Origin of the sequence: Croceibacter sp. (assembly GCF_002716225.1) — a bacterium.
Classification (GTDB): Bacteria; Bacteroidota; Bacteroidia; order Flavobacteriales; family Flavobacteriaceae; genus Croceibacter; species Croceibacter atlanticus.
Genome location: NZ_PAZX01000008.1, coordinates 57,672 through 115,342, shown reverse-complemented (window position 1 = coordinate 115,342; position 57,671 = coordinate 57,672). Strand labels below are relative to the sequence as shown.

Below are 57,671 nucleotides of genomic sequence, written 5' to 3'. Positions count from 1 at the left end.
ACAGAAATTTATACAGAACAAGTTGCAAATAAAAATTCAGTATCAAGAAACACAGCAAGCGAAGGCAATCATACTCATGAAGTTGTTGTCAATTCTGGAGGATCTAACGAACCTCTAAACAATGTGCCTTCTAGTTTAATCACTAACGTTTTTGTATATCTGGGTGAGTAGATACATGCTTTTTAATGTATAGATTCATATTCACAACACAATTTAATATTACATCACTAGTAATTGTATTTTATCTTTAAATGTTGCATCTCAGCGAGTTAACTAATATTTAACAAGCGCTTAATGTCTTGCGTATTACTTTTATACCCTTAATAAAAGTTATATATGGTTAATAATTACCGTCTTATTGTAATGCTATTTATTGCATTACTTTCTTATTCAAGTTGGTCTCAAGTAGGTATTAATACAACTACGCCAAATAACGGATCTCTTTTAGATGTAGATGCAAGAGATAAGGGCATTTTAATACCCAGAATAAATATTACAGACCTTTCAAACATAGCTCCAATTGCAGGTTTGGCAAATGCTTTAGAAATATCTTCTGCTGAAAGTTTATTAGTATATAATACTAACACAAGTACAGGAAAAGGTTTTCATTATTGGGATGGTACAACTTGGATTCCATTGGGTGATAAAAATTTAGGAAAGGATGATTTAACACAGTCAGAAGAGCCGAGAACCTATGATATGAACGGTGAAGACCTTAATTTTACTAATGGTGCTTTTGGTATAAATACACCAAATCCTAACGGCGCTTTTGAAGCCACAAGTACAGAAAATTATAATGCATATACGTTTACACAAGACAACAGCCTAACTGGAGAAAAAGATGTCTTAACTATAGAAGATCAAGATGTAGGTGGCGGAGGTCAAGACCATAGCTCTGTTTTGAAAGTTCTAAAGAGTGGAAATATTAATACTGGCGATAATGGTTTTAGCTTAATTGAATTAGCAAATACGGGAACAAANCCTGGAAATAATAAATATTGGATCTCTGGTCGTACTACAGATGAAGGNGCTCCACTTTGGGGCGTAGATGTTACAGATAATGATTATTGGTCTGATGGCGGAATTACACTAGGAGTTACAACCAACTCTAATGGTACTTATTCAAATGGGAACTTTAGGGTGAATAATAATGGAGATGTAGGAATTAAAAATACAAATCCTCAAGAAGCATTGCATATTTCNGGAGCAAACGAAACAATNAGAATAGAAAGTCTGAATGAAGCTAATAATAACATAAATATTAATTCAATTCCCGAACCAGTTTATGTTGATAACGAAGGAAATTTGATTTTACAACCAACACTAACTCAAGTGTACATGGATCAAAATAATTTAAATTTTCTTGGGAATGGTGTATTTATGGAAACTACTGGTGCGAGGATCACTCAGCTTGTATTTTCAACGACAATTACACTTTTAGAAAGCTCTTTAGTAAATATTACATATTCACTACCAACTATTATTACTCCATTTGGCGAATCTTCAGGTATTATTCAAGACGGTCATCCACGTAATTTTAGAAGTTATATTAGAGTAGGTACAGATGCAAATGATGCATTGGCAAACGATTCAGATAGGTATGGTTATGCATCTGCTATATTTGTAAACGATGAAAATGAAAGCGGAGGAAATATATCAATAAGTAATGGATGGTATTATATTGTAGGTAATGGATTTGTAGAACTGCCAGCAGGTACACATACTATACAATTAATGGGTGAAATTATAGGAGGAGATTTTGGCTTTAGGGCTACTTTTGGTACTTCAGATTATGAAAGATTTCAAGTTATTGTTCATCGCTAAAATTTATTAATACTTCCAAAACCTCCAAAGTCCTCTATTCTTTAAATATGATAAATTTGTTTCATTAGTGTAGGCTTCTCTCTCAAAGCTAATATTTTTATAGGCAATGANCCTGTTTCCATATTTATACCACTTCAGTAAAAANTCAACAGCATACCATATATAAAAAAAGACAATCAATAANTCCAGTTGTTGTCTTAAATGTATGCGCTCATGATTTAAAAGTATTGGATCATTTTTAAGAGAATTACTCCTTAGTATTATAAATGGCCAAAGGGTAATCCCATTAAATCCTTCGCGCAAAAGAAATCGATTTACAATCACAAACATAAGTTCAAGATAAGAATCTTATTTTTGTGTTGAAAGAACACAACAGATGNAATTTAAAAAGCGAATACCTATTGAAGANGGAGATTATTATCTAACTCCAGAAGGCTACAAGTGCTTTACAGAACAATACCATTTAAAAAGAGGTTACTGTTGTGAAAGTGGCTGCCGCCATTGCCCATATGGATTCAATAAAGCTAAAAAATAGATCATAAATAAAGACACCCTAAATCTTATATCTAAAGACCAACACACAATATGACTTTTAAAGACGAAATTTTACAAGGGATACCAGAACACTTACCTGCACCTAAACATTATGATGCAACAGTTAACCATGCACCAAAACGAAAAAAAATTCTTACTGCAGAAGAGGAAAAGTTAGCTCTTAAAAATGCCCTTCGTTATTTTGAAGCNAAACATCANAAAACACTGCTTCCTGAGTTTAAACAAGAGTTAGAGAANTATGGTCGTATATACATGTATAGGTTTCGTCCAGATTATAAGATTTANGCAAGACCNATAGAAGAGTATCCAGGTGANAGNGANCAAGCAAAGGGTTTAATGTTAATGATACAAAACAACCTAGACCACGCAGTAGCACAACACCCACACGAATTAATTACTTATGGTGGTAATGGTGCGGTNTTTCAAAACTGGGCACAATATAGNTTNGTCATGCAGTATCTGGCAACTATGAATAATGAGCAAACTTTGGTAATGTANTCTGGGCATCCGTTAGGATTGTTTCCNTCTCATAAAGAAGCACCACGTGTTGTAGTTACCAATGGTATGATGATCCCTAATTACTCGCAACCAGATGACTGGGAAAAGTTTAATGCATTAGGNGTTACNCAATATGGTCAAATGACGGCAGGAAGTTATATGTATATTGGTCCTCANGGTATTGTTCACGGTACAACGATTACAGTNCTTAATGGCTTCAGAAAAATAAATAAAGAAACCAAAGGTGGTTTATTTGTTACATCTGGTTTAGGAGGAATGAGTGGCGCGCAACCAAAAGCAGGTAATATTGCAGGATGTATAACAGTTTGTGCAGAAGTTAATCCAAAAGCAACACATACAAGACATTCGCAAGGTTGGGTAGATGAAGTAATAGATGATTTAAATACATTATCTCAACGTGTTGTAAAAGCAAAGCAAAACAAGGAAACGGTATCTATAGCATATCAAGGAAATATNGTTGAAGTTTGGGAGCATTTTGANAAAGAAAATATTACTATAGATTTAGGNAGCGATCAAACTTCCCTACACAATCCTTGGGCTGGTGGTTACTATCCAGTTGGTTTAACTTACGAAGAAGCTAACAATTTAATGGCTAATAAACCAGAGGCTTTTAAGGAGAAAGTTCAAGAAAGCCTTAAAAGACAAGCTAAAGCAATTAATAAACACACAGAGAANGGAACATATTTNTTTGATTATGGCAATGCATTTTTACTTGAAGCTTCTAGAGCAGGAGCAGATGTCATGTCAACTGAAGCTAATAAAGAATTTAAATACCCGAGTTACGTTCAAGATATAATGGGGCCAATGTGCTTCGATTATGGTTTTGGACCATTTCGTTGGGTTTGTGCTTCAGGAAAGTCAGAAGATCTTCAACAAACAGATGCTATTGCAACTAAAGTTTTAGAGCAATTAATGAAAGAGGCTCCAAAAGAAATACAGCANCAAATGCAAGATAATATTACTTGGATAAAAGGTGCTCAGGAGAATAAATTAGTTGTGGGATCTCAAGCCAGAATTTTATATGCAGATGCNAATGGCCGTATGAAAATAGCAGAAGCTTTTAATACTGCAATTAACAATGGCGAAATTGGNCCAGTTATTTTAGGAAGAGATCATCATGATGTTTCTGGGACAGATTCACCGTATCGTGAAACCTCGAATATATATGATGGTAGTCGTTTCACAGCAGATATGGCTATACATAATGTAATTGGAGATAGTTTTAGAGGAGCCACTTGGGTTAGTATCCATAATGGTGGTGGTGTAGGTTGGGGAGAAGTTGTTAATGGTGGCTTTGGTATGCTTCTTGATGGTAGNAAGGAGGCTGCAAATAGGTTACGTTCTATGTTATTTTGGGATGTTAATAATGGGATTGCAAGACGATCTTGGGCTCGTAATGATGAAGCGATTTTTGCTATAAAACGAGCTATGGAAAGTGANCCAAACCTTAAAGTTACATTGCCAAATTTAGTAGACGATCATTTGCTTAATTCGTTATAAATATCACTATTAAAAACATTACCATTATGAACTCATTTAAACTATTAGTTTTAGGAGTCTTTGTATTAGTATTATCATCTTGTAGCAGTGTTCGTGTTGCTGCAGATTATGATAAAGATGCAAACTTNGACTCTTACAACACTTTTGCCTTCTTTAAGCCTGGCATTGATAAGGCTGAAATTAATGATATAGACAAGAAACGTATTTTACGTGCTATTGAAGCTGAGCTTACTGCTAAAGGCTTTACTAAATCTGAAAATCCTAATATGCTTGTAAGCATATTTACAAAGACTAAGGAAAATGTAAACATTTATAATAATAACTTAGGCTATGGTGGCTGGTATGGTTGGGGATGGCAACCATTTTATTGGGGTACAGGTTACAACACTGTTAGCTCTACCACAGAAGGTACTTTGTATATAGATTTTATAGATGCAGATCGTAAAGAGTTAGTATGGCAAGGTATGGGCTCTGCAGCTTTAGTTACCTCAAATAATATTGAACGTAAAGAAGAGCGTATTAAAGAAATAGTAAAGGAAATTATTGAAAGATATCCTCCAGGTAGTTATAAAAACTAATCTTTGATTGTAATACCTATACTAAAAGAGTAAAATACTCGGCTTTAANAAGTCGGGTATTTTTTTTGGATTTTATTTATAATATTAGATGTAGAGANANTAGTTAAGACCAAAATGTAAGTCGTTCTGAATCTAATTTAATAAATATAAAAAGTAAAATTGTGAAACCCCAAAGACCACTACCACCATAGCTNAAAAAAGGAAGAGGTATACCAACTGTAGGAAATATGCCAGTAACCATACCAATATTAACCAAAAAGTGAACAAATAAAATACCGGCTACGCTATAGCCATAAATTCGATTAAATTGTCTTTTNTGCCGTTCTGCTAAGTAAATTATCCGCAGTAAAAGCGCAACAAATAATACAACAACTAAGGTGCTTCCTAAAAATCCCCATTCTTCACCAACAGTACTAAAAATATAATCTGTATGTTGCTCTGGAACAAAGTTTCCTTTTGTTTGTGTGCCTTCTGTCCAACCACGACCAAACCAACTTCCGCTACCTATAGCAATTTCACTTTGGTTGGTATTGTAACCAATACCCTTACTATCTACTTCTTTTCCTAATACAATATTAAAACGGTCTCTATGACGTTGTTCAAANACNTTATTAAAAATGTAGCTTACAGAATANGCTANCCCNACAGCAATAATGAGCAAACCTAAGTAATGAGAAAGTTTTGGCTTTCGTTTTCTATTAAATAAAAAGATTAAAATTAAAAGGGTTGCTGTGCAGATAGAAACCATTAATGGTCCTATTAGCAATGTGGTTACAAATAAAGTTATTGCAGAAATACCAACGGCTAAATAAACACCACTTAAACCTTCTCTATATAAAGGGAAGAAAAATGCTGCGTANACCAAAGCACTGCCAGGATCTGGTTGTGGTATAATAATTAAAGCCGGCAAAGCAATAATTACAAAAGCCTTTAATTGGTGTTTTATGTTCTTTACATTAGTTTCAATATCACTAATATATTTAGNGAGTGCTAATGCTGTTGCAGCTTTGGCAAACTCACTTGGTTGTAAGCTGAAACTACCGAAACTATACCAAGAGGTAGCTCCAGATATGGTTTTNCCAAAAACAAATANTCCNATTAAAGAGAGTAGTGCTATTATATAAATAACNCCAGAAAACTTCTCATAAAACTTAGCCTCTATACTTAACATGATTATGATAAGAAATACACTAAGAATTATAAATAAGAGTTGTTTGCCGTATGGTTGCCCTAAGTCCAAATAACCAGTGGCAGCGTCGCTTAGGGATGCGGAGTAAATATTTCCCCAACCAAAACCAACAAGTACAAAGAATATGAGTATTGTAATCCAATCAAAATTAGCGATACTTCTAAGCATTACTGATTTATTTTAAATGGTTCNCCACTAACTGGTTTTGCATACTCNTCNTGCAAACTATTTTCTAAAACCCACTTTTCTAAATCGGTTCTTGTAATTTCACCTTTCAAATACTTTTCGATAAGTAAACTTGCTATTCTNCCNGCATAGCGTGCGCCCCAATATCCATTTTCAACGAGAATGGCTAAGGCTATTTTAGGGTTTTCTTTAGGTGCAAATGCGATAAATACACTATGATCTGTTAGTTGAGTTTTCTTACCATCAATTTTTGTAAAATTCTCNGCAGTTCCTGTTTTTCCNCAGATTTCAATTCCTGGAACTTTAAGAAAATTAGCAGTTCCGTAGTTATATACATCATGTAAACCTTCAATAACCGGTTCAAAATTCTCTGGTGAAACTGTGGTGTATTTTTTTTCTGTGTAGTTGCTATCTTCAATAGGTTTTCCATTTACCTCTTTAAGTATATGTGGCGTGTAAAACCATCCTCTATTAGCAATAGCAGCCATCATATTGGCTAANTGTATAGGACTCATTANTACTTCACCTTGCCCAATTGCATTAGATAGTGTTGCTGTAGCATACCATTTGTAGGTAGGATACCTATAGGCACGATTATAAAAATNTGAATCTGGTACTAATCCTTTTTTGCCTATTGGAAGATCTGTTCCTAAGTAATTTCCTAAACCAAAACTTGACAAATGTTTCTTCCATCGGTCTATACCTTCTTGTGGTGTATCATACTTTTCAATAGTTCTTCGATAAACATTCGCAAAATATGCATTACAAGAATTTGCAATTCCAGGTACCATAGATAAAGGAGATGCATGACTGTGACAACCCATATGGCCACGTTTACCATAAGAATATCCCATATGACAGCTAAAACGTTCTTTAGTGTCAACCACATTTTCTTCTAAGCCAATAAGCGCTGTTAAAGCTTTAAAAGGTGAGCCTGGCGGATACTCTCCTTGCAANCCTCTNTCAAACAATGGTTTAGATATGCTGTCGTAATATAGTTTGGTGTAATTTCTAGATCGTTTTCTTCCCACTAGCATAGAAGGATCGTAATTTGGAGCAGTAACTAGAGCTAATATCTCACCAGTAGAAGGCTCGATAGCCACAATACCACCTCTTTTATTTACCATGAGTTGTTCTGCATAGTCTTGTAACTTAGAGTCTATAGTAATAGTTAGGTCTTTACCTTTTACAGGTAACGTGTCATATACGCCTTCTTTGTAAGGCCCAATATCTCTATTAAACCTNTCCTTCTGAATATATTTTACNCCCTTTTTTCCGCGTAAAATTTCTTCGTATTGCTCCTCTACACCTTGTTTNCCTATTAAATCTCCAGATTGGTAATATGGGTTTTTCTTTATGTCACCATTATTAACCTCTGCNATATATCCTAAAACATTAGCTGCATCATCTATTTTGTAATCTCTAAGTGAACGTTTTTGAATATAGAACCCCGTAAATTTCCTCATTTTTTCCTGAAGAAAAGCATATTCTTTTTTGGTGAGTTGAGGTACGACTACCGAAGATAATCTNGGAGACCAAATTTTAGCTTTTGTAAGGCGTTCTTCAAGTTGNTCTTTTGTAATACTTAAAATATTACAAAGCTCTAGTGTGTCGAAAGGCTTTACATTTCTAGGAATAACCATAACATCATAAGATGGCTGGTTGGCTACTAATAGCTTTCCGTCCCGATCAAAGATATAACCGCGTTGTGGGTAATCATAAACAACCTTTAACGCATTGTTTGCCGAAAGTGCCTGAAATGAATCATCGAAAATTTGCAGGTAAAATAATCGTCCTAAAAAAACGAAACCTGTTATGATTATGATGCTAAATAGTAAGAGTTTTCTCAAGTTCTTTTTTTGCTAAAAAGTGTTGTTGTTATAATTATGACGAGTATGCTAAATACTCCTGAAAACAACGTGTTTTTCAATATGCTTAGTATATGGGAAGCATTGAAAATTTCCAAAGAAAATAGTGTTAAATGATGTACAAGTACCATTAGGGTAATGTACGTAAGTCTTGACCCAAATGGTGTTTTGCTGAATTTTAAGGTTTGGTAATCATAACTTAAACCAAATGAGAACCTTAGGATAAGTGGCCTTACGTATGCCATTAGCAGACATGCGCAAGCATGCATTCCTCCAGAATCTTCAAACATGTCCACAGTTATACCTAATAGGAAACTAAAGAATAACAAGCGAGTTTGATTAATACCTGCAGGTAATAATATGATGAATAAAATATATAGGTAAGGATTTATATACCCTAAAAAATTAATGTCATTTAACAATAATACCTGTAGTAAGATTAAAACCACAAAACGGACAATATGTATAAATGGATTATTCATTTAATATTGTTGAGTTTTTAAGTGAATCTAATTCTGGTTTCATTAAATTTTCAATAACATATACAGGACCTATGCCAGTCATGTCGTTAAAGAGTTCAACATTAATTTTATAGTAACTTTTACTTTGGTCTAAACTAAAGTCGCTGATTTTTCCTACAGGAATACCTTTCGGAAAAATTGATGAGTTACCTGAAGTTATAATAGTATCACCAACTTTTACAGGTGCTAATCTACCAACATCTATAAGTTGAGCTTTGTAAGGAGACTCGCCATTCCAACTTAATGTTCCAAAATGGTCAGATTTTTTTAAACCTACATTAATTTCAAGGTTGCTGTTTAATATTGAAATAATTCTAGAATAGTTAGAAGATGTGTTTTCAATAATCCCTAATAAACCATTTGGTGTAATTACACCCATATCTGGTTTAATGCTATCTTTTTGTCCTTTGTTTATAAGAATATAATTGTCCTTTTTTGAAAAGCTATTGGCAATTACAGTAGCATTATAAAATTTATAAGGTGAGTTATAGGTTGCAGTATCAGTAAAACTTGTGTCTATAGGTATAGATTTAAATCGTTCTAACTGCAATCGTAATTGCTGGTTTTCTTTTACTAATGTTGTATTTACGTCTCTAAGATTAAAGTAAGAATCTATAGATGATCCAAAACCAAAAACATTGCCACTTAAAAAGTTGGTAGAGCTTATCCATTTACTTTTATGATAGGAGTGAGACTCAACAGTAAACGCTAATGATATAGCAAACAAGAAAAGAAACAGCAAGGTATTTTTGTTCCGAATAAGGAAGCTGAGTATTTGCTGCATAAGGTTTGTTTTTTATTTAAGAAGTACGCCTTTGTATCTGCTTAAATTTTTTAGTGTTATACCTGTTCCTCTAACTACAGCACGTAATGGGTCTTCTGCAATATACACAGGTAAGTCTGTTTTTTGTGATAAACGTTTATCTAAACCACGTAACATAGAACCACCACCTGCAAGATAAATACCAGTATTGTAAATATCTGCAGCAAGTTCTGGAGGCGTTTGCCCTAAGGTTTCCATCACAGCATCTTCAATTCTAAGAATAGATTTGTCTAATGCTTTAGCTATTTCTCTATGAGAAATTTGTACTTGCTTAGGTTTACCAGTTAATAAATCACGGCCTTGCACGCTCATATCTTCTGGTGGCACCTCTAAATCTTCTGTAGCAGCACCTATTTGTATCTTAATTTTTTCTGCAGTACGTTCTCCAACATATAAGTTATGCTGTGTACGCATATAGTATACAATATCATTTGTAAATACATCTCCTGCAATTTTTACAGATTTGTCACAAACAATACCACCAAGAGCTATAACTGCAATCTCTGTGGTACCACCACCTATATCTACAATCATATTTCCTTTTGGTTGCATAATGTCTACACCAATACCTATAGCGGCTGCCATAGGTTCGTGAATAAGATATACTTCTTTACCCTTAACACGTTCTGCACTTTCCTTAACCGCTCGCATTTCTACCTCTGTTATTCCAGAAGGAATACAAATAACCATTCTTAAATCTGGGCGAAAGAACTTTTTCTTTAATGCAGGTATTTCTTGAATAAACATTTTTATCATCTGTTCACTCGCATCAAAATCTGCAATAACACCATCTTTTAATGGGCGTATTGTTTTAATGTTTTCGTGGGTCTTTCCTTGCATCATTGCAGCTTCACGTCCTACGGCAATTATTTTGCCACTAGTGCGGTCTCTTGCTACTATTGACGGGCTATCTACAACAACTTTGTCATTGTGAATAATGAGTGTGTTTGCAGTTCCAAGGTCAATTGCAACTTCTTCAGTTAGAAAATCAAAAAGTCCCATTTATGTGTTGTGGTTAAGAAATTTCGTAAATGTATAAAATTTAGTGTTTAAAATGGCGTGTTCCTGTCATTACCATAGCTATTTTATGGTCATTACAGTAATCTATGCTTAATTGATCTTTTATTGAACCGCCAGGTTGTATAACGGCAGAAATTCCTGCTTGGTCTGCAATCTCTACACAATCTGGAAAAGGGAAAAATGCATCACTTGCCATAACCGCACCATCTAGTTCAAAATCAAAGCTTTTTGCCTTTTCAATACTTTGTCTTAAAGCATCTACTCTTGAGGTTTGTCCTGTACCGCTTGCACATAATTGCTTGTTCTTAGCTAGTACTATGGTGTTACTCTTTGTGTGTTTGCATATTTTTGAGGCAAACAATAAATCTTCTATTTGTTCTTCGGTTGGCTTTATGTCTGTAGCATAGCTAAAGTTTTCTTTAGCATCTGTTATATGATCTCTGTCCTGCACTAAAGCACCATTTAAACATGTTCTTACAATGGTTTCAGGTAGTTTAGCTTCTTTTTGAATTAATAAAATTCTGTTTTTCTTACCCTTTAAAACTTTTTCTGCATCTTTTGAAAAGCTTGGTGCTATAACAACTTCACAAAATAATTTATGAATTTCGTTTGCAGTAGCCACATCAATCTCACTATTACTAATTAAGATACCACCAAATGCAGAAACAGGATCTCCAGCTAGCGCATCTTTGTAAGCATTAAGCACTGTATCTCTTTGTGCAATACCACAAGCATTATTATGTTTTAAAATAGCAAATGTTGGCGCATCTCCATTAAACTCATTCATAAGGTTAACAGCAGCATCAACATCTAATAAGTTATTATAAGATAATTCCTTACCGTGAAGTTTATCAAACATTGCATCAAAATCTCCGAAGAAAAATCCTTTTTGGTGTGGGTTTTCCCCATAACGCAATGCTTTACCTTTTGTTTCGCTAATCTTTAATGCTGGCACATCGTGTTCGCTATTGAAATAATTAAAGATAGCCGAATCATAATGAGACGACACATTAAATGCTTTACCAGCAAAACGCTTACGGTCTGCTAAAGTAGTTTCGCCATTTCCATTAGAGATGACATCTAAAAACTCTGAATAATCTTCCATAGAAGATACACAAATAACATCTTTAAAGTTTTTAGCAGCAGCACGAATAAGTGAAATACCTCCAATGTCAATTTTTTCGATAATATCCTGCTCGCTTGCACCAGATGCAACCGTTTTTTCAAAAGGATATAAATCAACTATAACAATATCTAATTGAGGAATGTCAAACTCTGTCATTTGTGCCACATCACTCTCGTTGTCTTGTCTATTTAAAATACCACCAAATACTTTTGGGTGCAATGTTTTAACTCGACCTCCTAAGATAGATGGGTATGAAGTCACATCTTCTACAGCAACACAGTTTATACCTAAACCTTTTATAAATTTCTCTGTACCACCTGTAGAGTATATGGTAACGCCTAGGTCGTTTAATTTTCTAACAATTGGTTCTAAACCTTCTTTATGAAAGACAGATATTAATGCTGATGTTGCTTTTTTTGTGTGGCTCATTGTGGTTTGTTTATTAAAGGTGCAAAAATACCATTTTGATGCAGTAATTTATAACCTAAAAGGGTAATTAATTTCACAAATTTGTAACAAGTTATTAAGACAGGCGTCAAATGTATGTGCTGCGTGTTTTTGTCTACAAGTTGTAGGACTTAATTAAGCCAATTTTTTAATAAAACTTGAGTAACTTACACTTATGTTAATCTATTTTAGAGTCTTAAAAGAAAGCTTCAACTTTGCTATAAATGCATTGCGTAATAATATGTTACGTACATTCTTGTCGTTACTTGGTGTAACAATAGGAATCTTTTCTATCATTGGAGTTCTTGCAGCGGTTGATTCTTTAAAACAAGAAATTACAGGAAGCTTAAGCTCTTTAGACAATAGCACAATGTATGTAATGCGTTTTTCTTTTGGTCCTACAGAAATACCACAATGGAAACGAGAGCAATTTCCAGATGTTACATATGAAGAATACCAATACCTTAAGAGAAATGTATCGGATATTGAAGCTATTACCTATACATTAAACGTAGCTCCAGAAACTTTAAAATATCAAGATAACTCGGTTTCTAGTGTAAATCTAGCACCAGTAACAGATGAGTATTATGATATTGAAGCATTGCAAATTGCAAAAGGGCGCTTTTTTAATGAACAAGAATCTAATTCTGGCTCACCAGTTATAGTTATTGGAGATGAGATTGCAAACAACCTCTTTGGTAATTTTGATCCTATAGGAAAGCAAATTAGAGTTTATGGCCAAAAGCTTACCGTAGTTGGTGTTCTTAAAAAAGAAGGTTCAGGACTTTTTGGAGATAGTAAGGATACAGCAGCTATGCTACCTGTTAACTTAGTAAGGCGTGTTTTTGGAGACAATAACAAATCTGTTTTTCCTGCAATAATTCTGAAACCTGAATCTGGTGTAGATATTCCAGAATTTACAGCGCTCTTAGGACAGCAAATGAGACGTAAACGTGGCTTAAAACCAGATGAGATAGATAACTTCTTTGTAAACCAACTTCAGGGTTTTGCAGATTTTATAGATAATATAACTGGACAGATGAATATTATTGGTCTCATTATCTCTGGCTTTTCACTTTTAGTAGGAGGTTTCGGGATTGCCAATATTATGTTTGTAAGTGTAAAGGAGCGTACCAACCTTATTGGTATTCAAAAATCTCTTGGAGCTAAAAACAGATTTATATTGTATCAATTTTTATTTGAAGCTGTTATCTTGGCTGTAATAGGAGGCCTAGTAGGACTCTTTTTTGTGTGGATAATATCTTTAATCGCCTCTAGCTTTACAGGAGATTTTGAGTTTGTACTTTCTCCATTTAACATGTTTATAGGTACAGCAATATCTGCCGTAATTGGCTTAGTTTCTGGTATTGTGCCAGCAGTTTCAGCATCTAAATTAGATCCTGTTGAAGCTATAAGAACTGGAATGTAAAATGTGATTGAGGTTTTAAGCCTCTAAGAGTTCAGCAACTTTTTTGTTTACCCATACCAAGAAATCTGTATCTGCATCTGTAAAGGGATCTGCAGTATGGCTATCTATATCTATCTGGCCAATATTTTCGCCATTTACAAATAAAGGAATCACTATTTCTGCCTTCACAAATATGCTGCAAGCAATATAGTTGTCTTGAGCCTTAACATCTGGCACTACAAAGTTTTCGTTAGAGACTGCAACTTGACCGCAAATACCTTTGCCAAACGGAATTATTGTATGATCTGTTTCCTCACCAGCATAAGCGCGTAATTTTAATTCTGGTTTATCGCCATTTTTAAAATAAAAGCCTACCCAATCATAGTAGTCTACTTTAGACTCTAACGCTTCACAAATTTGTGTAAGACGATGGTCTACAGATAAATTTTTATTATCAATAATGGTTTCAACTTCTAATTTTAAGTTGTCTAATATATTTGTAGAAACAGATGTACTCATTTGTAATAATTATGTTTTAATTTGCGACACTATGCGCGAACTATTTGGCAAATATAAGTCGGTAATCCGTTTTATCCTTACGTTTTTAGGGAGTTATTTTTTACTTGCTTTAGTATATCAAGGGTATTTAAAATTTGGAGCATCAGACGTGTATTATCCAGATTACATAACCCATTTGGTAGCACAGCAAAGTGAAGCTGTAATTAATGCTTTTGGATATGAGTCTGTTGTGGAGCCACATCCAGATGAAGCTTCAATGAAATTGTATATAAATGGAAACTATTTAGCACGTGTTGTAGAAGGTTGTAATGCCATTAGTGTTATGATTCTTTTTGTTGCTTTTATCATTGCATTTTTTGATACTTGGAAAAGTACACTGCTTTACATTTTAGCAGGTACAGCATTAATTTATGGGCTTAATATTTTTAGAATTGCATTCCTATGTATAGGTATTTTTGAGTATCCTGAACAGTACCATTTACTGCACGGGATATTGTTTCCATTAGTTATTTATGGTATTGTTTTTTTACTATGGCTAGTTTGGGTAAATAGGTTCTCTAGAAAGAAAGTTAACACATGAAAACACTTATAAAGCTAGTTTGTATAGGTTTCTTGTTAGTTTGCTTGGCAGCAATTCGCTTTTTTGAAACTAGTTTGTTTTATGATCCGTTGCTTAACTTCTTTCACAGTGATTATTTAAAAGGTGTAACACCGGAGTTTCATTTTGGTAAACTAGTAGGTTATACAATACTTAGATTTTTATTAAATACTGCAATTTCATTACTTATTCTTTATGTAGCATTTAAAGACAGCAGTGTATTAAAATTTTCTGCACTTTTATATACAATAGTATTTGTTGCTTTAATTTCTGTGTTTTGTATTATGTTATTGCAAATAGAGCAGATAGATAATTTTATGCCATTGTTCTATGTTCGTAGGTTTTTAATACAGCCTGTTATGGTAATATTATTATTACCTGCATTTTACTATTACAAGCGGCAGCACGATTAGAAAATCTATATCTTTGTAAGAAAAACACGTATCTATGAAACGCAATTCTTACTTAGTATTAGCTTTAGGTTTATTTTTGGTTATGTCTTGTAAAAACAACTCTAAAGACACAGATACTCCAGAAACTGTAACAGTAAATACTACAGCAAAAGAAATACATAAGGCAGCACCAACTACGGTTGAGTTTTCATCAGATGAGGTTGCTATAGCTTATAGCGGCTATAATGCCATTAAGACAGCCTTGGTAAATACTAATTTTTCTGAAGCAAAAAGCAAAGCAGAAACATCTTTAGATACCCTAAGAAAGACAGAGTTAAAATCTGGTTATATTGATGCATTAGCATTATTAGCTGTTGAAGATAATATAGATGGTCAAAGAGAAGCGTTTGAAGCGGTTACTCAAGAAATGACCAATTTAGTTGAAGGGAACATAGCAACTGGTAAATTATATTACCAATACTGTCCTATGGCATTTAATAACAAAGGTGCTTATTGGTTAAGTAATGAGGAAGCAATACGTAATCCTTACTTTGGAGATAAAATGCTTAAATGTGGATTGGTAGAGCGTGATATTGAATAACTATTCGCGAAGACTGGAAAACATCTCTTAGCAAATTAAACATGTTTCTAGTACATAATGTACGGATATAGTGCGTTCTTTTATTAGACAATATTAAAGTTAATTGGAGCACCGTTATTTCATCGATATTATAGTTAAATTATAGCTAAAGCATATACAAGCAGTCTTGGTTCCCTCGTACATTTATACTGTTTTTAAAACCGTACTATTATGGGAACACAAAAGCAATCTATGAAGCCACAACCTAAAAAGGCACAGCCTAAAAAAGTTGAAACAAAGGCTCCTCAGGTTACTTCTAAGAAGAAGTAATTTTTGAGTATACCTAACCACATGTTAGGTGCAATTTAAAAGACAGAATATACTGTACAGGTCGCCTTAAAAAAGCGGCCTGTTTTTTTATGTGTTAAAAGTTCATAAACAAGTATTGTAACTAGCGTTTTTTAGAGTTTAATGCCACCATTATGGTTTATATTTTATTGCATTTTTAATACAAAATACATTTATAATTAACTGAAATACAATTAGTTGTGGAGTTTTTGTTAAATTTTATGTCAAGATATACAAAGCATTGGTTTTTGATATAAATTCGTACCCTCAAAACAGATAACTAATTCCTGTTTTACTACATTTGAAAACTAATTTTAGATTCGGGCTTAAAGGATTCTTGAAGTCAACCTCAAAAGCTGTTCATCGTCTTGAACACCGAAATCTCCAGGCGACTTCCTTGGTTTTCATACCGTCATTTATAATGGCGCTATCATTCTTTTTTACCCCATACAATATTTGAATACCGACTCTAAATTCTCCTTAAGTTTTTAGAATAGTTTCACAGTATCTTATTACACTATAACATTTAAAACCAATAGCTTTGAGATACTTGTGTTTAGAAAACACATTTATATTATTATTTAATCCTTTGGCAATCAGTTAGTATTGCTATAATATTCTGTAAAAGGAAATTTCACATGAAAACAAAATATATAGATCTTATAGATCAAAGCTTTTACTTTCCACAAGAAGAGTTNAAGCTAAATAAAAATAATTTAGAGTTTCACGGTATAGACCTAATGAAACTAATTTCAGAATACGGTGCGCCTTTAAAGTTTACCTATTTGCCTAAAATTTCAGACAACATAAATCGAGCTAAGGAATGGTTTAGAGTTGCTATGAAAGAGCACAATTATAAAGGGAAATATCATTATTGTTATTGCACTAAAAGCAGTCACTTTCAATACGTTTTACATGAAGCTTTAAAAAATGATATTCATATTGAAACCTCTTCGGCTTTTGATATAGANATTGTAGAAAGTTTAAAAGAACAAGGCAAGATTAAGAATGANACNTTTGTAATATGTAATGGTTTTAAAAGAGACCAGTATTTAGAAAATATTGCGCGTCTTATTAANAATGGTCACGAAAACTGTATACCAGTTATAGATAACTATGAAGAGCTAAATCTTTTAGGAGATGTTGTTACTAAAAAATACAATATTGGTATTCGAATAGCTTCAGAAGAAGAACCAAAATTCGAATTTTATACATCTAGATTAGGTATAGGTTACAAAAATATTGTTCCATTTTACAATAATCAAATAAAGGATAACCCTCAAGTTAACCTTAAAATGTTACACTTCTTTATTAATACTGGTATTAGAGATACTGCGTATTACTGGAATGAGTTGGTAAAATGTTTAAAGGTATATGTAAGCTTAAAAAAAATCTGTCCAACATTAGACAGTTTAAACATTGGTGGTGGTTTTCCTATAAAAAACTCATTAGCATTTGAGTATGACTACCAATATATGATAAGTGAAATTATTAACCAGATTAAGCAGGTTTGTGATGAAGCCGATGTNCCGGTTCCTAATATCTTCACAGAATTTGGAAGCTTTACAGTAGGCGAAAGTGGTGGTGCTATATATGAGGTGCTTTACCAGAAACAACAAAACGACCGCGAAAAATGGAATATGATTAACTCATCGTTCATTACAACAATGCCAGATACTTGGGCTATAAACAAGCGTTTTGTAATGTTAGCAGTAAATAGGTGGAATGAAGAATATGAACGCGTACTTCTTGGAGGTCTTACTTGTGATAGTGATGATTACTATAACAGTGANCAACACATGAATGCAATTTACTTGCCTAAATATAAAAAAGACAAACCGCTATATATAGGNTTTTTTAATACTGGNGCTTACCAAGAAACCATAGGTGGCTTTGGAGGATTGCATCACTGCTTAATACCGCAACCTAAACATTTATTAATAGATAAGGATGAAGATGGAAACATAACAACAAGTGTTTTCTCAGGNCAACAAACCTCAGAGCAAATGTTGTCCTTACTAGGTTACGGCAATGCACAACAAACAGATAACAATAATAAATCAACAACCAATTTTGCTTCAAAAGCATATTTCTTATAATCATGAGTACAACTAAAAATTATGCAGGCATTCCAGATGAATTCGCGAATGCAGAAACTTCTAAAATCGTTCTTATTCCTGTTCCTTATGATGGTACAAGTACTTGGGGAAAAGGAGCAGATAAAGGTCCTGAGGCATTTTTACACGCTTCAGAACAAATGGAATTGTATGATATAGAAACAGAGACAGAGGTTTATAAACAAGGCGTTTATCTTGCAGATCCTGTTACAGAAAGTGAGACACCAAAAAAAATGGCTAAAGCCGTTCATGATATTACAAAAGGACATATAAAACGCAACAAGTTTGTAACCTTATTTGGTGGAGAACATTCAATATCTATAGGAGCTATAAGAGCTTTTAATGAGTGTTTTGAAGATTTAACAGTCTTACAAATAGATGCCCATACAGATCTTAGAAAGAAATATGAAGGCAGCAAATACAACCATGCGTGTGCTGTTTATGAAGCTAATGAAACTACTAACCTTATACAAGTAGGTATACGTAGTATGGACATAGCCGAAACAACAGTAATGAATAAAGACAATGTCTTTTTTGCTCACGATATGGCAACAGATGATTATTGGATGGATAATGCTGTAGAGTTAATGACAGATAATGTTTACATCACTTTTGATTTAGATGCATTCGACCCATCAATCATGCCATCTACTGGAACACCAGAACCAGGAGGATTACTTTGGTATGAGACTTTAGAATTTCTAAAAAAGGTATTTACCGAAAAAAATGTGGTAGGGTTTGATATTGTTGAGCTTTGCCCAAATAAAAATGACAAGTCTTCAGACTTTTTAGCAGCTAAACTNTATTACAAGATGCTTACATACAAGTTTGAAAACGAAGCTATCGATGCAGCTTTTGATCACGAATCTGAATACAATGCATCACAAAAAAAACAACTTTCTAACAAAACACAACACGACGATTATGAGCAATAATAAGCCAATTTCAAATTTTATTGAAAAATACTTCCTACACTTTAATGCTGCTTCTTTAGTAGATGCTGCTAAAGGGTACGAAACAAAACTTAACGAAGGCTCAAAAATGTTGGTGTCTTTGGCAGGTGCTATGAGTACTGCAGAAATCGGGAAGATATTTGCAGAGATTATACGCCAAGATAAGGTACATATCGTGTCTTGTACAGGTGCAAACCTAGAGGAAGATTTAATGAATTTAGTTGCACATAGCCACTACAAACGTATTCCTAATTACCGTGACTTAACACCTCANGACGAATGGGATTTACTTGAAAAAGGATTAAATAGAGTTACAGATACATGTATTCCAGAAGAAGAAGCTTTCCGTAGGTTACAAGAACACATTGTGAAAATTTGGAAAGATGCAGAAGCTAAAGGAGAACGCTATTTTCCTCATGAGTATATGTACAAACTTTTNCTATCTGGAGTTTTAGAGGAGTATTATGAGATAGATTTAAAAGACAGCTGGATGTATGCTGCGGCAGAAAAGAATTTACCAATAGTTGTTCCTGGTTGGGAAGACAGTACAATGGGTAACATTTTTGCAAGCTACGTANTAAAAGGAGAGCTTAAAGCAAGTACTGTAAAATCTGGTATAGAGTACATGACATTCTTGGCAGATTGGTATACAGAAAACTCAAAGAACGGTATTGGCTTTTTCCAAATTGGTGGTGGTATNGCTGGAGATTTTCCTATTTGTGTTGTACCAATGCTATACCAAGATATGGAACGTACAGATACACCTTTCTGGAATTATTTTTGTCAAATATCAGACTCAACTACCAGTTACGGTAGTTACTCTGGAGCTGTGCCAAATGAAAAAATTACTTGGGGTAAATTAGATATAGATACACCTAAATTCATAATTGAAAGTGATGCTACAATAGTAGCGCCATTAGTGTTTGCATATTTGTTGGAAATGTAATGAGTTTAAGAAATTGGGGTTAGTGTACTTTNANATTTCAGTTTTAAAAGCACAAAGNTTATTTTTAAAAGAGATAATACTAAAAACCTAATCCCAATTTCCTAATACATTCAAAATTAAAAAATCTTGTTTAAGNCTGAAGTTCGCTATAGNAANCAACCATCGNCCTAAACTATACCATAAATAAAATGGACATAAGTAAAATTGAAAATATTGAGCTGCATTACCTCACTATTCAAGATTATGAAGCTTTAAAAGAAGCAACATTACAATCTTATGGTGGTATCCCTAATTCGTATTGGAAATTAGAGGAAATAGGAAAGCTTATATCTATTTTTCCCGAAGGTCAAGTTATCATTAAGATAGACGGTAAAATTGCTGGTTGTGCNTTATCTATCATAGTAGATTATGACAAGATTGAAAACCAGCATACCTATGATGATATTACGAGTGATCCTACCTTTAAGATTCATGACAAAGATGGAGATGTTCTTTATGGGATAGATGTGTTTATAAAACCAGACTATAGAGGTTTGCGTTTAGGAAGACGTTTGTATGATTACCGTAAAGAACTTTGTGAAACACTAAACTTAAAAAGTATAGTATTTGGTGGGCGTATGCCTAACTATCATTTGCACGCCGATAAATTTTCACCTAAACAATATCTAGATAAAGTAAAGCGTAAGGAGATTGAAGATCCTGTATTAAACTTTCAAATGTCTAATGATTTTCATCCAGTACGTATTTTAAAAGGCTANTTAGAAGGNGATCAGGCTTCTGGAGAGTTTGCTGTGTTAATGGAATGGGATAACATTTATTATACAAAACCTAGCAAGGCAGTTTCAACCAATAAAAGCGTGGTGCGATTGGGATTAATACAATGGCAAATGCGTCCTTATAATGATTTAGACGAGCTATTGCATCAAGTTGAATATTTTGTAGATAGTGTTGCTGGCTACCGAAGTGACTTTGCAGTATTCCCAGAATTTTTTAATGCGCCATTAATGGCAAAATATAATGATTTAGGTGAAGCTGANGCTATTAGAGAATTAGCAAAGTATACAAAGGAAATTACAAACAGATTGTCTGAGCTTGCCATATCTTATAACATAAATATTATTTCTGGAAGTATGCCAGAAGTAAAACGCAATAAGTTATATAACGTTGGTTACCTGTGTAGAAGAGATGGTAGTGTAGAACGTTATGAAAAGATACACGTTACTCCAGATGAAGCTAAAGTTTGGGGAATGCAAAATGGTAACAAGCTTAAAACCTTNGATACAGATTGTGGTAAAATAGGCATCTTAATTTGTTACGATTCAGAGTTTCCAGAACTGTCTAGGTTATTGTCCGATGAAGGTATGGATATCTTATTTGTACCATTTTTAACAGATACACAAAATGGCTATTCTCGTGTTAGGCTTTGTTCTCAAGCAAGAGCTGTAGAGAATGAGTGTTATGTTGCTATTGCTGGTAGTGTTGGTAACTTACCAAATGTTCATAATATGGATATACANTATGCACAAAGTGCTGTATTTACACCTTGTGANTTTTCATTTCCTAGNAATGGTATTAAAGCAGAAGCTACACCAAACACAGAAATGATTTTAGTGGCAGATGTTAATATAGATTTGTTGCGAGAACTGCATAATTTTGGAGCTGTTAAAAACCTTAAAGACAGACGTAAAGATTTTTATACACTAGAGCGTAAAAAGAAATAACACACAACCTGCAAANTTAGCTCTGGAGAGTTAATTTGTAAATTCATAGAGATTACGCAAAGTAATTTTGGGTAGCTCACTCAAATTAGTATCAAAATTTATTTTCTAGTTACTTAAATGTATAAGGTACAATCTTACCAAGTAGCACAAGGCATCAACATTAAAATGGTGCGTGCAAAGTTAAATTACACACTCTTATTTGCTGAAGCAGATGAGTTATTNTATCAAATTAACGATTACCAATACCTGTCTATTTTTCAATTTGGAATTGTAAGTTTTTTCAACGTNTCAGACACAGANATNAAAACGATAAAACACCAAATAAAAAACTTTGGAAGAGGACACGTAAAGGATAGTCTTACTGAAGATATTGTTGTAAAAATAACGCCAAACCTTCTTAAAGTATCCTTTAATGCTGTTGAGCTGCCTAGCTTGGAAGATGAAATGATACGTTTGGTAATGTTGCATACCTCACAATCTGTAGCANTAGATAGNTACTCTGAAATTACAGAAGNATTGNTAGACGAAGCNAATGTTCATAGTGAAGAACTGGANCGAAGTGGCCGACTTAAAATTTCAAGCAAGAACTTAAAGAAATTTATNGGGAAGACGTTAAACCTTAAAAACAGGATTTCTGAAAATCTCTATATTTTCGATTCGCCAGATGTTACTTGGGAAGACGAGCAGTTAGCAACACTAGATTATCACTTAAAACAAACATTCGATTTAAAGAACAGATACTTTGCTATTGAAAAGCGTATCACCATAATAAAGGAAAACTTAGAATTGTTTAAAGGCATTTGGGACCATAGAGAAAGCAGTACTTTAGAGTGGATTATTATCATCCTTATTGTTATAGAAGTGATTGATATGTTTGTGTTGAAGTTTTTTTAAAAAGTAAAAGCCCAAATANTACATTTGGGCTTTTTAATTAAACTAAGATTAGATTATTTCTCTTCCTCAGAAGCCTTTTTTGCTTCTTCAGCNTTCTTAGACATTGTACTTTTATGAAGTTCTCTGTCTTTGTCCTTGTCTTCTCGTGCTTCTTTTAAATCGTGAGCATTTTGTACTTCAACTTGAGTTGGGAATGGTAAATCTATTCCAGCATCATCCATTGCTTTTTGTGTGTCATGTAATACTTTAGACCACGTATGNACAACGCTTGCACGATCACTTTTTGTCCACCATCTTACTCTTATAGTTAACCAACTGTCTGCTTGATCCCAAACTAAAGTTTCAACAGGTTTTTCTGAGGTTACACCTTCAATAGAAGTAACTGTGTCTTTTAAGATTTTCATAGCTTCCATATAATTCTCATCATATCCAACACCAANGTCATATTGAGATCTTATATAGTCGTGTGCAGTTTTTACCTTAACAGAATTGTTATATACAGTGTTGTTTGGTATTACCACACGTTGTCCATCATAAGTAGTAATTATGGTAGATCTTACTTGAACTTTCTCAACAGTACCTTCGTAACCATTTACTTCAATCTGATCACCAATTTCAAAAGGCTGTCTTAANAAAATTAATATACCTGCCAACCAGTTTTGTAAGATGTCTTGAAATGCAAATCCAATGGCTACNGAAGAAACTCCTAAGCTTGCAATTAAATCTGCTGGGCTTAAATTTGGAGCCATAATNGTCAATGCCAATGCTATACCAGCAATAGTAATAAGGTATCTTGTAAATGCACCTAATAAATCTCCAAAATTGCGTCTTCCTTTATTTTTAAGACCTCGTTTAACCAATTTGCCTATCCATCTTCCTAAGTAAAGCATGATAACGAAAACGGCAATACCTACAAGGATGTTAGGAAGCGCTTTTATAAAGCCATCTAACCAAGTATCTAATTTTTCGATTATAGATTGTGGATTTACATCTATTTCTCCAGTTTCATCTTTTGGAGTGTCTTGTAAGAGTAGTATTAATTGTGGAATATTCTTCATATATGTGTTTTCTCACAAATTAATATTTTTAGATGAAGAGCACTCTTAATGAATGTTTAAAATTTGAAAGCAGCTTTTTTTGTTTTCAACCAAATTGAAGGCTATATTTAGGATTAAATTTAAAATGAATTTCCCTTAACTAATCAGGTTTAGATTCTATTTTAAATTTTTCAACAGCTTTTCTTTGTTCTTCTTTAACTACATATTTNTCGTGCTCCTCTTGNGCATAAAAGTCTTTTTTTCTGTTATACAAACTTTGTATGCCATCAGATTTTCCATAAATAGTCACTGTATCATTAGCAAGCATTTTAAACTCTCCCGAAGGTGAGCCATAGTATCCAGAATCCTTACGGTCTACGCCTAAAATTGTTATGCCTTCTTCTCGCAAGTTAAGTTCTTGTAATGTNCTGTTGCACATCCAGCCATCACTATCAACATTGGCTTCTATAACTTTAAANTCATCTTTAAGNTGCAACACCGCAGCGTANTCTTGTATTTCTAAATCGGTATAACGTTTCANCATNTTATTAATGATATTAGACAAGCCTCTNTTTACCCATTTACTCCTCACAGCCAGCCAAATTAATAGCATCCCGATTACAATAATTAAGAGGCCATACAGCCTAGAAGCAATAGTTTCTGGTAAGACAAACGTTAAGATTAAGGAAGACATTGCAGTTACAATACCAGCATTCCCAATAAGCATAAGATTATAAATAATCTTACGCCTTACGGGATGGTTCATTATGCTTTCTGTTTCACTAGTACTCATACCAGTGCCAGTATATGCAGATCTTGCTTGAAATTTTGCGCTCTCTGTAGAAAGACCTGTATGTACTAATGCTATTGCTGCAATTTTTGTGATTAGTGCAGAAATAGATACAATTAAAAATAAAGTGACAGCAGCAATCATAATGATAATGTTTTACTAGGNACTATTTATAAGTAGCATAAATGTAAAAAATATTTATGGTGAACTAATTGTAATAGCTATTTATGATTNCTTGTAAACCTATCAATTTTTAATTTTCGGGAAGTATTTCTTTCGTAGCCAAAACGATACTCTTACCAATAAGATAAGTGCNGGAACCTCAACCAAAGGCCCAATAACNCCAGCAAAAGCCTGTCCAGAATTTAAGCCAAATACTGCAATAGCCACAGCAATGGCAAGCTCGAAATTATTACCAGCAGCTGTAAATGCTACAGATGCAGTTTTATCATACGATGCTCCAGATGCTTTAGTAAAGAAGAACCCAATAATAAACATTAGAGTGAAATAAATTAAAAGTGGTACCGCTATAATTAATACATCTGTAGGAATTTTTACAATGAGTTCTCCTTTAAGAGAAAACATAACTATAATAGTAAACAGAAGTGCTATAAGCGTTAATGGTGAAATCTTAGGTATAAACACTTCNGTATACCAAGTTTCTCCTTTAAGNTTNACTAATATAACACGACTTAAAATTCCCATGACAAANGGNATACCTAAATAAATTGCTACACTTTCNGCAATAGTTGCGATTGATATATTTACAATAGCACCATCAAATCCAAAATAGGGTGGAAGTACAGTTATAAAAATCCACGCGTAAAAACTATAAGCAAACACCTGAAAAATGCTATTTAACGCGACAAGTCCTGCACCGTATTCGCTGCTTCCTTCTGCAAGATCATTCCAGACTAAAACCATTGCAATACATCTGGCCAAACCTATTAAGATTAAACCAACCATATATTCTGGGTAATCACTAAGAAAAGTGATTGCCAAAACAAACATTAGGATAGGCCCAATTATCCAATTGAGCAGTAATGAGGTTGTAAGAATCTTAGTGTCTTTAAACACCTTTGGTAGCAAGCTGTAATTAACTTTAGCTANTGGCGGATACATCATTAAAATTAATCCNATAGCAATAGGGATGTTTGTAGTGCCGCTATTAAAGCTATTTACAAATTCTGGAAATGTAGGTGAAAAGTAACCTATGGCTACACCAATAGCCATTGCTACAAATATCCATACTGTTAAATATCTATCTANGAGGCTAAGTTTTTTTGTCTGTGACATTAGGCAGTTTTTAGTTGTGTAAATACATAAAACAGTTCTGTNGCAATTTGTTTACTACGTTCTAAATATTTTTCTTCTTGTTGAGGTGTATTATCAAAAGCTTTCGGATCTTCATACGTTAATGGTAACCTTAACGCAGCACCAGCTATAAATGGGCAACCACCATCTGCTTGTGAGCAAGTCATTATTGCNGCAAAACCACTTTCAGGNTTAAACGAGTTATCCAANGTTTTAGAAAACCCTATAATTGGATGGCTATTTTCTGAATATTTGATACTGTAANGAGAATTTTCTGCATTAGACAAGTTCTCTATTTTAAAACCAGTATTTCGTAATGTTTCTAAAACTGTAGGGAAGAGAGCCGTAGCCTCTGTTCCTGCAGAGTAACTTGTAATGGTCTTAAAATTGAAATGTTGAGCAATAGTTTGTGCCCAAATTTGAGAGAGGTGACTCCTACGTGAATTGTGTGTACAAATAAATGTAATATTGGCTTCTTTGTTTTCCTTTAATTGCTGTTGTAAAAAGTCGGCTAGTTTATTTAAGCCCTCTTTACGCTCTGTGGCAATTGTAGTAGTGTCTAATGTTTCTAAAAAATTAGAGATTGGTGTGTATAAAGACATGGGTTATAGGTTTTAAGATTAGCAACAGCCGCTTCCTGGTGCACAAGAGTTTTCAGCTTGTAGTTCAGACATTTTTAATTTTGGCTTTTCTTCTGGAATACCACACTGGTCTTTAGCNAAACAATCTGTTTGTGTTGTAGTTANTTGAAATGAGTTGTTTACAAANTCCAACCCAAATTTTCCAATAGTATCTCCTTGGTATTCAACCTCTATAGGTAGATTTTCATCTATCCCTAATTTAGTTTCAGAAAGCTCAATGATATGGACTAATTTTTCAGGATGTAATCTGTGATTATAATCATCTGCATTCCAAAGTTGAAAATTCACAACTTCTTCATGGCGTACAGTGCCACCACAGTCTATAAAGTGCTTAGTAACTTTTCCAACTTCTGTAACGTGAAAATGGNTNGGTACCAAGCTACCATCTGGCAACTTAAAACTAATNGTTTCTAATGTTTGTAATGCTGATTTTATTTCTGNTAANGTCATAATATATNTTTATTTGTATATTGCAATAATACGATTAATAGAATCAAATTTTTTTAACAACAATTAGATTTTGAGACATNTTGGTTTAAAAATGTAAACATTATACTTTTCATTTTTGCCCAATTTTCTGCATCTATACAATAACAAACGCTAGTGCCTTCAACTTGACCTTTAATAAGACCTAAATGCTTAAGTTCTTTTAGATGTTGAGAAATAGTAGGTTGTGCTAACCCAATTTCTTGAACCAAGTCTCCACAAACACAGGTGTCTATCTTATACAAATGCTCAAGTATTGCTACTCTGGCAGGATGCCCAAAAACTTTTGCATATCGTGCAATTTCATTTTGGAGATCTGTAAATATTTCTGTTTTTGCTAAACCCATTAATTNTTTAATTTGTTCATTGCAATATTACGATAAATAATAATGTTATAAAACTTATTCCTAAATTTTTTACAATCGTGTTGTGTGCATTGGGGTAAATGTTGAGTTTGAAATTAAAAAAAAACTCTAAAACTAAATAATGCCTTAGAGTTTGGAGTAGTAGTATTTAGATTGAATTACTTCANATTGGTNTTGAACTAATTCTTTACTGNAGGTGAATTTATGTTGGCAGTATTTACTTCNACTAGTTTCAATTTTTTATAATANGCTTCTATTCTTGAATGTGCTGTGCCATCNACCAATAAAATAACGATTAACATTGCNATAGTTGNAATGCTTATTGCTCTCCAAGTNGGTGTACTTAAAAATATTATGANCAAGGCAGCAACTATAATTATTATAGGAATTACTTTAAAAACAATAGTTCTGTATTCTTTTAGTGTTGCTTCAGATCGTGATATCTCCGAATCTAAAAACGTTTCAGCATTTGCGTGGTATTCTTTTTCAAATTGGCTAACCCTTTGAATGTTTGTATATAATAATCCGCTACCTATAATTAGCAGTAAGATACCTGCAACCAAGGTTGGCATAATATAAGCTCTTGCAATTTCTGTTTTACCGAGTTGCCAAAACCCTATACTGGCAATTAAAAATGCAAATGCAAATAGAATAAAAAATTTAGTTGAAAAGACTTCTGCCTTCGCCCAATCTGTAGCTAGTTTTAAAAGGTCCATTGTTTAGTTTAATTTATATTTTTCTCTGTATTCTGTCGGGCTTATGCCTTCTTTCTTTTTAAATAATCGTGAAAAATAGGGTGGATATTCAAAGCCTAAATCATAGGCAACTTCAGAAATTGTCTTGTTAGGGTTTAATAATATATTCTTTGCTTCATCTATAAGATACAACTGCAAGTGTTCNGTTGAGGTTTTTCCTGTTTCTTTCTTAAGTGTATCACTCAAATAACGTTGTGAAACCGATAGTTTATCTGCAATATTCTCTATACTCGGTATTCCCTTTTCTGGTAATTGGCCAGAGTTAAAATATATATCTAATTGTTNATTAAATTGCTCCAACAGATTATTAGACAACTCTTTTCTATTTAAAAATTGCCTTTCATAAAAACGATTCGCGTATTTTAAAAGAGTGCTTAATTGCGAGATGATGATGTCTTTGCTAAATTCATCTTGGTTGTTCTGATATTCAATATCTATATTTTCAACAATCGATTCGATTTGTTTTTCCTCTTTGGGAGAAAGGTGTAAAGCTTCATTAACAGAATAGGAAAAGAAACCNTATTTTTTTAGTTGTTGAGCTAATTCTGTTCCCTTCAAAAAATCTTCATGAACGTTTATTGAAAAGCCTTTCTGTTCAAAGACTACGCTATCGTCCCATTGTAAAACTTGTCTTGGAGCAATACAAATTAAAGCTCCATTTGTAAAATCATATTTAGTTCTTCCATAGTTTAAATCTCCTTCAACATATTTTTTAAAACTAATAGAATAGCAATCATTTGCTATAGGTGGCGAACTCTCTCTTGGGCAAGGTAGGTAACCGCTGCCTTTAGAGTTAAACACGCTTAACATTGGGTGCTCTGGTCGTGGTAGCCCTAAATAATNTAAATACGATGATAATGTTTTAAAGTGTTGCATACTACTAATTTAATTCTTTTTCAGCGTTCCTAAGTTAGTAACAATATTAGCTGGNCCTTCTGGAAACCAAGATCTNATTAAAAAATTAGGAATTGAACCTATAGGAATATAATCTGCATTGTAAGTAATTTTGGTTGTTGAGTCACTAATTTTCTCAAATTCATAAATTACCTTATAAGTTTTCATTCTATCAACNTCAGATTTTTTATAATCATTNTTTACGGAAACTGCAGTAAAGATGAGTTTATCATCATCAATTTTAGTTCGACTTAGCTCAATAACAAGATCACTATTTGGTAATGGCCAAGGCGCATCAAAGAAATAGTAAGCTAACCATTGGTTGTCAGATATTTTTTTGAATTCTTCAGTTGTTGTTGTTCGCTCTATAAAATATTTATGATTGNCNGTATTAGAGAAATAANCATCTAGTTCTTCCANAGATACATTAGCAGTGGTTTGGGCAATGTAATAAAAGTGAGTTCCATTGTNCTCTTTTACTAACTCATAGTTTACAACTGTTTTTCCGTCTTTAGATTTTTCTGTAGTCCAATTTCTTTCTTGAGAAAACAATCCAAAAGAGGTTAATAGNGCTATTATGGTGATGTATTTTATGGTATTCATAATCTTAAGCTTTAGTTGAAAATAATTAAGAATTAATATTCCATTTAACGCCAGTTTCTTTTTCTGAAACTTCCCATAACTTTTTTGCCACAGNTTTATCTTTTGCATGTNGTTCTAACTTATGNGCACCTACAGGACCTGTCCAATTATTTTTNCCGGTTGGGCCATAAAATTCACTTTGATCTAGGTTTGGTTCTGTTGCACACATTAATTGTGGGTAAGCACCCTTTTCAGCTGATTGTACTAAAGGTGAAAATTTCATTAGNTGCCATACAAATCTTGTCANTAAACTNCCGCTGGTTTTTATTAAAGAAGTTTTTGAAGCACCTGGATGACANGCATACGCTTTTACATTAGTTATACCTGCTTNTTTNAGTCTGTCTTGCAATTCATAAACACACATGATTTGCGCTAACTTACTTTGNCTATAAACACCGTTTGGGCTGTAGTTTTTATCCCAGTTTAGATCATCGAATTTAATGGTCTTAATTCCCATGTTATAACCCATACTACCTACGGTTACAATTCTACCATTAGATTTTTCAATACGTGGAAATAAAAGAGCTTGTAATGTCCAATTTCCAAAATGATTTGTTCCCATCTGGCTTTCCCATCCATCAACTGTAAGTGTTTGTTTAGGGACTTGAGCAATAGCAGCATTACAGATAAGAGCATCAATTTGTGAGACCGTTTTAAGAACTTCTGCAGCAGCGTTTTTAACTGAAACTTGTTTTGCTAAATCCATCGTGATGTTAGATACTTTTATAGCATTACCAAGTTCTTGTTTTAACGTAATTATGGTGTTTTCTGCTTTTTCTGGATTACGATTAAGCATGACCACTTTTGCACCTTTAGAGAGCAATATTTTTGCAGCTTCAAAACCTGTACCGCTTGTAGTTCCTGTTATAACGTAGGTTTTTCCGTTTAAGTTATGAATGTTATCTGGAGTCCAACCTTTTTTACCGAATTGATTTGTTTTCATTTTGCCTGTTTTTTTATTTAAAAGAATAGTACAAAGATCGGTTGGTAGCAGGCTAATTACTTTATACAGAATTTCAGATGTTGTATACTTTTTGGTGTAGAGAGGTTTTGTGTAACTGAACTATTAAATACACTTACAAAGCGTTAATTATAAGTTCAAGAAAGACGTTATCCATTTCTAATGGATTTGAATGTAATTGAATGTTCTGTAGTAAAGTTAATGTGTTTGATGTGCAGGATTTTTATTTATAATCTGGTAGACCTTATGACGAAACTTATGTTTCTGTCCTGATGAGGTAAGCAAGAAAAACAATGAACAAAAAACTCTAAGATCAAAAATATGACTCTTAGAGTATAGGATAATGGTGTCTAAATTTAATAAAGATAAGAGTTGTTTTTTACCTCAGTTCTTTGTTGGCATTAGTACTTTTATATTGTCTCTAATATTTCAAAACTATTTTCAATCAATTCCTTTTGAGAATCATCGTTATCTTTTAGAAGCGCTTTTTCTTCTGTTCCATTTCCAATGCAAATCATATGAGCATTATCTTTAAATATCTCATTCTTATATTCTTCAATTTTAGAATCAATATTTTTATCATCAGCTATTGATAAAATAGTTTGAGTATCTTTTGGGAAGTTTTCATTGATAAATCTCAATATTTTATTTTTATTCCCTTGTTCAATATCTTCTTTAAATACGCTATCCAGTATAAATGGTAATCTATGAATATCACTAGTTTTGGTTAGTAAATAATTAAAAGCAAAATGATAACTTAAAACTGCAAGATGTAGTTGTACACCTTGAAATGGAAAGGATGATATTTCATATAATTGGTAGAACCTTTCTTCATCTAGTGATGGTAAACCTAGACTTGCATTATAAGTAAAATACTTGTCCTTAAATATTTTGCTCTTTTTACTTCTTTCAATAAGTATTTCTTCGTCTGTTTTATACTCCTTTAATTTTTCTTTTTCGCTTTCTAAGTCAATTGTTAATTGACCTATTTGTTTGGTTAAATTCTCAAATAGCTGAATGTTTGCTTTACTATCAAGATACCTTTCAAGTGTTAGTCCATTTTCAGAGTATTTATTAAAAGTTAGATATGAAGATTTTATGTCAGCACGATGTGATTCAATCTTTTTGTTTAAAGAATTTAATCTTGATTGTAACTTTTTGACTTTATCTTTTAATTCTCTTTGCAAACTAATTGTATCATTTTCTTCTTGAAAAAATGAATAAACATCTTCGATTTTTGAAGGTAAAATTTGAGTGCAAGTAGGACAGTTATCTTTTCCTGGTTCCTGATTTTTATGGTTTCGTTTAACTTTAGAAACTACTGATAAACGTTGATTTAGGAAAGTCAATTTATTTGAATCTGAAACATAACTGTTTTCTAAATCAAGTAAGTTGTCTTTTTTCTCCGAAATGTTAGATATAAGTTCATTTGCTTTACCTTCAAGTGTTTGGTCAATTACGTTTGCAAGTTTTAAATCTTGGTTTTCTTTTTCGACATCAGTGTAAAACCTAATCTGTTGCTGAAGTCTATTTATCTCTTTTTCAATTTTTCGTTTTTCTCCTCTATCAACAATATTCTCTATACCTATATAATAATCAAGAAAGTCTTCCTTGAAATTTTTATAAAAATTTAGGTTACTAAAGGATTTTCGTAAGTAAACCCAACCAACTTCTTGAGATACATAATAGGGTAGGAAAATGGTCTCTATTGGTGCTTCTGATATTCCACTATTTGATTCTAATAATAAATTGAAATTAAATAAGTTGTTAAAGTATTTTTTTAGTTTTACGTGTTCAGCTGAATTATCGCTACTTATACCATTAAATCTTAAAACTTTTTCGTTTTCATCTTTAATTAAAAGTGTTTCATCTTGTCTTATAAAAACGTAATTCTTTTCTTCGTGTTCTTTTTTAATTATACAATCAAGTCTTACAAAAATCTGTTCAGCTAGAATTTCGGCAAGTTTAATTTTATTATCATTAATCCCAAATGCAAAAAGAATTAGTTGAATTAGAGTACTTTTTCCTGCTGTATTTTTACCGTAAATAACGTTTAGCTTGTCTTTAAATTCGGTTTGAAAAAATTTATTGTTCTCTTCGCTGTAAACAAGAATACTATTTATATATAGGGTTGTTTTCATAAAGTATTTTTAACTTCAATATATGCTGCCGCAATTACAGCTTTAAGCTGTAATTCGGATAATGTTGTGGATCTTTCTCTATTAAATTTGGAATGATAACTTGCAATACAAGCTCTATCTGTGAAGTGTGATTTAAATATAGATTTGTTATTAACTACAAAATCAAAAATTTTATTATGTTCACTTTCATTAATGTCTTTGAACTTATCAAAGCTATTTTCATAATGAAGTTCAAACATTGTTACATCAAATAGATTGATATTAAGTTCTTCACACAATTCATCTTTTTTTTCTCTCCAAAAATCGAATGCTTTTTTCTTATTTGTTAGAATATTGATTATAGAATCTATTTGGACAGAATTAATTCTTTTTTTGTTATCGCTTAATTTTGCAACGTTACCTTGATTTAACTCCTTTTCAATTTCCATTAAAGCGAAATAAAATGAGTATAGTGCAGCTTTGTGGTCTGCAATATTATTACCAAATACAGACCTAAATTTTCCGTCAAGTTGTTCTAGTTGTGCTTTTGGTGTTCTACCTAAATCAATAAATCTAAAGTTTAAAGTATCAAAATTGGATATGTTTTCTGATGAAAAAATTACATCTTTAGAACCTTCTTCAATCTTATTTTTAATGTTTTGGTCTAAATCAGAATATTTATAAAGTTCGTTAGCTTCATTTACAAGACAAGAATATTTTTGTTTATTAACCTTGCAATTTAGTTCTATTGTATTATTTGTTGCAAAAAAGTTTTTTTGCGTAAAATTTACTGTTTTTGGATGAGGGTCATCCAAAACAGATTGACTCGTCTCTGTAATTTTTTTAATAATTTCTAATAAACCGCTGTTTGTCCATTTTGAGGATGATTTTTTAGCTTGGTAGGTCTCAATTTTCGAAAGTTCAGTATTGTCTAAATATCCAAAAATTACGTCCTCTAAATGTTCTAATATTATAAAATACTTTTGGGTTTTTAATTGATTGTATTTTTCGAGAAACAAGTAAATAGTACAATTCTTTTGAAAATCCATACCAATATTAGTATGAACTCCAGCATTTACTTCTGAATTGTAATTATTTGTCATTTAGTTTTTCTCGTATTAATGCCAACGGTTTAGTGTATGATTTCGTTGCGTGTTTAAGCATTAAAGTTAGCAAATAAATCACAGATAGAAAGTCCGCGAGGACTTTCGTAAGTAGACTCTAACTAGCAATGAATTATACACATTGTTGTAAACAGTTATTTATTTCGATTAAAGCTTGGTTTAAATTTTCTTTTGACAATTAATTTTCTTTTGTAAATCAAAAAGAAAAAATATCCAATGTAACTGAATATCAAAACTATTCCAATCCAAATATATTTATCTCGTTTGTACTTAAAGTTCAAAAATCTTAATTCTAATAGGAACAAAACGAAAAATATAATTCTGAAGTAGAGCATTAAATAAGCCGTTATTTTAGTAATTCCGCTTTTAGTTTTTCGTATTCAGTCCAACTACTTTTCACAGAGTGATACTTCAATATCATTGTCGAATCGTTCATTACAGCACTATAATATGTTCCTGCGTGAAATGGTAATTCCATTTTTAATCCAGTTTCGAGTAAAGAAGTCAGATAATTCACGATAGCTTTTTCGTGCGTTTCATTCAGCCGTAAAGTTTTGCGTTCCGCTATTTTTCTGTTTTCAGCATAAGGATCTTTGCAGTCAACAATATCCTCAACGTATTCCGCAAAGAGTATTTTATTTTCCCGATAAACATCAAATTTTTCATCGTGTCCTCCCCATTCTCCACATTCGTCAAAGCTCGCTGTTAATTCGAGTCGATTTAATCCCATTACGTTGCCTAAAATCCGTTGCTGTAATTCGTCCGATTTCGATTTAGTTTTCTTTTCAGAAGTCTCACAACTTCCTATAAAAACTGAAATTAATAAAATGGACAGAATTTTTTTCATAATTGTTTACAACGATTACGTATATGAAATGTTGCGTGTTTGTGTGCGAGGATTTTCCGAAGGAAAATCAGATGCAAGCAAACGAGCAACTAACATTGGTTTAGGTAAAACTAGCAATTTTTTATATACTTTGTTGGCACCAGTTTTTTTATTTTTCTCTAAATTCAATGCGCTTTGAGTTCCGAAGTGTGTCACTATCCTTAAACTTTATTGATTTGAAAATGTCCAAAATCAGTTCTTCGTTTTTAATGTCTTTACCGATTAAATTAAAACGATTTTTTTTAAATGCGTTTTCTATATAAATTCCGATAGTTCCGTTTCCGATTGTTTTCGGCTTGGTCAGATAAGCGATTTTTCCATTTATTGTGTCCGTAGCGAAAAGTTGACTTTCTTTATTCTCTTCAGTCAAGGAATAAGAATACCAACCATAATCAAAAGTCAATGAGTCAATTCCGTTTGTGATTCCACCAACATAGCTGTCAATACCATTAAATTCAATTTTTCTCCAATCAGCTGGTAATTTGATAGCAAAAGCTCCGAAATTAAACTTGTCATTATTTGATTTCTCAAAGTTTGAACTTGTTAGGAAGTAAATGCTTATTGTCAAAACCATAACTATTCCAAAATATAAAGTCGTTTTGTTCATTTCTCAAATTGGTGCCAACGGTCTTGTGTATGAAACGTAGCGTATAAAAAGACACTAACTTTTCGGATTTAGCACGAGCCGAATTTTTTATTTTTATGTTTAATTTTCTTTTATAAATATAACCAAATAAAAAATTTGGCGTACTTTGTAAATATACAAAAACCTCTCGGAAAGCCTATAATAGCTATGTTTTATACACGTTGTTGTAAGTAGTGCTTTTCACGTTCTGCTTGGTTTTCCGATGTTTGATATTTAGTTCAAATGTGAGCGTTGGCAAGACATACTCTTTTGCAATTTTTGCCTAGTGTGATGGCTGAAGCGAATTGCGAATGTGTATGGCTTTGTGCGCTGGCTATTTTTCACCTATAATTTCTCGTATTAAATCTTCTATTTTCTTATTACTGAATTGAGTTTTAAATTTGATTTTTACAGTATCTCCAAAGAATTTTTCTGCGTGTTTAATTTTCTGTCTCTCTTCTTTATCTAACTTTTCTTCATCTTTGCCTTTCGTCTCTACAACAAAGTATAACTTTTTCGATTTGTCTTCATAGTTTAATACATAAGCAAAATCAGGTGAATAACTTTTTCCGCCAGCAACAGGAATCTTAATCGAGTTTTTGGGTATTTTAGTGAACACTACAACATCTGTTAAACCTGTTTCAACATTCTGTTTCTCTAATTCAGAATCGTAAAATAATTCATCAAGCAAATAGGTGTCTGCTACTTTATTTTCGGAATACATTACACCAACATCAGAAGCAGAAATTTCTTTTAATACATTTCCTTTTTCGTCAGTAAATTTAGTTGGATGAATTTCGTTGCTCACTTTTTGATATTCAATTCCAAATTTATCAATTGCGTTAAACATTAAATAATTCTCGAATTTTTGTTTAATAATACGAACTGTGGCAATATTTAGAAATTTGTTTATGTCGATATTAGAATCAATAAATGAACTGTTTAAAGTCTTTATATTGATGTTTAGTGCTTTTGCTAATTCCTTTAAGAAGCTACTGTACTTCATTGTAGAAATTGGCGTTATTTCATTTCCATAAATTTCTTGTTCTTCTTTAACTCCAGCAATGTTGTCAGTTATTTCTATTTGTGCTGTTCTTTCTTTTATACCTTCAATGGTGAAATTACTGTTTTGCTCATTCAAGAAATTTATAAAAAGTGATTTGAATTTGTCTTCTTTTTCAAACTTGTATTCTAAAATTACCTTTTCATTTAATTTCTCCCAAAGTTCTTTTAATTCGGTGTATTTTTCTGTTCTTATGCTTACTTGTTTTTTCTTATCTGTAGATTTTCTAACTTTATTAGAGCCAACACCTTCAAATATTTTAGGATAGTTATGTTTAATAAAATCAAAACCACCTTCTTTGAATTTATTAGACCTTGTAACAACATTATTATCGTCTAATATTTCAAATAAATCATCTTCTGTTGTTTCGTATAATTCACAAATTTTCTTTACGATATCGTCTGATAATTTTTCAGGAATTTCTTCTATTGATATAGCTCCTGATTTCTCATTAATTTCATTCACTAATTTATCTACAAAATCACTTTCTGTAAAATCTACAAAGTAGTTTAGATAAAACTGTTCGTCTTTAACTCGGTTTCCGTATTCATTTACTGGAAGTCTTAAACCTCTACCAACTTCTTGTAATTTTGAAATATCGCTACCACTACTTCTTAATTTACAAATCTGAAAAACATTTGGGTTATCCCAACCTTCTCGTAAAGTCCATTTTGAAAAAATAAATCGCCTTGGATTATCTAAATCAAGCATTGCTTGTTTGTCGTGCAAAATTTCATTTATTTCTTTTTCTATGGCTTCATCTTTTTCCGAATTATCTTTTGAAAAATAACCTGCGTGTGTAAGACTTATATTTTCCAAGGTTTTTTCAAGATACGCTTTGTAAAACTTGTTTTTTTCGGTTTTAAGTAAAGTTTCCACTTCTGCTTTTATCAAACTTTCAATAGTGGTTCTTAAATATCCATTTTCGTTTCTGTACTCTTCTATATTATCAATAAAAAAGAGAGTAATTGGTTTAATTTTTACACTTCTTGTAAGTAATTGTTTCTCATTTTCAAAGTGGCTTTTTATGGCTTTTTGAATCATTATTTCTTGCAGTTTTTCTGCATAAGAATAAGGGTTTAGTTTATCTCCTTTAGATAATTCAATTCCATTAGATAAAACAACTTTACTTTTGTTTAAACTTTCTACGTACAAATCCTCCATTGCAAAATGTACTCTTTGTAAACTTTCTTTTTTAGTAAGTTTAAATGTCTTTTTACTCTTGTCTTCCAATAATTCAAAAGTGGCTTCTTTTCCGTCAGTATTATTGAGTTTTACAATAGCATTCTTTCCGCTTTCAAACTCTGTAATATGACCTATTACACCTTTTACTAAATTACGATTGAAAGAATCGACCGCAGTTAATGTGTAAACTAAATTTTCATATTCTTTAAATGTTGCACCATAACGCAAAATAAATTGCGGTTTCATTTTTTGAATATTCTCCCAAGTTTTATTGGCTTTAGAAAACTTATGAGGTTCATCTATTATTAGAAAAGGATTAACAGCAGAAATTGCTTTAAAAGGAATTGTATGTTTATCAAATATGCCTTTGTCAAAACTCTTTCGCATTGTTTCAGAGTTTACCATACCTGCATTTATAACCATTACTTGAATGCTGTTTTTTTCGTAAACTCCTGCGTTTACAAAACTGTTTACAGCAGGTGGCATAAACGATTTTTTGTTTTTACCTCCTTTTTTACTTTCTACAATATGCAGTTTTATGGTTTTACCGTATTGTTCTTTAAAATGTGCTCTTGCACTATCACTTTTTAAAAAATCGACTGTTCCAGCTTTAATAGAAAGTGTAGGAACAATTACAATAAATTTAAAAAGACCGTAATTTTTATTGAGTTCAAAAATGGTTTTGGTGTAAGTATAGGTTTTTCCTGTTCCTGTTTCCATCATAATATCTATGATATTACTGTTTAGATTTACCTTTCCTTCAATATTATTTACCTTTTGTAATTCTATAATGTTTTTAGGATAGGTATTATTACCATCATAAATTTTCAAGACAGGATTAAGAAATTGTTTGTCAACTCCTTTTGGGTTCTCTATTTCTAAATTATCAAAAACAGATACAGTACTTTTTACCGCTTGTGATTGATGCTGAAGATTTTTTTCAAAGTTAAATCCTTTCATATTAGTAGCGTGTTATAAAGTCAATATCAATACTTTTTTTGTTAGCATAAGACTTAATGTTTTCGCTTATTTCACGCAAACTTTTACTCTCAAAATGATAACCAAATGCAATGATTGTAGTTGGGTTAAAACTTTTATCACTATCTATTTTTTCTAATAATGTTTTCAAATTTTCGGTTGTAAAACCTTTATCCATTAAATACAATTTCTCATTACTGTAATGAGCTATGTAGGCATTTAAGTTAGTTTCCTGTATAGTTTTAGTGAGAGGAACACCATCATAGGTTTTCCAAGTAACTAATAAGGCTTTTATGTCTTCTTGGGTTAATTTGCTTTCATCAAACAAACTTGTTTGTTTTTCAAGTTCTTCTGATTCAAAATTATAATCTTCCCATATTGGCGTTGTTTCAAATATTTTAAAACCTAAATCTTGATTTGATAAGTCTTCGCCTTCTCGTTCTTCTTGTATTTTTTTACTTGCTCTTATCAACCTTTCTTTTGTAATTTCAAAAATGGTAGGTATTTCTACTTTTAACTCATTTTTCACGAAATCGTAAGCTGTTTTATTACTTTCTTGGTCAATTAGTTCGGGTAATTGTGCCAAAATAAATTTGCGATTTCCAGCATCTTCTGCGTTGAGTTGCATTACTGAATCTCCTGTTGTTCCTGAGCCTGCAAAAAAGTCTAAGATTAATTCATTTTCATTGACTAAAAAATTTATTAAATATTTTATTAGACTGACAGGTTTTGGAAAGTCAAAAACTTTACAACCAAATAACTCTTCTAATTCCTTAGAAGAAGTTTCGTTTGTGTCAATCTCTGCATTAGTTTTGTCTAATAAAGGGAAGATTATATTGTCTCTAATATAATTAGTTGGGGTTTTATAGCTTTCATCTTCGAATCGTTGGAAACGAATTGAAAACTTGTTTGATTTGATAATAAAGGTTGTTCCTTTACTTATTTCATTATCTAAAAAACTTTGTTGCCATTTAAATCTACCTTCTATGTTTAAATCCTCAGAGCTTTTACCTTCAATAATTTCAATATCATTAAGAAGATTTATTCTGTGATATTGACCAGAATTATAAATACCATCATCAATTTTAAAAATAATTTTATCCTTAGGTATTTTTAAAACTCCAATATTATTTCCTTCATTTAAAAGAGGTTGGTCTCCACCAGATAAATCTTCTCCGTAATATTTAAAATTATTTTTGTTTTTTTCATAGCATAAAATATATTCAACAGTTTTACGTGACTTTTTAGATAATGAGGCTGGTGTTGATGTTTTATTCCAAGTAAAAATTTCTACAAAATTTTCCTCTCCAAATATTTCATCTAATAACAATTTTAATTGTGCTAATTCATTGTCATCAATAGAAACAAATATAGCACCATCATCTTTTAGAAGTTGTTTGGCAATATAAAGTCTTGGGTACATAAACGTTAACCAAGCAGAATGTGAGTTGCTTTTACTTTGTGTAAAATCTAAAATTCGTTTGGCTCGTTCTTCATTTACTCCTGCTAATTCTTGTAGTTCTTCTACAGTAAATTTTCTGTCGTCTGCATATACAAAACCATCGCTACCTGTGTTGTATGGTGGGTCAATGTATATCATTTTTACTTTTTCATAATAGGCATTTGATAAGTGCTTGAGCACTTCTAAATTGTCGCCTTTTATCAATAAGTTTTCAGAAGTTGAATTTCCTTCTTTTTGGTTAAACTTTTCATCTTCTTGTAATAGAGTAGTAGTTTCGTCTGTTGCCAATAAACGAGCGTAAGATTTACCCAACCAATCCATTCCGTAGCTTTCTTTTGAAAAGTTGATTTCGTTTTTTGAAAGTTGGATTTTGAATTTTTCAAAGTCAAATTCTCCATTTTTGTCAAAACAGCTTGGGAAGTTTTGTTTTAGTATTTCCAAATCCTTATTTGGTGGTTGTATGTTGCCTGTTATTTTTTGTTCTTTACTCATCTTATTTCCCAATATTATTTTCGCTATCTACTAACAAGTCTTTTGCGTTGACTTGTAGTATTTCTGCTATTTTGTATAAGTCTTCTAAACTCGGTTGTCTTTTATTTCTTGCGTATTCATTAATGGTCGGATAACTTTTGTCCATTTTTTCAGCAAGCCAAGTCTGACTAATTCCTTTGTCTTTTAAAACTTCTTTTATTCGGTTCATTTTAAACCTTTTTATAATTCGGCAGAAAGATAGCAAAAATTCATTGTTTAATAATGAAAATGTTCATTGTATTATCAGAAGTATAGCGTTGGGAAAAGGCAAGCTCTTTTTATTTTTTGAGGCACGAGAAAAATGAAATGTGCTTGACTGAGCGTTGGCATTTTTAGTTCAGATGTTGATGTTTAGCACGTTTTTACGCATTACTTACAACGTATTTGTATAAGATTAGTTGCGCTGAAAATCCGTTAGGATTTTCAGATTGAGAAACTAAGATAGTAAAAATGCGAGGATTTTCCGTAGGAAAATCAGAAGCAATTAATTTTATACGGTGTTGTAAATTGTAGCATTTTCAGATTTGTTATTCCGTTTGAGTGAAGTTCCGCGTTTGAGTAAATTCAGATTCAGGATTTTTCCGCAACAATTTTCAATCCGCAAGAGTGAGATTCCGCTCAATATTTGTTGATTCCACGTTTTAAAATTCCGCAAACTGGCTCAATTCCGTTAGAGTGATATTCCGCGTAAAATTTGTCAAATTCAGAGTTTGAGTGGTTTTCTCCGCGTAATAATTCAGAGTTTTCTTTTTCAGAAATCAGAGGTTTTTCAGATTTGTAATTTTCCGCCGTCTGAGTGAGCGCTATGATTTACAACGTTTATGTGTATGAGTTGTGGCGTCTCCCGTCACGAACCATTAAAAGTACAAAACTCCGCAGGAAAATCCGCGAGGATTTTCCGAAGAAGCACTGACCTAGCCATAACTTATACACGGTGTTGCCATTAGTTTTTTTTCACTTGTGCTATATTTGATAAAGACACTTCAAATTCTTTTCCATATTTATGTTTGGTATAGATTTCAGCTCTCCAGTATATCTTGTCAGCATCCAATTTATTTTCATATGGAAATCCGCCAATTCTCAAGTCAAGCGTATCAGGATTATGTAGTTTCTTTGGGTTATAAGAAATACTATCAATCATAATTACTCTCGTACTTTGTCTATCATTATTATATCCAACAAATACAATTTCGCCTCGTACATTTGAGTTCATTTCGTATGTGTTTTTGTAATATGGAATATCTCTGACAGTTAAGCTGTCAAAAACATATTTATTATTAATTTCCGCCACAATTTTTTTCAGACTATCATTTTCCGCGCGCAGGTTTTCGATTTCTATATTCTTATTTTCCGTTTGATTATTATTTGAACAACTTGAAATTAATAAAATCAGAAGTACAATTATTGTCGGTTTGTTCATTTTTTTCAAATTAATGGCAACGGCTAGTATAAGAATAGTAAGGGATTAAAACGCACTTACTTTCAAGTTTAGCACTTAGCCAAATTTACAATTTTTTCTTTAATTTTCTTTAAACCGTCAAATTGTAAATTTGGCGGACTTTGTTAATATGCACCGACTTTGGGTTTGGCACTTAACCCTTATTATTTTTATACCGTGTTACCTGCTGGCTTTATTATACCCATAATTTTTTTAACTTTTAATTCAGTCATTTATTTTGGCACTCGAATAAATCCTATTATCCTAATTTCTATCTAATTTCGAGTTACTTATTACTTCTTAGTTGAATTATCAATACGTATAAAATTATAGACACCTTTTCCTTCAGCGATTAATTCATCATTTTGGAAGGCTTTCATTTTCGTAACAAGTATTCTATTTCCCAATCTAACAATTTTACCTTCTACAATTATAGATGATGCTTCTGCTCCTTTTAGATAATCTATTCTTAAATCAATTGTTGCTAATTTATCGTCAAAAGATTTGAAATGAGTTCCGCCAGCAATTCCACCAACTGAATCCATTATTGTTGCAATAATTCCTCCGTGCCATCTATTTTTTCTAATGTCTCCAACAACTTCATCTCTAAAAGGGACACTTACTCTTACAAATCCTTTTTCTATGACTAACAATTTTAGTCCTAAAAAATTATGAATTGGAATATTTTTTTCAATTACTTGTTTAATAAATTCTATGTTATTTTCTATCATTTCTTTCGGTTTTAATCTTTGTTTTTTGCTTGCTGGTAACGGTCTCGGCTATGAGTAGTTGCGTGGTTTAGCACTTAACTTTGCAAGTACACACCAAGTTGGAAATTCCGCAAGAATTTCCAAAGTAGCAGAGAACAAGCAATTACTTATAGCCATTGTTGTGCAACGTATTTTTTATTCTTCTAATCTTTTTTTTCTTTTACTTCACCCCATTCGTATTCGGTAATTTTGCCAATACCTTTTCCATCCAGATTATAACTATAAAAGCGACCGTGTTTTAGCCATTTATTTTCTTCTTCGTCAAAGTATTGACCATAAATATTTTTAAGGTTTCCATTTTCCCAGTATTCAACCACAGCTTTGTATTTTTCAGTTGAGTCTAACTCGCCATTTTCTTTATACCACTTCCATTCGCCATCTCTTATATTACCTATATATTTATCAATTCCATTCTCGTACGGGTCAAATAGTTTTCCATAAACTTTTTTATTTCCATTCTCAAAATATTGTACGTATTCACCAATATAAGAATTGTTGAACATCATTAATGTCGTGTATTCCTCTTTCTTTTGGTCAGAATTTCTAAAATAAATTGATGTTTTTGTCTTTTCTTTTTTGATTATACTTTTTTCGTCAATAAATGTCTTTTGACTTGCTATAAGATTATTGTATTTATCGTAAGAATTTTTAGTCCAACCTGCTTTTAGCATTTGTCCAATTTGTTCTACCCAACCTTCATCTCCTTCTGGGTGATATTTCCAATAAACTGATTCTCCTTCTTTATATTTATTAATTTCTGTAAGCTCACCTTTTTTATCCCATCTCTTGCTATCACCATCCTTTAAACCCATAGAATAGTTCTCATCAATCAATAAATTTCCATTTTCGTCAAAGAATTTATAATTCCCGTTAAGTAAATTTCCGCCACTTCCACCTTTTGTAGACTTTATTTTGGAAAACTCTGTATACCAAAAATATTCCTTGTCTTCTTTAAATTTATGTTGTTCGCTTCCAAGATATATGTTAAAAATTTCAATGCCATTTTTATAATTAATTCGTATTTCTTTATTTCCTTGTGAAACTGAAGAAGAATTCTTTGATGGTTTGTCATTGTATAAATCAATGATATACTCAAGTGCATTTTTTAATTTAGGTCTTAAACTCTCATTGTCAATAGATTTATCTAACATAAATTCCAATCTATCTATATAGTCCTTTTTGTCATTTCCATCAATCATTACAATAGCCTCTTCATTATTTTTCATTTTCACTTCAAGCCAGTAATTAGATTTTTTCTCGGAATAGTCAATGTTGTTAATTTTTGCTAATGGGATTAAAAATCCTTTACTAAATGCCCAAGGCTTGCTCGTCTCTTGAGTTCGAACACCGAAAAGAAAAAATTGATTTTCAATTTCTACAACACTATGGATATTTTGCTTCTGTATTAAATCAGGTTCTTCATATTGATATTTTACAAATACGCTGTTTATCCATTCAATAGTTCCTTTTATTTCCTTGTCAAGATCAATATTGTCTTTATTGCTTTTGAATGAAAAGTCATTTATTATAAGCGTATTATTCTCTATTTCAATTTTACCTAATTGACTCAAAGCTGACATTCCAAGCAATAAAGGTGCATTTTGTTCGTGAACAATAGTAGCTTCAACGTTTTTGATTTTTAATCCAGCAACTTCAATTTCTCTTAATATGATATTAGTTCCTTCGTTTACATCTCCATTTGCGATTTGATATTTAACAGATTCCTTAATGTCATTTTTACCTAAAAGTCCTTGTTTAATCAAAAAGGTGGCTTCCGTTAATGATATAGTCACATTTGATGCTCCTGTATCAAAAATAAAATTCATTGGTATTCCATTTACCTTACAGGGAACAGTATAAACTCCATTTGTCTTGTCTAAATTTATAGTTGTTTGAGAAAAAACTTCGATTGTGGTGAACAAAATAAATAGACAAAGGATGATTTTTTTCATATTGGTTAATGTTTTGGATATGTTGCACAACGGTCTCGGCTATGAGTAGTTGCGTGGGTTAGCACTTAACTTTGCAAGTACACACCAAACTGAAAATCCGCGAGGATTTTCAGAAGTAGGCGAGAACAAGCAATTACTTATAGCCATTGTTGTGTGTAGTATTTTTAATAATAATTTAAAAACTGATGCACTATATGTTTTCCGTCTGGTTCATCTCTTCTGTCAGGCCGATAAACATATTGGCATTTATATCCATTGAGTTCGTATTCATTATCTGAATGATATTTCCACTTCTCGAAACCAGCAATCTTTTTTAATTCGTTTATTACACTATCATTTCCAGTTCTAATTGCTATTGACTCAATGTTATTGTAATCATTAAAATAAATATCTACAGTTACTTCTTCTTTATACAAAATGTTTAGAGTTTTATCTATTCCATTTCTCTTTGGATATTCATTGGCTTTATAGAAGGTAAATCCGTTATCAGTCATCAGTTTTTTCATTTTTTTAGTGCCAATTAGAGAATCTTGTTTCATAGGTAATTGACAATATGAAAGCTGTATTGAAAACACTAAAATCAGTAATTGTATATATCTTTTCATTATACCTTTAGTTAATTAGATATTCCATAGTTAATTCTTTCTCCTTCGAGATTATATATGTTTATGTTAGTTCCGCCATCAACAATTCCATATGATATACGTTCTCCATCTAAATTATAAATATTGAAATTGCTCGAGCCACTCATTATTCCGTAAGATACTCTATTTCCGTTAGTGTCATAAACATTGAATCTTTCAGTGTCAGACATCATTCCATATGAAGTTCGATTTCCATTTAAGTCATAAATATTAAAGATGTCATTTTCTTTCATAGAGTATCGTTTTGTTCCTAAATTTTCTCGGTTTGGATATTACACACAACGGTCTTGTGTATGAAACGTAGCGTATAAATAGTCGCTAACTTTTCGGATTTAGCACGAGCCGAATTTTTTATTTTTATGTTTAATTTCTTTTATAAATATAACCAAATAAAAAATTTGGCGTACTTTGTAAATATACAAAAACCTCTAGGAAAGCCTGTAATAGCTATGTTTTATACACGTTGTTAGCACCAGTATTTATTTGTTTCTCCCGAATTTATCCCAGAATTCAATAGCAACACGAAGTGATTCATCAATCTCTAAATATCGTTTTTTGGCAAAATCATATCTATTAACCAATTCCATTATTGCGACACAACTCAAAATTCTAACATTATTTAAAGAAGTAACAGTCGTCTCAATATTAAATTTATCGGTAGAGCTTAATTTACCTTCATTAAGTTGAATTATTGAAATAAATTCTGAATGAGCATAGTTTGAATAGAGTTTATATAATTTGTCGAAATGAGAACTGTTTAAAATGCTATGATTAAGTAAAGAAGACCAACTCATAATTCGAGGCAACCCAAATTTGTCTAATTTCCATAAATCTTGTTTTTTCAAACTTGGGTAGTAAGGGCTTTTCTTTACTTCTTTTTTAAGTTGTTCAATCTCTTTTTTTTCTCTTTCCATTTTGGCTAAAAATTTCTTATTTGTGGTTTTACCAAAATCTTGTCTAGACATAAACCCTGAAATTCTCCATAGATGATATCTGAAAATTTGTTCTTCACGTTCAAGGTTATTAAAAAATAAATATTCTAAAGTTAAGAACGCTTCAATAATTGACCTTGTTAAAATGTAAATTGAAGACCTATCTATTATTTGTGCTTTATCAGAGCGACCAAGAAATGAGAAATCTATCCCTTTGGATAATTCAAAGACACTTCTAGAAGTGAAGTTCATTTTTATAAGAAGTGTTTCAAGAAAAACTTCACCATCTCCAAAATCAGGTTTTGTGTCATAAATTGATTGAATAACAAAAGCTTTTGCCTTTAGAATTTCATCAACTTGTGGAATTAGTGACTTTAGATTTAAGCTATTCGCTTGGTCAATTAAAATTTGGATTCTTTCTTTATCTGTCATCAGATTGAAATTATTAGCACCAGAATTTTAATTCAGATTTTGAGACTTTGTTAAATATGGTTTCATTAGTATTGAAATAATATCTGCTGTAGAACTTGGTTCCAAATTCATTCTCATATTCTAGATGTAGCATCAAGTCTTTAAATTCATTAGGCACTTTTGGGAAATGACTAGCTCTATCTTTATGTTTAGTTTCAACAACTTTACTGAAAATAAACGGAATAATTTCACTCTCGTGTGCTTTAAGAGCTTTGTTTGGATTGATTGATTTTTTAAAGGTTAAATAGTTTGAGTTTTTATGCTGACACATTTTGATTTTAAATGCATTGACTTCTGAATTATTTCTGACAATTAAATCGAATTTCCATTCAAATTCATAGATGCTAATTCCTTCAGGTGTATTAACAGGAACACCAACTGGGTTTTTCGATGAGAATCTGATAAAAGTTTGAGAACTTGTCAATCCCTTGTTGGGCTCAATCTCGACTATTAATTTAGGTCGCTTAAAATAATACTTATAGATTCTTGGTATTGCAAAATATACAATTCCTAAAATCAATGCGATTATTGTTAATAATATCTTTATGTCCATATTGGTGCTAACGTGTTTGTGTATGGCTCGTTGCGGGAAATCTGCGAGGATTTTTCGCCGTAACCGAAAGATAGCAAATTGCAATGAATTCCGATTAGGAATTCAGCCGCAATGAGCTATACACGTTGTTAGCATAAGTATTTAATTTTCGTTTTCGATTAAGTCCAATATTTTTTTCGATATAAAAAATCGATGGAATTTTCGCCCCATTCCATTCTCCTTATAATTAGATATCGTTTTTCCAAAAAATCCAATTTCTGTTTTGGTATTGTCAATTTTTGGATATATAGTTAATTGAAGAGTGTCTTTTTTATTATAAAATTCTAAGTGATAAAGAGCTCTTTTACCACCATATTTATATTTTTCATTTTTAAAATAGTTAGTTGAATCAATAAAGAAAGAAGTAAAATTATTTAGCTTCTTTTTTTCGTCAATTATCCTTAGAAATTGATAGTCAAAAACTTTCTTTATTTCAATTTTTTCGACTGAATTAAAATCAAATTTTGGAAATTCCTGTTTTGAGTTATCTTCAAATAAACAAGAATTTAATAAAAGTCCTAATAACAATAAAAAACACAGTCTTAATTTCATATTTATGCTAACGTTAGCGTATAAATTTCAGTTGCGGAAAATCGGTACGATTTTCCGATTGAAACTGAAAGATAGAAAATTGCAATGAATTTCCGCAGGAAATTCAGCCGCAATTGAATTTATACATTGTTGGCATTAGTTTTTTATTTTTTCTTTCGTTCAAAGCAACTCCATTAACTCCTAATTCAAAGACCTCTTCTGTGTCTAAGTTAATTTTTATTTCCCAATGGTAACTGCATCCGTCCAATACCATTTCCTTTTCTTTTTTCCAATTTTCACTTTCGTCTTTGTAATATCCTCTGAGTCTATCGAAAATCGAATATCTGTTCCAATTGAAAGTTATATAAATGATTTTCTTTCCGCTACTGTCAATGTAACCGAAGTATTGTCTTCTGTATGATTTCAGTTTTTTGTGGATTACTGGACAATTGTCAACTTGGTTCGTTCTAGATTTATTCGCTTCTTTTAAATTTTGTTCGAGTATTCTCTCAGTTTTTTGAATGTCATCAATTGTCGGAGTGAATCTTTCTTTATCTTGAAGGCATAAAAAACAAGCACCATTTTCTTTAAATATAACTCCAGTTATTCGTCCTTTTTCAATTACTGTTGAGTACTCTGTCGGTTGTTCAACAATCTTAAATGTCGATGAACACGACACTAAAAAGATAAGAATTGATATGATTGTGAATTGTTTCATTTAAATTAATGCCAACGGTTTTGTATATGGCTCGTAGCGTGTAAATTAGCGATTATTTTCGGATTAAGCACAAGCCAGATTTTTAAATTTTACTATTTATCTTTTTTATTGGAAATCGTCAAATTTAAAAATTTGGCGACTTTCCAAATACGCCTTAACTTCGATTAATCAACTTTTTAGCTATGAGCTATATACGTTGTTAGCACCAGTTTTTTACTATTTTTATAAAGTCAGATTTACTATGCTTTCTTAAAGTATTATTGCTTAATATTTCAAATATAGCATTTTCAAAATCTAAATAAATTTTCTTTTCTGAATAGTCCCAACTTTTCCTTTTGTATTTCCAATAATAGTTATACAGACCTTTATATCTTTTCATCACTTTAAACCTTTCTTTTTCGTGGCTTTCTGTAATTGAGTTATATTCCCTTGCTCTATTTTGAGAATCAATATTTTTAATTGACTCAATGTCTTCTTCCTTTAATGATAATGCAGTTTTTATCTTTGCTTTTTTCGTTTCTTTTAATTTTAGCTTGTGCTTGATTTTCTTCCTTTTCTTTTTTAGGAAAGACTTTAGTTGTTTTTTTATTTTCTTTTTAGTCTCTGCTTTTTTTTCCTTTAATTTTTCAATTTTGTTTTCTAAGTCAGCAATTTCTTCGTTGGTTTTTTCAATTTTACTTATTGGATTTACTATCAATCGATATTTTTGATTTTTAGCTGTTCTCTCGAATTCAATTTTTGATTTGAATTTTATTATAGTTGGAAACAAAGATGTTTCTGTTTCCTTTTCTATTAAAGCACATTTTTCAAATGAGGATGAACTTATTTGATTAGGCTCAATGAATTTATAATTTAAGTAATTGTCTATTTTACAACTTTCTAAACTGTCTATAATACGAAGTAATTTTTTTTTAGCTTCAAGCTCATCTTTAAGTTGTGCTCTAATGTTATTGATTTCTTTAAGTTCTTTTTGCTCCAATATTTCAAGGTCATACATTATACGCGAATTGTAATAATTAGAGCTAATAAATTTTTCAGATGTTTCCTTAAAGTCTCCTAAAAATTCATCTAAATCATTAAGTTTATTTTTGAGATTAGAAATTTTATAATCAATATTATATAATTTGTTTTCAAAATCTTCTAACTCTTCTTTAGCTGTCGTAAGTTCATAACTTTCACTCGGTTCATAATTTAAAAAGTCTCTATAATTGTCATCCAAATGTCTCAATTGAGTTTTAACTACACTACTAATACTAAAATTATCTTTGAACTTGTTAGCATTAATTAGCCAAATCATTTTACCATAAAATTTTTCTCTGATTTTTATAGTAGTACTCGAAATAGAAGAATTTTGTAATTCAAGAACTAAATTGCTGGAAGTTAGTATGTCGGCAATGTGTATTTCAGAATCTTTTTCTATAATTACTTCTTGCCAATCATCTGGAAATTCTTTTTTCCATTCACGATGCCATTCTGTTTCTCCTTCGCTCCAGGAATCACAATTCTGAATTTTAATGTGACGCCAATGGTCTATATTTATTTCTCCACAGTAAGCACGAACTTTTTTCTTACATAATTGACAAAATCCAATTCTTCCTTTTTCTGGCGAAATACGTTTATTATTTTCATCTATTGCTTTTAACAAAGTTCAGTTTTTTTTCAAATTGGTGCTAACGTGTTTGGCTATGGTTTCGTTGCGTGAAAATCCGCGAAAATTTTCCGCCGTAAACCGAAGATAGCAAATTTGCGAGGACTTTCCGAGAGGAAAGTCAGAAGCAATGAACTATAGCCGTTGTTAGGTGCTGCGTTTTATTTTTTTTAATACTTTTTTTTCGATATCAGTCAAAATGTATTCTTTCGAGTCATAATCATAAGATAAAATCTGCATATTCCTTTGGTCAACCATATCGATGAAAAATTTTTCAGTTTTATGGATTTGATTATGCGAAAAGATAACTTTTAAATTTTTTAATTCGTTTTCGGGCAATAAATTCAGTTCATTTTTAACGTAATTATTTATTAATTCGTCAATTTCTGAAACATTATATTTTCTGAGAATTATAGGTAGATTTAGATACTCTTCGCATTGAGATTTAATTTTTAAATAAATTTTGTTTTGTTTATTGTTCGGCTTTAAGTTTACTTTTTCAATTGCAAAAACTAATATTCCAGGACTCGGATTTTTGAAATTAAATTCAATATTTGAATTCTCTTGTTTTCGCTGGATTATGTCTTTTGTGGCAGGTAATAGTTTGTTAATAGAATCTGAAAGAATTAATTCGCTTGAATTTTTAAAGTCAAATATTGCAGTGAGAGTTTTGTTTTTACAGTCTATATTCCCACCATAATTAAAATGCAGTTCGGTTATGTAATTCTCGTCATTATTTTGTTTGGTAACTCCATAAACTAAATGAAATACAGATTCATTATCATACCAAGTAGGTCCAATTTTAAGTTTTAATCCTTTCTTGCTTAAATCAATTGTTCCAATACCTATTATTTCTGATTCCTTATTTTGAATTGTCGCTTTCGGTTTTGTTCCACAAGAGTTGAAAAGGAATAGAATATTTAATATAAAAATGATTTTTTTCATAGTAGTTTTCGGACGTTGCACCTAACGGTCTCGTATAACCGTCAGTTACGGGATTAAAGTTAATGTTTTTCGGTTGAGAACTGGCGTTAGCAATTCCGAGTGGATTCGGACGTAGTCGAATCCGCCGTAATTGCGGTTATACATTGTTGGCAACTGGCTTTTTTTCATTCAATTTGAGTTTCATCATTATGTCGGTTTGTTTATCAGTTCCAAGTTTAAAAACGTGCTTGTCAAACGCTTTAAATCCATTTTTCTCATAAAATCGGATTGCTCTCGGATTTTGCTCCCAAACTCCTAACCAAACATATTCCACATTTTTTTCTTTCGCCAATTCAATTGCTTTGTCGTAAAGAATTTGTCCTACTTTTTTTCCGTGAAATTCTTTCAACACATAAATCCGTTCAATTTCGAGTGCATTTTTGTCCCTTATCTCGGTTTGGGATTGTCCAACGTTTACTTTTAAATACCCGATTGTTTTTCCATCAAGTTCCGCAAAGTAAAATTCAGCATTTTGGTCTGTCAATTCCGCAGTCAGTTTTTCCGTTGAAAATCCACTTTCCAAATATTCTTTCATATTCTCTTCGCTATTTTCTGAAGAAAAAGTTTCGGCAAAAGTCAGTTTCCCGATTTCTTTTAGCTTTTCAATGTCTTGAATATTTATTTTTCTGATATTCATTTGTTTATCGTGCATTTTTTCAGCTTGTTGCCAACGGTCTTGTGTATGGCTCGTTGCGTGTAAATTAGCGATTATTTTTCGGTTGAGCCACAAGCCAGATTTTTAAATTTTACTATTTATCTTTTTTCGTTGGAAATCGTCAAATTTAAAAATTTGGCGACTTTCCAAATACGCCTTAACTTCGGGTTAAGCAACTGAAAAGCAATTAGCTATACACGTTGTTGCCCACAGTTATTTACACGTCCGCAATGTCAAATATCTTAATCGGATAAAGCGATGACATATCCTGAACACATTGAATCAATGAGTATTTTGCAATATTCGACTTACTTTTTTCAATTTTATCTTTCGTGCTTAATTTTCCTCTCAACGATTTATATGCCATTACATAAACAACTTCTTTGTTAACGTTGAATTTATTCAAGAATGTTTTTTTGTCAATTTTATTTGCATTCTTTTTGTTATAACTATCTACAATTGATGAAAGATATGATGAACTTCCTGAATTGAAGTCGTTCCAAAAACGATTGGCTGAAATGGTTATTTGGTTTGCAACATCTCTAATTTTTGCATCAAAACCATCTTTTACGTGCACCAAATAGATAGTATTTGAATCTTCGTACATTATATCGCAGAATTCAATGTTATCCGGAAGCATTTTGTCAAAAACATAATAGTCTTTTAAATTATTATATTTTAGATTGTATGCTCCTTCGTCTGCAATCGTTGAATCCCAAGAGACATTTAAAAAATTACTTCTTAAAATGTTTTTATCAATTAAGTTTATACATCTATCGTTAATACTATTGATAAAGTCATTTTTAACTTTATACCAAGTGCTGTCTATTTGAAAAACAGGTTTGCCATTATATTTTATTTCGCAAGTTATATGCTGTAAAAACATTGCGTGTGTCTTGCGTGTTTTGTCACGATAACCATAAACTCGCATACCAAGAATCATTTTGCTAAATTCAAACTGGTCGTTAGTATTGTCAAAAAGGTGTTTAAGACCTTCTTTGTAAAGTAAGTTTCTATCAGTTGTTTCAAAAAATGGTGTTCTTTGCCCTTTCGTTTTTAATTCATATCTGTTACATTCATAAAAGTCTTGAATTTTAGACGGATGAATGAAGTCGATATCAAACTTATATGGATTTGCTGTCCTATTTGGTCCAAGCATATTAAGCATATCATTTCTTACTTCGCTCAATAGAATCTTTTGAAATTCATCTTCGACTAATGTTGGGTCTTGAACCTTTGTAAATGTTGATATTGAAGTAGGTTTATGTTTTCGATGAATTTCGTTTATTTTTTTAAATATCTGATGTAAAGACTTGAACTTTATCGCGTGTTTGATTAAAAAATAGGAACCAACTTCTGTGTAAATAGTGTCATTACTAAAACCAACGAAGTCAAAGACCGTGTTCTTTAAATCTTCTCTTAAGACCAAATTTAATTTAGTTGGTATTTCTGTAAATTTTAAAGAGTCTAATAATGTTCTACCATTTCTATAAATTCCGCTTTGTTGGGCTACTCTGCCTGAAATTCCACGTGCGGTTAATGATACGACAATGTCGTCCTTTGGAATTGTCAAATATTCGTAGAATTCTAAACCAAAACGGTTATTCATAAACCTCTTAATCACTCTTATTCCACCACCTCCAACTATAGCGAAAATGTCTCCTTTAATTGAAGCAAATAGAACAAATGATATTTTTAAAACATCAAAATTGTGATTTTGAGCTATTGTTGAAGGTAGATAATTTTTCCAGTAGGAATCTTTTAAGGTTTCGTTATAGACATAAGAGTAATAGTCAACTTCGTCAAAATTGGTTTTGGGTATTTTTACTCCGATTGATTTTAAGTCGTCAACTAATTCACGATGCTTATCTACAATAAAATTTATCGTTTTTTCCGCTCCTCCAATGTTTTTTAATTCATAGAAATCCCTGTTGATTTGAAAAATCTTAATTTCCGAGAATTCCTTACTATCAAAAAACTTTTGGTTCATTCGAGGTGGTTTTCATAATTGTGGGCAACGGTTTCGGCTATGAGTAGTTGCGTGGTTTAGCACTTAACTTTGCAAGTACACACCAAACTGAAAATCCGTGAGGATTTTCAGAAGTAGGCGAGAACAAGCAATTACTTATAGCCATTGTTGGCAGTAGTGTTTATTTTGTCAGTCGTTTTGCTGTCATAAATCGGTCAGCTACATTGTCCCAATTGATAATTTCAAGAACTGTATCAACAAAATCGGCTCTTTTATTTTTGTATTTCAAATAATAGGCGTGTTCCCAAACATCAATCACCAAAATCGGAACAACTCCCCATTGTGTTAATTTTTGATGATTTTCGCATTGTAACAATGTCAAGCTATCCGAATAAGGTTGGTAACCCAAAATACCCCAACCGCTTCCTTCTACAGTTTTTGATATTTTCCCGATATAGCTTTTCAGTTTGTCAAATGAACCGAAATCCTTTTCTATCTGTTTTAAGAGTTCAGTTTTGGGTTCAGTTTTTTTATTCGTTAAGTTCGTCCAAAAGATGGAATGAAGCACGTGGCTTGAAAAGTGGTAAGCTAACTTTCGGGTCCACAAATCCACTTGGTCTAAATCGCCCGATTTTAGATGTTCCTTAATTTTAATCAAATCTGTGTTTGCCCCTTTTACTGCTCCACCGTGATGAAATTCAAAGTGCAGATGTAAGGTTTCTTCATCCATATGTGGCTCCAAAAAAGTTTTATTGTATGGAAGTGATTTTTGAATGAAATTTCCATTACTGTCCACTAATCTGTCAATTCCGTTTTCCGTTACATTTTGTGAAAAAACGTTGTTCATTGGTAGGATTGTCGCTCCACCTAAAATTGCCGTGTTTCTTAAAAATTCTTTTCTGTCCATATTTATACTTTTTTCAATTTATCTCGTTTTTCCACATTACTGCCAACTAGTTTATATGCGGAACTTAGTTCCGCATAGCTTTTGATTTAGGTCGGATAAGCGGAAGTTTTCGATATAATGAGTTCCGCTTATCTGCAAGTAAATATATATAAATCTAAAGTTCATCAAACGGATTTCTAATGTTTTGTAAACTTTTACTACTTACGTGAGTATAGATCATTGTGGTTTTAGGACTATTATGCCCTAACAATTCTTGTATGTACCTTAAATCTGTGCCAGACTCTAATAAATGTGTTGCAAAACTATGCCTAAGGGTATGTAAAGTAACACCTGTCCTTGTAATTCCTGCATCTCTTAATGCTCGTTTTAAGACCTTTTGTGCACTTGATGACGTATAAGCGCCGCCATTCTGCCCTTCAAACAAATATGTTTTAGGTTTATATTTTTTGTAATACATTCTAAGTAGTGTAAGAAAACTCTCAGATAATAGTGTGTACCTGTCCTTATTTCCTTTTGCTTGTTCAATGCGTATAAGCATCCGTTTACTGTCTATTGCTTCTGGTGTAAGTTGCAATGCTTCTCCAATACGTAATCCTGCAGAATATAATAATGCAAGTAAAGCCTTATGCTTTAAATTGTTTATAACGTTAAACAATTGAGAGATTTCTTCCTTACTTAAAACAACAGGTAATTTTTGTGGCTTTTTAGGCCTAACCAAAGTGTCCAGAACTAAAGGTTTCCCTAAAAATGAAACAAATTTTTTAATGCCATTAATACATTGGTTTTGATAAGCAACACCAAATCCATTTCCTATAATGTAATCATAATTAAACCGCTGTACCCAAATATTAGTGATCTCATCAGCTTGTTTCAATGAAAGATACCTTAAAAATATTCTAGTAACTTCAGTATAAATGTCAATTGTATTCTGTGCAAGTCGTTTTTCTGACATCCATCTGCTAAAGTTTTGTAGTGTCTTTGTATGAGACGAAGAAAGCTTCGGAAGATCTTTAAGTTTATACGAAGTTGTCTCTAATTCAAGCTCTTTATTAATATCCTCGTTCAGTGTGATTTTAATATTAACTATAGTGTTTAAAAATGATAGAAGATCTTTTAAGGTTATACTATCCTTAAAGGCGTAATAAGTTTTAAATGTAGTACTGTAAAATATGAGGCGATGATTTTTAATCGCATTATTAATTACAGTATTATAAGAAAACCGAAAAGCATAACATTCTTTGCTACGATGCTTAATACTATATATAAGAAGAGATGATGCCAATGGCTATAATTAAATAAATAAAAAATAGGGGCAACTAGGTAAACTTACAAAGGTTATAGCTATTATAAAAATTTAAATAAAAGTTATAGTATTAACTTTTATTTTAACAATGGATTTAGAGAAAAATCCTAATATATATTAAAATATTAGTAAAAATACATTTGCTTTTTATATTTGAGTTGAACAATTATTAACTATAAAATTATAGATATGGATAAGAAAGAAATTTCCAATTCAATACAAGAAATAATTGAAAAGAATAATGATTCATATAAAGGCTATAAACAAGTTGCAGATAAAGCTAATGACAGTCAATTAAGGTCATTTTTTATCCAACAGGCTACTGAGCGTAAAGAGTTTGCAGGTAAATTATTAAACCAATTAAAAATTTACAACCCAGATCTTAATGATAATGCTTCTGGAAGTGCTGTAGGATCTTTGCATAGAACTTGGATTAACGTGAAAACTGCACTCTCACAAGATAATGATGAGGCGTTGTTAGAAGAATGTCTTCGTGGCGATAAAGCAAGTATCGAAGACTACGAAGAGTTTTTAAATAACCACAAAGAGATTCCTGATAATTTAAGAAGCACAATTACACAACAAGTTCAAGATATTAAAAACACTTTAGATAGTGTTTCTAGATTAGAGGACGTATATTAAATATATTAATGGAAGCAGCTTTAGGCATCGTCGCAGGTATTTTAACAATGTGTGGTATAGTACCTCAAATTGTTAAAGCATATAAGTCAAAAAAGGTTGATGATGTCTCAAGAGGCATGTTAATGATAATTATGTCAGGTGTCGGACTCTGGACTGTTTATGGAATCCTCAAAGATGATATTCCAATAATAATAACTAACGCATTAGCTTTTCTATTAAATGGCTATATGCTTTTATTAACCTATAAACTAAAAAAATAATATTATGAGTAATGGAAATGACAGAAATGTAAAAAATGAAAAAGGACATAGCACTCCTAGAGATAGTAAAAATATGCATAGTGAAGAAGACAACTCAACTAGTGATGGTCTTAAAATTTCTAACGAAGAAGAGTAGTTACTACATTAAATAAAAAAAAATCCTCAGAATTAATGTTCTGGGGATTTTTTTATTGCTTAAACTTAAACGCTTTCAGAGATTATAAACACTATTTTAAAAAAAAAGATAGTTATATAAAACTTGTCACCTATAATATCACATAAAATTAAAAACCCTCGAAAAACTTAGAGTTTCGAGGGTTTTTGGTGGAGTCGGGGAGATTCGAACTCCCGTCCAAACAAGCAATTCAACAGCTTTCTACATGTGTAGTCTTAATTTAATTTTCGTGCACCAGCCGGCTTAAGACCACCAACTGCTACCTTATTCTCAATTAAAGTTCACTTTGGCATCAAGATCCTGCCAAAACTATGTTTACTTTTTCGGTGCCTCTAGTGAGAACGCCGTAAACCAAGGCCTTCTCGAGACATCTTGGTCACGTGTCTAACACGTGATTAAGTTAATCCTACTGTAATTCGGATTATGCAGCCAAGGCGTAGTTATTCTCGCCGTTTAAAAAAGTGTGAATCATGAGATTTACGAGCTGTGTCCCAGCGCTCGACATGCTTACTATTCAATTAGACCTGCTGTCAAAACCAGTCGACCCCAAGTTTGTATTGAAAATTTTGCTTTCAAAGAACATATTTCA

At 31.9% G+C, this 57,671-nt stretch carries 54 protein-coding genes and 1 other RNA gene (1 of these 55 only partly in view); 17 read left to right on the top strand and 38 right to left on the bottom strand.

Going from position 1 to position 57,671, the window contains the following annotated elements:
• From CL818_RS06490 to CL818_RS06465, 5 genes are all read left to right on the top strand, one after another.
• Positions 1-171, top strand: the 3' end of a protein-coding gene (locus CL818_RS06490; RefSeq protein WP_013185892.1) for a phage tail-like protein. The gene continues 660 nt to the left of window position 1, outside the view; only the last 171 of its 831 coding nucleotides appear in the window; its start codon lies off the left edge, out of view; the stop codon is at positions 169-171.
• A 165-nt stretch (positions 172-336) separates the two neighbouring features.
• Complete coding sequence (locus CL818_RS06485) at positions 337-1,824, top strand: phage tail-like protein (protein ID WP_286972370.1); 1,488 nt, start codon at positions 337-339, stop codon at positions 1,822-1,824.
• A 376-nt stretch (positions 1,825-2,200) separates the two neighbouring features.
• Positions 2,201-2,359 carry a C1orf53 family protein gene (locus tag CL818_RS06475; RefSeq protein WP_286972366.1) on the top strand — a complete coding sequence of 53 codons (159 nt, stop codon included), beginning with the start codon at positions 2,201-2,203 and terminating at the stop codon, positions 2,357-2,359.
• A 50-nt stretch (positions 2,360-2,409) separates the two neighbouring features.
• Entirely contained in the window at positions 2,410-4,398 is a 1,989-nt protein-coding gene (gene hutU / locus CL818_RS06470) for a urocanate hydratase (protein ID WP_286972364.1), read from the top strand.
• Between the two features lie 26 nt (positions 4,399-4,424).
• A complete protein-coding gene (locus CL818_RS06465) occupies positions 4,425-4,976 on the top strand; it encodes a DUF4136 domain-containing protein (protein ID WP_286972362.1) in 552 nt (183 codons plus the stop codon).
• 103 nt (positions 4,977-5,079) lie between these two features.
• Here CL818_RS06465 and rodA read toward each other — a convergent pair whose 3' ends face one another.
• The 6 genes from rodA to purH form a co-directional block, all read right to left on the bottom strand.
• The gene (rodA, locus tag CL818_RS06460) at positions 5,080-6,333 is read right to left on the bottom strand and encodes a rod shape-determining protein RodA (RefSeq protein ID WP_286972360.1); all 1,254 of its coding nucleotides are present in this window, start codon (positions 6,331-6,333) and stop codon (positions 5,080-5,082) included.
• Entirely contained in the window at positions 6,333-8,201 is a 1,869-nt protein-coding gene (gene mrdA / locus CL818_RS06455; RefSeq protein WP_286972358.1) for a penicillin-binding protein 2, read from the bottom strand. The genes rodA and mrdA overlap by 1 nt, the downstream gene beginning before the upstream one ends.
• Positions 8,198-8,701: a hypothetical protein gene (locus CL818_RS06450; RefSeq protein ID WP_013185885.1), complete on the bottom strand. Its 504-nt coding sequence runs from the start codon at positions 8,699-8,701 to the stop codon at positions 8,198-8,200. Before CL818_RS06450 ends, mrdA begins: the two co-directional genes overlap by 4 nt.
• The gene (mreC, locus tag CL818_RS06445; protein WP_041240837.1) at positions 8,694-9,524 is read right to left on the bottom strand and encodes a rod shape-determining protein MreC; all 831 of its coding nucleotides are present in this window, start codon (positions 9,522-9,524) and stop codon (positions 8,694-8,696) included. The genes CL818_RS06450 and mreC overlap by 8 nt, the downstream gene beginning before the upstream one ends.
• A gap of 12 nt (positions 9,525-9,536) precedes the next feature.
• The gene (locus CL818_RS06440; protein ID WP_272973325.1) at positions 9,537-10,565 is read right to left on the bottom strand and encodes a rod shape-determining protein; all 1,029 of its coding nucleotides are present in this window, start codon (positions 10,563-10,565) and stop codon (positions 9,537-9,539) included.
• 40 nt (positions 10,566-10,605) lie between these two features.
• The gene (purH, locus tag CL818_RS06435; RefSeq protein ID WP_286972354.1) at positions 10,606-12,138 is read right to left on the bottom strand and encodes a bifunctional phosphoribosylaminoimidazolecarboxamide formyltransferase/IMP cyclohydrolase; all 1,533 of its coding nucleotides are present in this window, start codon (positions 12,136-12,138) and stop codon (positions 10,606-10,608) included.
• 193 nt (positions 12,139-12,331) lie between these two features.
• Between purH and CL818_RS06430 the strand changes: the two genes are divergently transcribed.
• A complete protein-coding gene (locus CL818_RS06430; RefSeq protein ID WP_219360402.1) occupies positions 12,332-13,585 on the top strand; it encodes an ABC transporter permease in 1,254 nt (417 codons plus the stop codon).
• A 15-nt stretch (positions 13,586-13,600) separates the two neighbouring features.
• Here the strand turns inward: CL818_RS06430 and CL818_RS06425 are convergent, their stop codons facing one another.
• Positions 13,601-14,083: an XrtF-associated fRMsr-like GAF protein gene (locus CL818_RS06425; protein ID WP_272973326.1), complete on the bottom strand. Its 483-nt coding sequence runs from the start codon at positions 14,081-14,083 to the stop codon at positions 13,601-13,603.
• 31 nt (positions 14,084-14,114) lie between these two features.
• On the opposite strand from CL818_RS06425, the gene xrtF reads away from it, so the two are divergent.
• From xrtF to CL818_RS06385, 8 genes are all read left to right on the top strand, one after another.
• Complete coding sequence (gene xrtF / locus CL818_RS06420; protein WP_041241052.1) at positions 14,115-14,663, top strand: exosortase family protein XrtF; 549 nt, start codon at positions 14,115-14,117, stop codon at positions 14,661-14,663.
• Complete coding sequence (locus CL818_RS06415) at positions 14,660-15,094, top strand: exosortase F system-associated membrane protein (RefSeq protein WP_272973327.1); 435 nt, start codon at positions 14,660-14,662, stop codon at positions 15,092-15,094. Before xrtF ends, CL818_RS06415 begins: the two co-directional genes overlap by 4 nt.
• 34 nt (positions 15,095-15,128) lie before the next feature.
• Positions 15,129-15,674, top strand: a complete 546-nt coding sequence (locus CL818_RS06410) for a DUF3347 domain-containing protein (protein ID WP_013185877.1) — start codon at positions 15,129-15,131, stop codon at positions 15,672-15,674.
• Between the two features lie 965 nt (positions 15,675-16,639).
• Entirely contained in the window at positions 16,640-18,100 is a 1,461-nt protein-coding gene (locus CL818_RS06405) for an arginine decarboxylase (protein WP_286972335.1), read from the top strand.
• A 2-nt stretch (positions 18,101-18,102) separates the two neighbouring features.
• A complete protein-coding gene (gene speB / locus CL818_RS06400) occupies positions 18,103-19,053 on the top strand; it encodes an agmatinase (protein ID WP_013185874.1) in 951 nt (316 codons plus the stop codon).
• Positions 19,043-20,017 (top strand): deoxyhypusine synthase family protein, encoded by a 975-nt coding sequence (locus CL818_RS06395; protein WP_286972326.1) that lies wholly within the window; start codon positions 19,043-19,045, stop codon positions 20,015-20,017. Before speB ends, CL818_RS06395 begins: the two co-directional genes overlap by 11 nt.
• 188 nt (positions 20,018-20,205) lie before the next feature.
• Positions 20,206-21,738: a bifunctional GNAT family N-acetyltransferase/carbon-nitrogen hydrolase family protein gene (locus tag CL818_RS06390; protein ID WP_286972324.1), complete on the top strand. Its 1,533-nt coding sequence runs from the start codon at positions 20,206-20,208 to the stop codon at positions 21,736-21,738.
• 117 nt (positions 21,739-21,855) lie between these two features.
• Entirely contained in the window at positions 21,856-22,632 is a 777-nt protein-coding gene (locus tag CL818_RS06385; protein ID WP_286972316.1) for an RMD1 family protein, read from the top strand.
• A 53-nt stretch (positions 22,633-22,685) separates the two neighbouring features.
• On the opposite strand, the gene CL818_RS06380 is transcribed toward CL818_RS06385, so the two are convergent.
• The 30 genes from CL818_RS06380 to CL818_RS06225 all read right to left on the bottom strand — a co-directional run bounded on the left by CL818_RS06380 (position 22,686) and on the right by CL818_RS06225 (position 55,984).
• Entirely contained in the window at positions 22,686-23,690 is a 1,005-nt protein-coding gene (locus CL818_RS06380) for a mechanosensitive ion channel family protein (protein ID WP_286972314.1), read from the bottom strand.
• Between the two features lie 139 nt (positions 23,691-23,829).
• A complete protein-coding gene (locus tag CL818_RS13570) occupies positions 23,830-24,213 on the bottom strand; it encodes a TrkA C-terminal domain-containing protein (protein ID WP_502692218.1) in 384 nt (127 codons plus the stop codon).
• 492 nt (positions 24,214-24,705) lie between these two features.
• Positions 24,706-25,755: an ACR3 family arsenite efflux transporter gene (arsB, locus tag CL818_RS06370; protein ID WP_286972310.1), complete on the bottom strand. Its 1,050-nt coding sequence runs from the start codon at positions 25,753-25,755 to the stop codon at positions 24,706-24,708.
• Entirely contained in the window at positions 25,755-26,375 is a 621-nt protein-coding gene (locus CL818_RS06365) for an arsenate-mycothiol transferase ArsC (protein WP_286972308.1), read from the bottom strand. The genes arsB and CL818_RS06365 overlap by 1 nt, the downstream gene beginning before the upstream one ends.
• An 18-nt stretch (positions 26,376-26,393) precedes the next feature.
• Entirely contained in the window at positions 26,394-26,864 is a 471-nt protein-coding gene (locus CL818_RS06360; RefSeq protein ID WP_286972306.1) for a DUF6428 family protein, read from the bottom strand.
• A gap of 53 nt (positions 26,865-26,917) precedes the next feature.
• Positions 26,918-27,247: an ArsR/SmtB family transcription factor gene (locus tag CL818_RS06355; protein WP_286972303.1), complete on the bottom strand. Its 330-nt coding sequence runs from the start codon at positions 27,245-27,247 to the stop codon at positions 26,918-26,920.
• A 737-nt stretch (positions 27,248-27,984) separates the two neighbouring features.
• Complete coding sequence (locus tag CL818_RS06345) at positions 27,985-28,830, bottom strand: helix-turn-helix domain-containing protein (protein ID WP_502692217.1); 846 nt, start codon at positions 28,828-28,830, stop codon at positions 27,985-27,987.
• 712 nt (positions 28,831-29,542) lie between these two features.
• Positions 29,543-30,499, bottom strand: a complete 957-nt coding sequence (locus CL818_RS06335) for an SDR family NAD(P)-dependent oxidoreductase (protein ID WP_286972295.1) — start codon at positions 30,497-30,499, stop codon at positions 29,543-29,545.
• A gap of 428 nt (positions 30,500-30,927) precedes the next feature.
• Entirely contained in the window at positions 30,928-32,658 is a 1,731-nt protein-coding gene (locus CL818_RS06330) for a hypothetical protein (protein ID WP_272973340.1), read from the bottom strand.
• Positions 32,655-33,740: a hypothetical protein gene (locus tag CL818_RS06325; protein WP_272973341.1), complete on the bottom strand. Its 1,086-nt coding sequence runs from the start codon at positions 33,738-33,740 to the stop codon at positions 32,655-32,657. The genes CL818_RS06330 and CL818_RS06325 overlap by 4 nt, the downstream gene beginning before the upstream one ends.
• Before the next feature lie 367 nt (positions 33,741-34,107).
• The gene (locus tag CL818_RS06320) at positions 34,108-34,608 is read right to left on the bottom strand and encodes a hypothetical protein (RefSeq protein ID WP_272973342.1); all 501 of its coding nucleotides are present in this window, start codon (positions 34,606-34,608) and stop codon (positions 34,108-34,110) included.
• 148 nt (positions 34,609-34,756) lie between these two features.
• Positions 34,757-35,254, bottom strand: a complete 498-nt coding sequence (locus CL818_RS06315; RefSeq protein WP_272973343.1) for a hypothetical protein — start codon at positions 35,252-35,254, stop codon at positions 34,757-34,759.
• Between the two features lie 352 nt (positions 35,255-35,606).
• The gene (locus tag CL818_RS06310) at positions 35,607-38,480 is read right to left on the bottom strand and encodes a type III restriction-modification system endonuclease (RefSeq protein WP_272973344.1); all 2,874 of its coding nucleotides are present in this window, start codon (positions 38,478-38,480) and stop codon (positions 35,607-35,609) included.
• A 1-nt stretch (position 38,481) separates the two neighbouring features.
• Positions 38,482-40,452 (bottom strand): site-specific DNA-methyltransferase, encoded by a 1,971-nt coding sequence (locus CL818_RS06305; RefSeq protein ID WP_272973345.1) that lies wholly within the window; start codon positions 40,450-40,452, stop codon positions 38,482-38,484.
• Position 40,453: 1 nt separating this feature from the next.
• Positions 40,454-40,660 (bottom strand): helix-turn-helix domain-containing protein, encoded by a 207-nt coding sequence (locus CL818_RS06300; RefSeq protein WP_034257716.1) that lies wholly within the window; start codon positions 40,658-40,660, stop codon positions 40,454-40,456.
• Positions 40,661-41,434: 774 nt separating this feature from the next.
• Positions 41,435-41,911 carry a hypothetical protein gene (locus tag CL818_RS06295; RefSeq protein ID WP_272973346.1) on the bottom strand — a complete coding sequence of 159 codons (477 nt, stop codon included), beginning with the start codon at positions 41,909-41,911 and terminating at the stop codon, positions 41,435-41,437.
• 311 nt (positions 41,912-42,222) lie between these two features.
• On the bottom strand, positions 42,223-42,660 hold the full coding sequence (locus CL818_RS06290) for a hotdog fold thioesterase (protein ID WP_272973347.1): 438 nt from the start codon (positions 42,658-42,660) through the stop codon (positions 42,223-42,225).
• A 182-nt stretch (positions 42,661-42,842) separates the two neighbouring features.
• Positions 42,843-44,651, bottom strand: a complete 1,809-nt coding sequence (locus tag CL818_RS06285) for a retropepsin-like aspartic protease (protein ID WP_272973348.1) — start codon at positions 44,649-44,651, stop codon at positions 42,843-42,845.
• Positions 44,652-44,815: 164 nt separating this feature from the next.
• Entirely contained in the window at positions 44,816-45,190 is a 375-nt protein-coding gene (locus CL818_RS06280; RefSeq protein WP_272973349.1) for a hypothetical protein, read from the bottom strand.
• 77 nt (positions 45,191-45,267) lie between these two features.
• Complete coding sequence (locus tag CL818_RS06275) at positions 45,268-45,468, bottom strand: hypothetical protein (protein WP_272973350.1); 201 nt, start codon at positions 45,466-45,468, stop codon at positions 45,268-45,270.
• A gap of 306 nt (positions 45,469-45,774) precedes the next feature.
• The gene (locus tag CL818_RS06270) at positions 45,775-46,659 is read right to left on the bottom strand and encodes a DUF5677 domain-containing protein (protein WP_219360453.1); all 885 of its coding nucleotides are present in this window, start codon (positions 46,657-46,659) and stop codon (positions 45,775-45,777) included.
• Positions 46,660-46,672: 13 nt separating this feature from the next.
• Positions 46,673-47,251 (bottom strand): hypothetical protein, encoded by a 579-nt coding sequence (locus CL818_RS06265; RefSeq protein ID WP_272973351.1) that lies wholly within the window; start codon positions 47,249-47,251, stop codon positions 46,673-46,675.
• Positions 47,252-47,392: 141 nt separating this feature from the next.
• Positions 47,393-47,842, bottom strand: a complete 450-nt coding sequence (locus CL818_RS06260) for a hypothetical protein (protein WP_272973352.1) — start codon at positions 47,840-47,842, stop codon at positions 47,393-47,395.
• A 103-nt stretch (positions 47,843-47,945) separates the two neighbouring features.
• Entirely contained in the window at positions 47,946-48,539 is a 594-nt protein-coding gene (locus tag CL818_RS06255) for a hypothetical protein (protein ID WP_272973353.1), read from the bottom strand.
• Positions 48,540-48,738: 199 nt separating this feature from the next.
• A complete protein-coding gene (locus CL818_RS06250) occupies positions 48,739-50,184 on the bottom strand; it encodes a competence protein CoiA (RefSeq protein ID WP_272973354.1) in 1,446 nt (481 codons plus the stop codon).
• 150 nt (positions 50,185-50,334) lie between these two features.
• A complete protein-coding gene (locus CL818_RS06245) occupies positions 50,335-51,132 on the bottom strand; it encodes a hypothetical protein (RefSeq protein ID WP_272973355.1) in 798 nt (265 codons plus the stop codon).
• Between the two features lie 136 nt (positions 51,133-51,268).
• Positions 51,269-51,808: a GNAT family N-acetyltransferase gene (locus tag CL818_RS06240; RefSeq protein WP_272973380.1), complete on the bottom strand. Its 540-nt coding sequence runs from the start codon at positions 51,806-51,808 to the stop codon at positions 51,269-51,271.
• A 235-nt stretch (positions 51,809-52,043) separates the two neighbouring features.
• On the bottom strand, positions 52,044-53,816 hold the full coding sequence (locus CL818_RS06235) for a DUF6119 family protein (protein ID WP_272973356.1): 1,773 nt from the start codon (positions 53,814-53,816) through the stop codon (positions 52,044-52,046).
• A 160-nt stretch (positions 53,817-53,976) separates the two neighbouring features.
• Positions 53,977-54,702, bottom strand: coding sequence for a superoxide dismutase (locus tag CL818_RS06230; protein ID WP_009780324.1), 726 nt, complete (start codon positions 54,700-54,702; stop codon positions 53,977-53,979).
• A 154-nt stretch (positions 54,703-54,856) separates the two neighbouring features.
• Positions 54,857-55,984, bottom strand: coding sequence for a tyrosine-type recombinase/integrase (locus CL818_RS06225; protein WP_286972287.1), 1,128 nt, complete (start codon positions 55,982-55,984; stop codon positions 54,857-54,859).
• Between the two features lie 210 nt (positions 55,985-56,194).
• Between CL818_RS06225 and CL818_RS06220 the strand changes: the two genes are divergently transcribed.
• From CL818_RS06220 to CL818_RS06210, 3 genes are read left to right on the top strand one after another with little or no spacing between them, the layout of a single operon-like run.
• Complete coding sequence (locus tag CL818_RS06220) at positions 56,195-56,647, top strand: ferritin-like domain-containing protein (RefSeq protein ID WP_272973358.1); 453 nt, start codon at positions 56,195-56,197, stop codon at positions 56,645-56,647.
• An 8-nt stretch (positions 56,648-56,655) separates the two neighbouring features.
• A complete protein-coding gene (locus CL818_RS06215; RefSeq protein WP_272973359.1) occupies positions 56,656-56,907 on the top strand; it encodes a SemiSWEET family sugar transporter in 252 nt (83 codons plus the stop codon).
• A 4-nt stretch (positions 56,908-56,911) separates the two neighbouring features.
• On the top strand, positions 56,912-57,043 hold the full coding sequence (locus CL818_RS06210; RefSeq protein WP_013185814.1) for a hypothetical protein: 132 nt from the start codon (positions 56,912-56,914) through the stop codon (positions 57,041-57,043).
• Between the two features lie 186 nt (positions 57,044-57,229).
• Here CL818_RS06210 and ssrA read toward each other — a convergent pair.
• Positions 57,230-57,630, bottom strand: a transfer-messenger RNA (tmRNA) gene (gene ssrA / locus CL818_RS06205).
• Between the last annotated feature and the right edge of the window lie 41 nt (positions 57,631-57,671).

Excerpts from the sequence above, each read along its gene's own strand:
- CL818_RS06450 (WP_013185885.1), bottom strand. The coding sequence starts at position 8,701 with ATGAATAATCCATTTATACATATTGTCCGTTTTGTGGTTTTAATCTTA.
- mreC (WP_041240837.1), bottom strand. The coding sequence starts at position 9,524 with ATGCAGCAAATACTCAGCTTCCTTATTCGGAACAAAAATACCTTGCTG.
- CL818_RS06440 (WP_272973325.1), bottom strand. The coding sequence starts at position 10,565 with ATGGGACTTTTTGATTTTCTAACTGAAGAAGTTGCAATTGACCTTGGA.
- purH (WP_286972354.1), bottom strand. The coding sequence starts at position 12,138 with ATGAGCCACACAAAAAAAGCAACATCAGCATTAATATCTGTCTTTCAT.
- CL818_RS06430 (WP_219360402.1), top strand. The coding sequence starts at position 12,332 with ATGTTAATCTATTTTAGAGTCTTAAAAGAAAGCTTCAACTTTGCTATA.
- CL818_RS06425 (WP_272973326.1), bottom strand. The coding sequence starts at position 14,083 with ATGAGTACATCTGTTTCTACAAATATATTAGACAACTTAAAATTAGAA.
- xrtF (WP_041241052.1), top strand. The coding sequence starts at position 14,115 with ATGCGCGAACTATTTGGCAAATATAAGTCGGTAATCCGTTTTATCCTT.
- CL818_RS06415 (WP_272973327.1), top strand. The coding sequence starts at position 14,660 with ATGAAAACACTTATAAAGCTAGTTTGTATAGGTTTCTTGTTAGTTTGC.
- CL818_RS06410 (WP_013185877.1), top strand. The coding sequence starts at position 15,129 with ATGAAACGCAATTCTTACTTAGTATTAGCTTTAGGTTTATTTTTGGTT.
- CL818_RS06330 (WP_272973340.1), bottom strand. The coding sequence starts at position 32,658 with ATGAAAACAACCCTATATATAAATAGTATTCTTGTTTACAGCGAAGAG.
- CL818_RS06325 (WP_272973341.1), bottom strand. The coding sequence starts at position 33,740 with ATGACAAATAATTACAATTCAGAAGTAAATGCTGGAGTTCATACTAAT.
- CL818_RS06320 (WP_272973342.1), bottom strand. The coding sequence starts at position 34,608 with ATGAAAAAAATTCTGTCCATTTTATTAATTTCAGTTTTTATAGGAAGT.
- CL818_RS06315 (WP_272973343.1), bottom strand. The coding sequence starts at position 35,254 with ATGAACAAAACGACTTTATATTTTGGAATAGTTATGGTTTTGACAATA.
- CL818_RS06310 (WP_272973344.1), bottom strand. The coding sequence starts at position 38,480 with ATGAAAGGATTTAACTTTGAAAAAAATCTTCAGCATCAATCACAAGCG.
- CL818_RS06305 (WP_272973345.1), bottom strand. The coding sequence starts at position 40,452 with ATGAGTAAAGAACAAAAAATAACAGGCAACATACAACCACCAAATAAG.
- CL818_RS06300 (WP_034257716.1), bottom strand. The coding sequence starts at position 40,660 with ATGAACCGAATAAAAGAAGTTTTAAAAGACAAAGGAATTAGTCAGACT.
- CL818_RS06295 (WP_272973346.1), bottom strand. The coding sequence starts at position 41,911 with ATGAACAAACCGACAATAATTGTACTTCTGATTTTATTAATTTCAAGT.
- CL818_RS06290 (WP_272973347.1), bottom strand. The coding sequence starts at position 42,660 with ATGATAGAAAATAACATAGAATTTATTAAACAAGTAATTGAAAAAAAT.
- CL818_RS06285 (WP_272973348.1), bottom strand. The coding sequence starts at position 44,651 with ATGAAAAAAATCATCCTTTGTCTATTTATTTTGTTCACCACAATCGAA.
- CL818_RS06280 (WP_272973349.1), bottom strand. The coding sequence starts at position 45,190 with ATGAAACAAGATTCTCTAATTGGCACTAAAAAAATGAAAAAACTGATG.
- CL818_RS06275 (WP_272973350.1), bottom strand. The coding sequence starts at position 45,468 with ATGATGTCTGACACTGAAAGATTCAATGTTTATGACACTAACGGAAAT.
- CL818_RS06270 (WP_219360453.1), bottom strand. The coding sequence starts at position 46,659 with ATGACAGATAAAGAAAGAATCCAAATTTTAATTGACCAAGCGAATAGC.
- CL818_RS06265 (WP_272973351.1), bottom strand. The coding sequence starts at position 47,251 with ATGGACATAAAGATATTATTAACAATAATCGCATTGATTTTAGGAATT.
- CL818_RS06260 (WP_272973352.1), bottom strand. The coding sequence starts at position 47,842 with ATGAAATTAAGACTGTGTTTTTTATTGTTATTAGGACTTTTATTAAAT.
- CL818_RS06255 (WP_272973353.1), bottom strand. The coding sequence starts at position 48,539 with ATGAAACAATTCACAATCATATCAATTCTTATCTTTTTAGTGTCGTGT.
- CL818_RS06245 (WP_272973355.1), bottom strand. The coding sequence starts at position 51,132 with ATGAAAAAAATCATTTTTATATTAAATATTCTATTCCTTTTCAACTCT.
- CL818_RS06240 (WP_272973380.1), bottom strand. The coding sequence starts at position 51,808 with ATGAATATCAGAAAAATAAATATTCAAGACATTGAAAAGCTAAAAGAA.
- CL818_RS06235 (WP_272973356.1), bottom strand. The coding sequence starts at position 53,816 with ATGAACCAAAAGTTTTTTGATAGTAAGGAATTCTCGGAAATTAAGATT.
- CL818_RS06230 (WP_009780324.1), bottom strand. The coding sequence starts at position 54,702 with ATGGACAGAAAAGAATTTTTAAGAAACACGGCAATTTTAGGTGGAGCG.
- CL818_RS06220 (WP_272973358.1), top strand. The coding sequence starts at position 56,195 with ATGGATAAGAAAGAAATTTCCAATTCAATACAAGAAATAATTGAAAAG.
- CL818_RS06215 (WP_272973359.1), top strand. The coding sequence starts at position 56,656 with ATGGAAGCAGCTTTAGGCATCGTCGCAGGTATTTTAACAATGTGTGGT.
- CL818_RS06210 (WP_013185814.1), top strand. The coding sequence starts at position 56,912 with ATGAGTAATGGAAATGACAGAAATGTAAAAAATGAAAAAGGACATAGC.